Genomic DNA, 55,174 nt, shown 5'->3' on the forward strand with positions numbered 1-55,174 from the left:
AAAAGCAGGAGCGATCTCCTGTCTTTCTTGGCGCCCTTGGTGTCTTGGTGGTGATCTTTCCGCCTTTCCTGCTCAGCCCTTCTTCTTCCACGGCCTGGCGGGACGGTCCTCCCAGGTGCGGGTCTCGGGGCGCTTGGCCCAGGGTTTGGCGGGGGTGCGGGGCTTTTCGTCCAGCTCGCGGCGGGGCTTGAAGCTGCCGTCGGTGCGGGTCTTGGAGGGGGTTTCGCTGGCCCGGGCAGCGGCGCGCTCGGCGTAGGAGCGCTGGGGGCGGGGACCGCCCTCCTTGCGCTCGCGGGGCGAGTCGTAGCGGGGCTTGGCGGTCTTCCGCTCAGCGGGTTCGGCGGGAATGTCGAAGCCCGCGGATTGGTCCGCCTGGACGAGGCTCAGCAGGCCCGCCACCAGGTGCGCCGCGTCCACGTCCTGCAGCATCCGCGTCGCCTGGGTCAGGGTGGCCGCGCTGGGGGCGGCGGCGATGCGCTCGGCCAGACGCTGGCTCTGGGTCTCGCGGATTTCCGCGGGCGTCGGGACGGGGCGCCAGTCCAGCGTCAGCCCGCCGCGGCGGCTCCACGCCAGGAGGATGCGGCTCTCCTTCCAGTTCACCAGGGCGAGGCTGCTGCCCTTGGCCCCGGCGCGGCCCGTGCGGCCGCTGCGGTGGATGTAGTTCTCCAGCTGGGTGGGGATGCCCACGTGGACCACCAGCGGCAGGCCGCCGATGTCCAGGCCGCGGGCGGCCACGTCGGTGGCCACGAGGTAGCGCAGCTTGCCGTCCTTGAACTGGCCGAGGATCCGGGTGCGGGTGGCCTGGGCCAGGTCGCCGTGGAGGAACGCCGCGGGCAGGCCCGACACCGTCAGCTCCTCGGCCACTTCTTCGCTCTGGGCCTTGGTCTTGGTGAAGATCAGCGCGGCGCTGGGCTCGTCCTTCAGGAGGAGATTCACCAGGGCGCGCACCTGGAGGTGATCGGGAGCCAGGACGGGCGTATGGGCGATGTCGGCGTGGACGGCCTGTTCGCCGGCTTCCGCCAACTGGATCTGCACCGGGTCCTTCAGGAACCGCTTCGCCAGCCGGGCGATGGGGGCGGGCAGGGTGGCCGAGAACAGGTAGGTCTGCGGGCCCGCGGGCACCTTGGCCAGGATGGTCTCCACGTCCTCCAGGAAGCCCATGTTCAGCATCTCGTCGCACTCGTCGAGGACGACCATGCGGACGCGGCTCAGGTCGAGGGTGCCGCGCTCCAGGTGATCCATCACGCGGCCGGGCGTTCCCACCACCACGGGCGAGCCCATGGACAGGGCCCGGAGCTGGGGCGTGTAGCTGACGCCGCCCACGAGGGAGGCGATGGGCAGCTTGGGCACGAGGCTGTGCAGCTCCGCGCCCACCTGCTGGGCCAGCTCGCGGGTGGGCGCGAGGATCAGGGCCTGGGTGTGGCGCTCGTCGGACAGGCGGTGGAGCAGGGGCAGGCCGAAGGCCAGGGTCTTGCCCGAGCCGGTGCGGCTCTGCACCAGCAGGTCGCGCCCTTCGAGGCCGGGCTGGAAGGTGCGGGCCTGGACGGGCATGGGGGTCTCGAAGCCGCGCTTGGCGAGGGCCGCCAACAAGGCTTCGCTGCAGCCGAGGGCTGCGAAGGTCTGGTCGTTCACGATGTCTCCCGGGGCTGTCCCGCGAGAGATGGCAGACAGCGCCAGTCGGGAAGGGCCCAAACAATTAGTCTCGCACAGAAGCCCTTGAATTTCCAGGAAGAATCCTGCAAAGAGGACCCTGGATTGGGACATACTCCTCCATGGCCCTCCCCGACGATCGCGTCCTCGCGCTGCCCCTGAGTTCCGACCCCTCTCTCCGGCGGCGCTTCATGCTCCTGGACGAGGATCTCCCGGCCAACGTCCGCTTCGGGCTGGTGCTCGAAGTGCTCGACAAGGTGGCGGAGGAATGCGCCCTGGATTTCGTGCGCCGCGTCCATCCCCAGGCGCGGGTGGTGACGGCGGCCATCGACAACATCTACGTCCGCAGCGCGGCGGACGTCCACCGCGACCTGGTCTTCCGCGCCCGGGTCAACTTCGTGGGCCGCACCAGCCTGGAGGTGGGCATCCGCGTGGAGCATCCCGAGGGCGGCGGCCTGCCCGCGGTCCACATTGCGTCCTGCTACTTCACGATGGTGGCCCGCACCACCGCGGGCGCCGGGGCGGAAAGCGTGGTCCTCCCCGCTTTCGAGCCCGATGGGCCGTTGGGCGACCGCCGCTGGGAGCGCGCCATCGCCCGCCGGGAGGGCTACCGCAAGCAGTTGGACCAGGCCCTGGAGCCGCCCAGCCGCGAGGAATACGGCCTGCTGGCGGCCCTCCACGCGGCCCAGGACCGGGCGGATTTCCGCGGGTTGGTGGCCCGGGACTGCGTCACCAGCGGATGGGAGCGCACCTATCCCGAGCACGAGAACGTCCCGAGCAAGATCTTCGGCGGCCACCTGATCCGCCAGGCCTACGAGCAGTCGGCCATCTGCGCGGAGCAGGTGGCGCCGCACCGCCCGGTGATCGTGGCGGTGAACCGCATCAACTTCGTCCAGCCCGTGCGGATGGGCGACAAGCTCCAGTTCCTGAGCCGGGCCGTGTATTCCGGCCGCACCAGCGTCTGCGTGGAGACGGACATCATCCGCGTCAGCCGGGACCGCTCCCAGACGCACCTGTCCAACAGCTGCGTGTTCACCTTCGCCAACGTGGACGACGACCTGCGCCTCCAGCCCGTGCCGCCGATCCACCCCACCACCTACGCCGAGGACGCCCGCTACCTGGCGGCCCACCGCCGCCACGCCGCCCAGCGGACCTGGAAGGCGACGCGGGGACGAAGCGGTGGCGCGGAACCCGCGGAGCGTTAGACTCGGACCCGTGACGACTCTGCTGATCATCCGCCATGGCATCGCCGAAGACCCGCAGCCCGACCAGCGGGATGGGGAGCGGGCCCTCACGCCCGAGGGCTGGACGAAGACCCGCGCCGCCATGAAGGGCCTGGTGGACCGGGGCCATGTCCCCACCCGCGGCTTCACCAGCCCCTACCGCCGCGCCGTGGAGACCATGGCGTGCCTCCAGGAGGCCGCGGGCGCCTTTCCCACGGAGACCACCCTCAACCTGCTGCCGCAGTCCTCGCCCGCCCAGGCCGACCTGTGGCTGCGCGGGCTGATGATCGAAGCGGGCGAGGGCGTTCTGGCGGTGGTCAGCCACCAGCCCTTCCTCAGCGAGTTGGTATTCCATCTCCTGGGCCGCAGCCTCGACATGAAGAAGGCCGGGGTGGTGGTGGCGAAGTGGGAAGAGGGCGGCTGGCAGTTCGAGCGGCAGTACCAGCCCTCGGAACTGCGGGACTGACGTGCGGGCCCAGCCGACCTTCGTCCGGCTCGCGTCGGGGGTGAAGCTCCACTACCGCGTCCAGGGACCGCCGGGCGCGCCGTGGGTGGTGCTGCTCAACGGCCTCCTGTCGGACACCACCATGTGGGCCGGCGTCCTCCCCGGGCTGACGGATCGCTGCCGCGTGTTGACCTTCGACAGCCGCGGCCAGGGCCGCTCCGACGCGCCGGAGGAAGGCCCCTATCCCACGGCCCTGCTGGCGACGGAGGCCTGGGAGTTGTTTCGGGCGCTGGAGGTGGACCGCCCCTGGTTGATGGGCCTCTCCAACGGCAGCGCCATCAGCCTGGAACTGCTCAGCGCCCATCCCGGCGCCTTCGCCGGGGCCGTCCTCACCAGCGCCCTGTCGCGCATCGACTTCGCCATGGGGCTGAAGGCCGAGCACTGGGCCCGCTGCCTGGAGGTGGGCGGGCCGCTGATGCAGTTCGACGCCGTCGCGCCCTTCCTGTGGGGCGATGCCTTCCTGGAGGCCCGGCACGGCGTGCTGCGGGCCTACCACCAGGTGGTCACCGGCGCCGGGAAGCCCCTCCACGGCAACCTCCATCAGATCCGCGGGATCCTGGGCTGGGACATCCGGGATCGGTTGGGCGCTATGGATGCGCCGACGCTGCTGTTGTGCGGCGCCGAGGACCTGCTGACGCCGCCGTGGAAGTGCCTGGAGACCGCCCGCCTGATCGCCGGCAGCCGGTTCGAGACGGTGCCCGGCATCGGCCACGCCTACCCCGTGGAGGACCCCAAGGGGTTCGCGGCCAGGGTTAAGCAGTTCATGGAGAAATCCGACGCGAGGTTTGGACAATAGGGGAATCTGGCCTACCATACAGCCTTCCCCGAGCCACTTCCGACTCGCCCTGCCCCCAGGTGACCTATGGCCACCCCTTCTCAGTCCCCGGTCGTCCTGAGCCTGCAAGAGCTCAAGGAACTCTCCATCGGCAAGCTCGCCGACCTGGCAAAGGGCCTGGAGATCGACAACCCGCTGTCCATGCGGAAGCAGGAACTGGTGTTCCGGGTGCTCCAGGCGCAGGCGGAGCGCGAGGGCCAGTTCTTCGCGGAGGGCGTGCTGGAGGTGCTGCCCGAGGGCTTCGGCTTCCTGCGGAGCCCCGACCAGAACTACCTCGCCGGGCCCGAGGACATCTACGTCTCCCCCAGCCAGATCCGCAAGTTCAACCTCCGCACCGGCGACACGCTGTCCGGCATGATCCGCGCGCCGAAGGAGGGCGAGAAGTTCTTCGCCATGCTACGGGTGGACGCCGTCAACTTCGATCCCCCGACGGTGGCGAAGGACCGCGCCCACTTCGACGACCTGGTGCCCCTCTATCCCAAGCACCACCTCCGCATGGAGCGCGACGCCCAGGAGCTGAGCACCCGCGTCATGGACCTGATGACGCCCCTGGGCAAGGGCCAGCGCGCCCTGATCGTGGCGCCGCCGCGCACGGGCAAGACCGTGCTCCTCCAGAACATCGCCAACTCCATCACCGCCAACCATCCCGAAGTCTTCCTCATCGTCCTGCTCATCGACGAGCGGCCCGAGGAAGTCACGGACATGGAGCGCGGCGTGAAGGGCGAGGTGGTCTCCAGCACCTTCGACGAGCCCGCCACCCGCCACGTCCAGGTGGCCGAAATGGTCATCGAGAAGGCCAAGCGCCTGGTCGAGCACAAGAAGGACGTGGTGATCCTGCTGGATTCCATCACGCGCCTGGCCCGGGCCTACAACACCGTGGTCCCCCCCAGCGGCAAGGTGCTGTCCGGCGGCGTGGACAGCAACGCCCTCCAGCGCCCCAAGCGGTTCTTCGGCGCCGCGCGGAACATCGAAGCCGGCGGCAGCCTCACCATCATCGCCACCGCCCTCATCGAGACCGGCAGCCGCATGGACGACGTGATCTTCGAGGAGTTCAAGGGCACCGGCAACAGCGAGATCGTCCTGGACCGCAAGCTCAGCGACAAGCGCATTTTCCCCGCCATGGACATCCAGAAGTCCGGCACCCGCAAGGAAGACCTGCTCATCGAACCCGCCAAGCTCGCCAAGATCTGGGTCCTCCGCAAAATCCTCAGCGCCAGCGGCCCCAGCGAAAGCATGGAGCTCCTCGTGGATCGCCTGGGTAAGGCCAAGACCAACGATGAGTTCCTGGCGAACTTGCAGGAGCCGACGCCGCGGCGGTGAGGGTAGGGTCCGTGCGGATAGGGGTGTTGTAGGGGGGTTGGTTCGAGAGGCTGAGCCTTGGATCAGGAGGGCTAGGCCATTAGAGCGGGAGCTTTAACTTCTTTCATGCAGAGGGAAGCAAAGCCTAAGGCCCTATTCGGGAATCGGCGGAGAGCCCTTCCGGCTCCAGAGCATCTCCCGCTCTCTGTCTATGTCCGAATCCGTGAGATTTCTCCGGGTGCTGAAGTAGAATCGATCATCCTCCCCTCCTTTTTCGGTCTGCCAAATTAGACGTCATCAGTCTCACGGCTCTTCAACATTTAGGCCCTCCTTGCATTCCTTCCGTTCTCTCTCAACATCTCACTATCCCGGTTTCGCTCAGTGCCCGGTACAGGCGGTGTCGATTAACTCCATTCATCAGGCGACTCAATCCTATGAATAACTTACTAACAACTATTATTACAAGTTCTCTTGTTGCTACTATTACGGGTGCGATAATTAATGGATATATTGAAGATCGAAAATCAAAACAATCCGTTAGATTTGAGGCCCTCGCGATTGCTGTTGCTCTCGAGGGATATGCTATTATCTGCGCCAATAAAATTTCAGCCCACAATACCGCAGTCACATCAGAAGGAGCGGCCAGTTTATTGTTGAGAAGTGTACCAAAGTTTCCGCAATTCTCTGGAGTGATTAGATTTTTTGGTCCTCGGAAGATGTCATTAGCTAATAGAATAATGATGTTTTCTCAGGAAGTATATCAGGCAAATCAGAGTGTGGCATTTTGGTGGGAGGTAGTTGGTGATTTAGAGGCAATGTACCAAGAAGCAAAAATTCAAGGTGCTAAAATGGGCTTGCAAAGTCTTGATCTTGCCCGCGATATTCGAGAGGAATTTAAATTACCCCATCGGATCCTTATTTTTGGTGACTATGACATTCGCCAACTCCTTAAAGAGCAAAACCGTATGGTCTAAGCTATGTTCCAGAACTGCCTATCCTTCCGTTCTCTCAATTTCTCATTTTCTGATTTCCATTGGTCATCTGTGGGCACCGGCGCCAGTTAGCTTCCATTGATAGACTCCTCCTAATAGGAGAACACATGAAAAAAATTATATCAGCAGCAATTGGTGGAATATTGTCATTTATGTTATTCCTATCTCTTGCTATATTGATAGACTTCCTATTTTTTGATAACATTAATCGCGCAGGACCTGGGTTCATTCAAGTTGCGACATATGCGGTATTAGGGGGGGTAATCACTGCGACTTCAGGGGCATATCGCAACCCGGAGCCCATATTTCGAGTTATATACTTTTTTAGAAAATTATTTTCCCTAAGCCAGCTTACTACTGGTCTTAAAAGAACAATGTTTTTAGTGTTAATTATGGGTATAAGTCTTTGGGGACTCAATATTGGCACTTATTATATCAACCATTGGAATGATTTTTATGGATTCTTTGAGCTTGTGCCTTTTAATTATGGGAAAGATTACACGTTATATTGGTTTTTCTTTTGGCTGAGTATGGTATTGATTGTTGCGGGAATTGCTGGTTCATTTCTCTACGATGCAACCATCGGTCATGTGATCGCTTGGATTAGAAATGGAAATAAAAGTGATTCTAATCTTTAGCTCAATAAGTCATTGGGGAGGATCTAAGAACTAAGTAGCGGCATTAGGGAGAAAGGGTCGCATCGGAAAGAGGGATCAGAAGATGAGTAATGCTTGAAGCCCCCTCAATACCTGTAACGCTTCCAGGGAGAAAAGCCATTCGCCTTGCTTAGAACGTTCCTAGCACATGCCATCAATACAATAGATAGTCTCATAACTTACAACCAAAAATTGACGTTTGTATCCCAACCACAACAATCGTGGGAAGTGTCGAGATTGCGCGCTAAGATTGCGCGCTAAGCGGAGCAAATTCGTTCTCTTCGCAAACAGCCGGAGACCTACTAGCACTGTGAGTATTGGTCACCTCCACAGTCTACTCTTTATTCAACGCTTTGCTTTAGAGCTTTGCCACTCCCTCGGCTAAACTGAAAGGTCATCCGGAAGCCCGCCCGTGACCTTTCCCCACACCCCTTTCCACATCGGTCCCGTCGAGGTGCCCAACCGCCTCGTGATGGCGCCGCTGCACGAGATCACGGACCAGCCGTTCCGGCGGTTCATCCGCGAGATCGGGGGGGTGGGGCTGACGGTGTCGGAGATGATCAGCAGCGAGGCGCTGATCCGGCATGCGGTGAAGGCGGAGCGGATGATGGCGGGGACGGAGGAGCGGCCGCTGTCTATGCAGATCTCCGGGGGGCGGCCGGAGGCGCTGGCGGAGGGGGCGCAGCTGTGCGAGGCGGCGGGGGCGGACCTGGTGGACCTGAACATGGGGTGCCCGGCGAGCAACGTCACCAAGGGCGGGGCGGGGTCGGCGCTGCTGAAGGACATCCGGCTGGCGGAGCGTTGCGTCACGGCGATGGTGAAGGCCGTGAAGGTGCCGGTGACGGTGAAGATGCGCGCCGGCTGGGACGCATCCCAGAAGGACCGGGGCGAGTTCCTGGACTTCCTGCGGATGTTCGACGCGGCGGGCGTGAAGGCCCTGGCCATCCACCCGCGCACCCGCGCCCAGCAGTACGAGGGTCACGCCGACTGGAGCATCATCGCCCGCGCGGTGGAGGCCGGCACGTCGTATCCCATCCTCGGAAACGGCGACGTGAACGCGCGGGAGGACGCCTTCCGCATGGTGGAAGAGACGGGCTGCGCGGCGGTGATGATCGGCCGCGGCGCCCTCTACAACCCCTTCCTGTTTCGGCAGATCCTGGAGCCGGAGCTGGGAGTGACCACCGAGATGCGGATCGATGCCACGCTACGGCTGTTCCGGATCCTGCTGGATCTGCTGGAGCCGCGCGAGGCCCTGCACAAGATCAAGAAGATCGGCGCCTGGTTCACCAAGGGCGTGCCGGGCGGCCACGGGTTCCGCCAGAACCTGCACGCCGCGGGCGATCCGCAGGCGCTGATGGCGGCCATCGACGCCCTGCGCCATGCGGGCGCGGCCTGATACCTAGACGACCAGGGCCTAAGGTTTTCTTTTCACCACCAAGACACCAAGACACCAAGAAAAGCTCTACCACTGGGTATGCAGTTCTTGGTGCCCTTTGCGTCTTGGTGGTGATCTTTTCTTTCAGCGCGAATCCGCCGTATCCCGGGACGGTCCCGCCACGACGGCCTCCTCCTGGGTGAAGGCAGGCGTGTCCATCCACGGCCGCTCGCGAATGGGGCAGGCTTCCGCCGCGCAGCGCCCGCAGACGAGGTGGCCGCAGGGGTCCAGGTGGACGTGCATCTCGCCTTCGATTCCCGCCTCATCCAGGACGCGCTGGCCGAAGGTTTCGCACAGGTCGTGGGCCTGCCGGAGCGGGTAGTACTCGGGCACCACCAGGTGGACGTCCACGTGGGTGTGGCGGCCCGTGCGGAAGGTGCGCAGCTCGTGGACGGCGAGGATGTCCCAGGGGCGAAGCCGGTTCATGGCGCCCACCAGCCGCTCCACCACGGCGGGATCCTCCTCGTCCAGGAGGGCGCGGGCGGCGCGCCTCACCAGGCGGAAGCCGGTGCGGGCCAGCAGCAGGCCGACGGCCAGGGCGAGGACGGGATCCAGCCAGCGGAGGCCGGTTGCCTTCACAGCCAGCAGGCCCGCGCAGAGGCCCAGGGTGGTCCAGAAGTCCGACAGCACGTGGTGGCCGTCGGCCTCCAGCGCCTGGGAGTGGGTCTTCCGGCCCTGGCGGACGAGATACCAGCCCAGCGCGCCGTTCAGCGCTCCCGCGACCACGTTCACCGCCAGGCCGAGGCCCAGGTCTTTCAGCGGACTGCCGTGGAGGAGGGCCGCCCCGGCCTCCAGGATGATGTACGCGGCCGCGAGGGAGACCAGTCCGCCCTCGAAGGCGGCGCTGAAGTGCTCGATCTTTCCGTGGCCGTAGGGATGATCCCGATCCGCGGGCTTTCCCGCGAAGATCACCGCGCCCAGGGCGAAGGCGGCGGCCCCGACGTTCACCACGCCCTCGACAGCGTCGGATTTCAGGGCGACGGAACCCGATAGGGCATAGGCCACCACCTTCAGCCCGAGGATGCCGGCGCCCGCCGTCAGGGACAGGAGGGCGACGCGCAGTCTCGAGCGCTGCTCGGCGGAGCGGGAGGGTTCCACCCTAGCCGCCGAATTCCTCGAACAGCCCGCGCTGGAGGCCGCTGCCCGGATCCGCGGGGAAGGGGAAGGCGGCGGCGGGCGCCCAGGGCAACTCGGGATCGAAGGGGGAAGGCGGCGCGAGGTCGGGGGGGAGCCACCGGACGGCAGGCGGCGGCTGGATCTGGGCGAGGACGGCGTGGGCTCCCGCTTCCGCCGGGACGGCGGGAACGCGGAGCAGGACCGTCGGCGGATGGTCGAGGAGGGCACTCCAGCCGGCGGGCTGGAGGGCGCGCGCTTCCAGCGGCGCGGGTTCGCGGGGATCCGCCGCCAGGCCCGCCGTGAAGGCACCCGGAGCGGGAGGAAGGGGCAGGCTGGCCCGCCAGGGCAATCCCTCGCGGAGGGCCTGGCGGCCGAGGAGGCCGGCGACCCGCCGGTCGCCCGAGGCGCCCACGTGGACGATGCTCCGGAGGCGCTCCTGGAGCATGGTTTTCAGGGCCGTGAGGTGGGCGAAGGCCGCGGCCCAGTCGCCTCCGGCCCGCTGGAACTCCGCGCCCCCGGTCACCGCCAGCCGCCAGCCCGCGGCCCGGCGCGAAAAGGGAAGGTCGCCCCAGGCGCCCGCGGCCATGCGCTGGGCGAGCCCGCGCTCCACCGCGCCCTGGGCCTCGATCATGGCGCTCACCAGGCTTTCGCCGGCGGCGAGGGACGCGAGGGCGCCCACGGGCAGGATGAGTTCGCCCCACAGCCAGCCGGGCTGGACCTCCTCGCCCGGGGCGGACACGCCCAGATCCGGGAGCCCCCAGACCTTTTCCGGCCGGGGCGCCCAGCCCAGGACTCCCTGCCGCCACGCTTCGCCAGCCGCGCCTTCGGGCGGCTCGGGACTGTGCACCCACGCGCGGAAGGCGCCGCCCGGCAGCTGGGCGGCGGTGCCGGGTTCCAGGTGCAGGCTCAGCCCGGGGACGGCGGAGATGGCCTCCCACCAGCCCAGGCGAGATTCGGAGGGCTGGGCTTCCATCCATGCGGGCGGATGGTCCCACACCAGGCCGAAGCCGCCGGGCAGGAGGGCCGCGAGGGTCATCAGCCGGGCCAGGGCGCGGCAGGGCGCGGCGTGGACGGAGGCCAGGCCCTCCTCCAGGAAGCGGGAGCCGGACCAGCCGGCCCAGGGGCCGTCCTCGGCCGTGCGCAGCAGGAATCCGCGGCCTTCCGTTTCCGTCACCGGACCTCCGCGGCGGGGCAGGGAGCGCTTGTCAGGGGCGCGAACATGGGGCGGCCCACGCCGCCGGGGGCGAAGGCGCGGTCCCAGCGCTCCCGCAGGCGCCGGGCGGCTTCCCGGGCGGCGTCGGGGCCTTCCCATCCGAGCAGCCGCAGGCCCAGCCACGTGGCGGACAGGAGGCAGCCCGTCCCGCGGCGCTCCCCGGGCAGCCGGGGCGCGGAGCCGAGGGGAAGGACCTCCGCTCTCGTGATCCACAGATCCTCGACTTGGCCCCCCTCCGCATGGCCGCCCTTCAGCCACACCGCGGCCGCTCCGGCCTCCAGCCACGGGCGGGCCAGGGTCTCGGCACTCGCGGCGCGGATGGCCTCCGACGGCAGTCCCGCGAAGGCAGCGGCCTCGCCCCGGTTGGGGCTCACGATCCAGCCACCCAGGGGAAACAGGTCCGCCGCCATCCGGCGGAGGTCGCCTCCGTCATGAAGCCCCACACCCGCGGTCGGAGCGAGGATGGGATCCCAGATCCGGACCGGCGGCGCCAGGTGGCGGAGGGTGGCGCACAGTCGCCGGAAATCCTTCGCGTCGAGGGCACACAGGCTGAGCTTCACGCCCCACCGGCCCGACAGATGCGGCGCCAGATTCTCCACCCGCTGGACGGGATCCAGGGAAGGGGCCTCGATCCGCGCGCAGGCCAGGCCGTTCTGGAGGGTCTCCGCCAGGCTGACCGCCATGGGCTGGCACCCCAGCTCCGAAAGGGCCAGGGCGTCGCGGAGGAGGCCGGCGCCGGCGGACGGGTCCATTCCGCCCAAGCAAAGGGCGACCGGCGGAATGAAGGGGCGGGGGGCATCCATGGCGAAATTCCAGAATGCCACAGAGCGGGGAAAGGCCCTGCTACACCCTGCGTTCGGGATCCACGATCTCGGTGACGCGCAGGCCCAGGCTGTCCTCCAGCACCGTGACCTCGCCCCGGATGATGACGCGGTTCTTGCACAGGACGTCCATGGGTTCGCCCGCGCTCTTCTTCAGCTCCACCAGCGAACCGGGCTCCAGGTCCAGCAGTTCCCGGATGGTCATGCGCGCCTGGCCGAGCTGGATCTCGAGCTGGAGGGGCGTCTCGATGAAGGGCATCACCTCGGCCACGACCTGCTCGAAGCTGAGCACGCGGTCGTTCTCCAGCCGATCTCCCCGCTTGATGCTCATGTCCCTCCCGCGACCCCGTGAAGCGGGCCTGTCAAAGCATGGACCCGCGCTTCCGCCGCAGCAACGGCCGTGCCACGGGGAAGCGTGGAGGTTACTGCTGGATGGCCCAATCCACGATCAGCACGCTCTTGATGGGCCGCTTGGGCTTCTTGTGCTTGGGATCCTCCTTCTCACCGGCCTTGGGAGGATGGGGCTTGAACTGCTCGTTGAGCTTGTCCTTGATCTCCTTCCGCAGGGATTCGCGGGATTCGGGATCGGTGGCCTCCTCCACGCTCTTGCCGGAGAGGGCGGCCAGGACGATGGACTGGATCAGGCTCTTCTCGGGCGAGGCCTTGTCCCCGGCCACGAGCTTGCCCAGCTCGCCGTCGCAGAACAGGATGTTCAGCTCGCAGCGGAGGAAGGCGTTGCGCCGCGGGCCCGTGAGGTTGACCGTGCGGGTGAGGACCATGACGGGCGCGGCCTCCGGGCCGCCGTGGCCACCGCTCTCCTTCTTCTCCTCGCCGGTGCTCTCGCAGTCCTCGGAATCGCCCTCGTCGTGCCCGGCTTCGGGCTCGGCGGCGGCCTCGGGTGGTGCGGCTGCCGCGGCGGCCTTGGCGGCCTGCCGCTTCTTGAGGAAGAGCATGGCGCCCGCCCCGCCGCCGCCCAGGACGACCAGAGCGGCCACGATGATGATGATCAGCTTCATGGGGCTTTTCTTGGGGGCCGGAGCCTCATCGGACATGGGAACCTCTCACAGAACATCTCCTCATCGTAATCCCGAGCCGGCGGCCTGAATTGCGGACGGATGGCAGATTTCCGACCCGGGGCGGCTCCTGGGTCTCCTGGATCCGGGGTTTACGGAGGGGAAAAGGGTGGAAACCAAAAGGGAGGGCCCTTCGCCGCTTCTGCTTTCCCGGACTCCCCTAGGAGCCGAAAAAGATGCTTTGACAGGAAAAGGGGCCCGCCGAAGCGGGCCCCTTTTCTTCTTCAGGCAGGGGACCAGATGCGGCCCCGGTGCTCCTACTTGCGCTTCTTGCCGCCCTTGCCGTTGACTTCGTCAGCCAGCTTCTTGCCGGGCTTGAACTTGGCGACCTTCTTGGCAGCGATCTTGATGGGCTTGTTGTCGCGGGGGTTGCGGCCGGTGCGGGCGCCGCGGTTGGCGACGGAGAAGGTGCCGAAGCCGACGAGGGTCACCTTGTCGCCAGCGCGCAGGGCGGAGGCGATACCGCTGAGGACCTGATCCAGAGCGGCAGCGGCCTGGGCCTTGGTGATGCCGGACTTCTCGGAGACGGCTTGGACCAGTTCAGCCTTGTTCATGGAAACCTCCAAATTTGGGGAGATAGGTCCCCGGGTTAAGAAAAAGAAGCTGCGCTCATTCTTGGATGGCCGCCTCTGTTGGTTCTGCAAACGCCATGGGTCCGTAGAAGCCCATGAACACTGGATTTACTAAACTGCCCAAAAGCTACGCCGCAGATGCAGCGTGGTCAAGGCTTTTCTTCGAAAAAAAACGGGAGATCCGCTTCCCCGGGGGATTCCGCAGCCCATGGAACATCGGGAAGGCCGAAAACACTGCCGTCTAAGTCGCGTAGATATCGCAGATCCCCGTAGAACGGAGCGGCGCGGGCGCCCCATCGGCGGAAGCTCCCGCCGGTCCTATGATGGAGCCATGACGCATCCCTACTTCCTCACCGTGGCCTATGCGGGCGCGGGTTTCCACGGCTGGCAGATCCAGACGGAGCTGCGGAGCGGGCAGGGGGACCTGTGGGCCGCCCTCCGCGCCCTCGATCCGGAAGCGCCGATGCCGCAGGGGACCGGGCGGACGGACGCGGGCGTCCATGCCAGGGCCCAGGGCACGCTGGTCCGCACCTCGCGGGCCTGGGAGCCCTATCGCCTGCTGGCGGCCCTGAACGCCCACCTGCGGGACGACATCCGCGTGATGGCCGCCCAGCCCGCACCGGAGGCCTTCTTCCCCCGCCAGCACGCGGTGGCGAAGCGGTACGTCTATCGCCTGGGACAGGGGCCCGCGGCGGATCCCCTCGCCGCGGCGTTCCGGTGGCACGTCCGCGGCGCGGCGCCCCTGGATCTGGAGGCGATGGCGGCGGCCGCGGCTCCGCTCCTGGGCACCCACGACTTCACCAGCTTCCGCTGCGCCGAATGCGTGGCCAAGACGCCGATCCGCACCCTCTACGGCCTGCGATGCGAAGCCCATGAGGGGGGCGTGGACCTGGTGTTCGAGGGCACGAGCTTCCTGATGCACCAGGTGCGGATCATGGCGGGCACGTTGGTGGAGGTGGGAAGGGGCCGCCGCCGGCCGGATTCGCTGGGGGCCCTGGTCGCCGTGCGCGACCGGAGCTTGGCCGGTCCCACGGCCCCGCCCCACGGGCTCTGCCTGGAACGGGTGTGGTACGAGGCGCAGTGGGGGATCGGCGAGCCCAGCCCCTGGGGCGAACGGAGCTGAGGTCTCTCGGGATATCGCCAAATGGCTCTCGAAATGCCGGGAATCGCGGCGCGTCGAGAGTCGTGTTTTTATTTTAATTATTTAAAATGAACGACTTGAATAATTGGCACGGGACTGGCTGTTAATGGGAACCGCCGCATGCGGTCACCGGGAGAAACTTCATGATGCCTTCCTTGATCAACACCGAGGTCAAGCCGTTCTCGACCACCGCCTTCCACAACGGCAAGTTCGTTCCCGTCACCGAGGCCGACCTCAAGGGCAAGTGGTCCGTGTTCTTCTTCTACCCCGCGGACTTTACCTTCGTCTGCCCGACGGAGCTCGGGGACCTGGCCGACAACTACGCCGCTTTCCAGAAGCTGGGCGTGGAGATCTACAGCGTGTCCACCGACACCCACTTCACGCACAAGGCCTGGCACGACACCTCCGAGACCATTGCCAAGCTCAAGTACCCCATGCTGGGCGATCCCACCCAGGCCATCTCCCGCAACTTCGGCGTCCTGATCGAGGAGGCGGGCCTCGCCGAGCGCGGGACCTTCGTGATCGATCCCTCGGGCCGGATCCAGATCATCGAGATCAACGCGGGCGGCATCGGCCGCAACGCCGAAGAGCTGCTCCGCAAGGTGAAGGCCGCCCAGTACGTGGCCAATCACCCGGGCGAGGTCTGCCCCGCCAAGTGGAAGGAAGGCGAAGCCACGCTGGCCCCCTCCCTCGACCTCGTCGGCAAGATCTGAACCTGCGCCTTTCCTGGCCCCGTTCCGGCCCGTCCGGGCGGGGCCAGCTCCTTTCCCTCGTTCCTCCTCCGGAGAAAGCCCATGCTCGCCCCCGATCTCAAAGCCCAGTTGAAGGTCTACCTCGAAAAGCTCGTCCAGCCGATCGATCTGGTGGCCTCGCTCGATGACGGGGCGAAGTCGCGGGAGCTCCAGGAGCTGCTGGAGGAGATCGCCACCCTGTCGGACAAGGTGGGCCTGCGGCTCGACGGCGGAAGGACGCGGCGGCCCTCCTTCGGCATCGCCCTGGCGGGCGAAACCCCGCGGGTGCACTTCGCGGGCCTTCCCATGGGGCACGAGTTCACCTCGCTGGTGCTCGCCCTGCTGCAGGTGAGCGGCCATCCGCCGCGGCTGGAGGGCGGGACGCCGGACCAGATCCGGAGCCTGCGCGGGCCCTTCCGGTTCGAGACCTTCGTCTCTCTTTCCTGCCACAACTGCCCGGACGTGGTGCAGGCCCTCAACGCCATGGCCGCCCTCAACCCCGCCCTCGAGGTCGAGATGATCGACGGGGGCCTGTTCCAGGAGGAGGTCGATGCCCGCCGGATCATGGGCGTGCCGTCGGTCTGGCTGAACGACGAAGCCTTCGCGCAGGGACGCATCAGCCTGGAGGAGATCCTCGCCAAGCTCGATACGGGAGCGGTGGAGCGCGAGGCGGAGGAACTGGCCCACAAGGAGCCCTTCGACGTGCTGGTGGTGGGCGGCGGCCCCGCGGGCTCCGCAGCGGCCATCTACGCGGCCCGGAAGGGCATCCGCACCGGCGTGGTGGCGGAGCGCTTCGGCGGCCAGGTGCTGGACACCCTCGGCATCCAGAACTTCATCTCCGTGAAGGAGACCGAGGGCCGGAAGCTGGCCATGGCCTTGGAACAGCACGTCCGCGACTACGAGGTGGACGTGATCAACCTCCAGCGGGCGGAGGCCCTCCTGCCCGAAGTCGGCGACGGGTTCGTGGGGGTGCGCCTGGCGAGCGGGGCGACGCTGCGCAGCCGCGCCGTGATCCTCGCCACCGGCGCGCGGTGGCGCGAGATGGGCGTTCCGGGGGAACAGCAGTACCGGAGCAAGGGCGTCGCCTACTGCCCCCACTGCGACGGCCCGCTGTTCAAGGGCAAGCGCGTGGCGGTGGTCGGCGGCGGGAATTCCGGCGTGGAGGCGGCCATCGACCTCGCCGGGATCGTGGCCCACGTGACGCTGCTGGAATTCGACCGGGACCTGCGGGCCGACGCGGTGCTCCAGAAGAAGCTCTACAGCCTGCCCAACGTCACGGTGATCAAGTCCGCCCAGACGACGGAAGTCCTCGGCGACGGGCAGCAGGTGAACGGGCTGGTCTACCGCGACCGAGCCAGCGACGGGATCCACACGCTCGAACTCGAGGGCATCTTCGTCCAGATCGGCCTGCTGCCCAACACCGACTGGCTGAAGGGCTCCGTGGCGCTTTCCCCCCGCGGCGAGATCGAGGTGGATGCCCGGGGCCAGACCTCCGTGGCCGGGGTTTTCGCCGCCGGCGACGCCACGACGGTGCCCTTCAAGCAGATCATCATCGCCATGGGCGAAGGCGCCAAGGCCAGCCTCGGCGCCTTCGACCACCTGATCCGGGCGTCGGTGACCGTCTAGGTCAGTCGAGGAAGAACCCCACGCCCTGCCACACCTTCAGCCGGGTCTTGCCGTCCGGCGAGGTGGCGGGGTCGAACACCAGTTTCTTGGCGGCTTCCACGCAGGCCTCTCCCGCGTCCTTCACGTCGGCGCCCTCGCCGGGCAGGCCCTGGAGGAGGCGGGAGGCCACCACCTCGCCCTTCTCGTTGACCAGGACGTTGACCACCACCACGCCCCGGGGACGCAGGGAGAAGAGGCTGGAGGATTTCAGGTGGGGCGTCACGCGGGTCAGATTCAAGGGCCGCGCGGGAAGGATGTCCTCGCCGAGGATCACCAGATCGCCCTCGGCGGGGCCGGAACTGGCCTTGGTCCGGAAGGTCTCGTTTTCCGCCTTGAGCTTCGCCGCCTCCGCTTTGGCGGCCGCGGCTTCGTCCTTGGCGGTCTGCATTTCCTGGAGGATGGCGTCGCCCCCGCCCTGGTTCTCCTGGAGCGCGGCGCGGACCTGGGCGGTCTCCCGGCGGGCGGCTTCAGCCTCCGCCTGGGCGCGGTCGCGGGCCTGCTGGGCGGCGGCCAGCTCCTGCTGGAAGCTCTCCGTGGCGGCGAGCCGCTGCTTGAGGTCGTCCCGTTCCTCCGTCAACCGGCGGACCTGGGCCGTCAACTGGGCGGGCGTGGGCTTCTTCGGCGCGGCGGCCAGCGCAAAGGACAGGGGCAGGGCGAACAGCAGGGGAAGGACAATGCGCATGGCGCCTCCGGATGCGGAGGGCTCAGCGCGTCGGGACCGGCTGGTCACCCCCCTGGGCGGGTTTGTTCGTCTTGAGAATCCCACGCTTGATGAGCTTGGAGAAGATGGCGAGGCACTCGTCGGGTTCGAAGGGCGCGATGGTGAGGATGTCGCGGATGGTCCACAGGCCGTTGACGCGGCTGGCCAGGAACGCCTCGTTGGGCCCCAGGTTGGTGGTCATCAGCTCGTCGAGGCCCACGGCCAGTTCGGGCACCAGGTCCTGGTCCGGCTTCTTGTCCTCCATCAGGTCCTGGACCACCGCCATCATGCGGCTGGCGTCGACGTGGCGGGGCTGGTCCTTGAGGATGCGGCGCAGCTCCTCCTGGGCTTCCTGCAGCTTCTGCTTTTCCACCAGGGCGCGGGCCCGCTGGAGCTGGAGGCTGGGATTGTCGCCCAGGTTGCCGCCGGAATTGACGATGCGCACCAGGCCCTTCTCGTGGAGGTCGAACAGCAGCTTGTTGATCTTGTATTCCGGGAGGCGCATGTCGAGGACCAGCTGGTCCACGCGCTTGTAGCCGTCCAGCCGCGCCAGGATGTCGGCGTCGTCCGACGCGAGGGGCAGCCGCTCGGCGATGGCTTCGGGGATGGGCGCCAGGACGGCGTCGCCGCCCTTGATGACCTTGCGGATCCGCTTCCAGTCGTCGAGGCGGCGGGCGCCTTCCAGGACGATGCCGGTGACGTCGAGGCCCAGCAGCATGGACTTCTGGTGGGAGGCGGCCCCGTCGTGGAACTCGAAGCTGCCGACGTTCCAGAGGAACGTGTCGTAGAGGCTCTCCTCCACCTTGAGTTGGACGATGCGCCGGATCTCGGCCTCGGTCACCAGCTGGCGGTTGACGAGAATCCGACCCAGGAGCTGCTGCTCATCCTCCTGCGTGGCCAGGGCTTCCCGCAGCTGATCCTCGGTGATCCGGTTGAAGGCGAGGAGGTACTGGCCGAGGTACTCGCGGGGATCGGAGGACCAGATGCTGGTGATGCGCCCCTCGTGGAAGGCCACGCGCTTGGTGTGCAGGGGGCCGCGCAACTCCAGCACGCCCGTCTTCTTGCCCACGGCGAGCCACTGGAAGATGTCCTCCAGCCCCATCGTCGCCAGATCACCGCTCAGCGCCAAACCGCCCCCTCCGTGAGTGCCATTCTACCGGGGCGCACCGGCGCCTCCGTCACTCTTCGGCAGCCGGAGGCCGTTTGGATAGAAGGCGTCACAGCCGGCTGAGGGTCTCCCGGATGGCCTGGTTCAGCAGGTCGGGATGGTGCCGGGCCATGGGTGCCTCGGGATCCAGCAGGGGAAAACAGTGGATGGGGATGTCCAGAACCCGTTCGCTCCGGGCCAGGAGCGGCTCTCCGCCCTCCTCCCGGTAGCGCGCGAGCATGTCCGGGCGCAGGGGCGTGGAATTGGCGATCACGGCCGACATGCGCACCCGCCCGAAGGCGGAGATCGCCGCCACGTGGGTCTCCAGGTCGAGTCCCGACGTTTCCCCGGGTTCGGTCATCAGGTTGGCGACGTAGACCACGGGCGCGCCCGAGATGGCCACGGCTTCCTGCAGCTCCGGCAGGAGCAGGTTGGAGATGGTCGACGAATAGAGGCTCCCCGGCGACAGGAGCACCAGGTCGGCCCGCAGGAGGGCCAGGACCGCCTCGGGCAGGGGCTCGGCGCCGGGCGGTTCCAGCCACAGGCGAGCCAGGGGAGGGCGGCAGGAGCCCACCGCGGTCTCGCCGACGTACAGCGCGCCCGCCATGTCCTCGGCGCAGAGGGTCACCGGCACCACCGTGGACGGGAACAGCCGCCCCACCGTCACCAGGACGCTGGAGAGCTGCCGGATGGCCCGCACCCAGTCGCCGGAGAGGTCGGCCAGGGCCCACAGCATGAGGTTGCCCAGCGAGTGGCCCGAGAGGCTGCCGTCGCCCTTGAAGCGGTAATTGAGGAGCTCGGAAAGGGCCGAGTCCTCCATCGTGAGCGCCGAAAGGCAGTTCCGCAGGTCCCCGGGCGGGATTCCGCCCAGCTCGTCGCGCAGGCGACCGGAGGAGCCCCCGTTGTCGGAGACCGTGACGATGCCCGTCAGCTTCCAGGGATCGCGGCTCCGGCCCGCCTCCCGCTTGAGGGCGCGGAGCAGCGCCGCCAGGCCCGTGCCGCCTCCCAGCGCCACCACCCGCAGGGGCTGGTCGGCGTGGAGCCCCAGGGGGCCTGGCAGGGAAGGCGCCATTCCGTTTCGGGGCCTAGCGGCCCTCGGTGAAGCCGAACAGCGGCGACTTCCGGATGGGGTTGAAATCGGGCTCCATGTGCCACTGGAAGACGAGGTCGCCGTTCAGCTCCAGCGCCTTCTTCAGGCATTCGGCGGAGGCTTCGACGTTGTCGTTCTGGGCGAAGGCCACCGCCCGCAGGTAGTGGAGCGTGCCTTTCGAGGGGGCGGCCTTGAGGGCCTTCTCCACGAGGTCCAGGGCTTCGGCCGTGGCCCTGCGGTTGAGGCAGGCCTGAATCTCGCTGACGGGATCCGTCACGGCGACCTGATGGGGGTGGACCTTGGAGTCGGCCAGGGCCAAGTAGACCTGGGCGCGGCGCTTCATGGGCCAGTCGCCGGCGGCCTGAGCCTCCTGCATCAAGGACTCCAGCTTCTTCACCGCGTCGGCGTATTTGCCCGAATCCACCAGCTTCACCGCCTGGGAGAAGCTCTCCGCCAGGGGGGCGCCCTGGCCGGTGGAAGCGGGGATGGACTTGGGGTCGAGCTCGGTCTTGGCTTTTGTCGCCATGGGTGGATCCTCGGGAAGCCTTTTGGAAACTATAGGACGACAAGGTTTCCCGAGCAAATTACGGAGCCCGGACTCGGCGCTCAGGCCTTGAAGAGCGCCTTCTCCCGATTGAGGACCCGGGTGGAAACGAGGGTCATCACCGCCGCCAGGCCCACCGTCATGGCGAAGGCCACCAGGTATTCCCCCCAGCTGAACTGCTGGCTGAACAATTTCCGCAGCGCCAGGCAGACGTTCACCACGGGCACGTAGGAGAGGAAGGCCATCTTGTCCACGCCCGGCGCGCTGGTGAACATCCCGAGGAAGATCACCAGGAAGATGCCCGGCGTGACGGCGCTGCCGGCCTCGATGGTGTTCTTGGCCTGGATGCCCATCAGCAGGATGAAGTTCGAGAAGAAGAGGCCCAGCGGCACCATGATCATGAACGTCAGCCCGAGCGTCATGGGGTTCGCGATGGCGGCCATGCTCTGCATGGAACCCGTGGATCCGTCGCTGATGAAGGGGATGGAGAGGCCCATGCTCAGCAGGTTCAGGAGCGCCGCGATCACGCCCATGCAGAAGATGTAGAGCAGCTTGCCCAGGATGATCTGGGTGCGGGGCAGGCGGGTGGCCATCAGGCTGAGCAGGGTCTGGCGCTCCTTCTCGCCGGCGGTCGCGTAGATGCCGTGCTGCATGGCGCCCGTGTACATCATGATCATCAGCAGGTAGGGCAGGATCCGGCCCATGACCTTGCCCACTTCCAGGGCCGTGTCGGCGGCGTTGACCACGTCCACCTTCACCGGCTCCGCCAGTTGGGGGGAGGCGCCCAGCGTCTGGAGCCGGCCCTGGACCCAGGCCTTCTCCTGATCCTTCAGGACCTCGCGCAGCCGCTTCAGCGCCAGGTTGGAGGTGCGCTCGCTCTCGTCCACGGTGACGGCCAGGGTGAAGGTCTGGTGCTTCTTCAGGGCGTCCGCCGCGTCGGGATCCACGTCCACGGCGAGGTCCAGCTTCTGGTCGCGCAGCGCCTGCTTGAGATCGCCCTCGGGACGGGGCACCAGTTCGAAGCGGCGGGGGTCGTTCTGGAGGAGGGCGCCGAGGCTCCCCGAAGGGTCCGCCACGAAGACGCGGCTGGCCTTGTTGCGGTTCTGGGCCTCGTCCCGCTTGGACATCTTGGCCATCATCCCGAAGATGGCGGGGTAGAGGAGGAAGGGCAGCACGAAGGCGAAGAACAGGGTCTTCCGGTCCTTCGACAGCTCCAGGAATTCCTTCTTCATGATGAGCAGGGCGCCGCGCATCAGTGGATCTCCTCAGACTGGGCCGCGAGTTGGAAGAAGACCTCGTCCAGCGTCCGGGCGCGCCGGGATTGCAGCAGTTCGCGGGGCGGAGCGTCCCCGTGGAGCTTGCCGTCGAAGATGATCCCCACCCGGTCGCAGATGTCCTCGACCATGGGCATCACGTGGGTGGACACGATGACCGTCCGGCCCTCCTCGCGCATGATGCGGAGCAGGTCGAGGACGGTCTTGGCCGTGAGCACGTCGAGGCCGGTGGTGGGCTCGTCGAAGATCACCACCTTGGGATCGTGCAGCAGGGCGCGGGCGATGCTCACCTTCTGCTTCTGGCCCGAGGAGAACCCCTCCATCTTCACGTCGGCGAAATCCGCCAGCTGGAGCTTCTCGAGGAGGTGCATCCCCCGCCGCTCCGCGACGGTGGGATCGACGTCCTGGAACTCCCCGAACAGCCGCAGCAGTTCCCGCGGGGTGAAGCGGGCGTAGACGCCCATGTCGGTGCTGAGGTAGCCCAGGCAGCCGCGGACCGCCTCCGCCTTCTCGCGGGTATCCATCCCGCAGACGGTGATGGAGCCCTGGTCCGGCTCCATCAGCCCCGCGATCATCCGCAGCGTGGTGGACTTGCCGGCGCCGTTGGGGCCGAGCAGCCCGTAGATCTCGCCCGGCCGGACCTGCAGCGAGATGCCGCGCACGGCATCGATCCGCTTGGTCACGCGGGTCTTCTTGTCCTTCACGACGAAGGATTTGTGGACCTCGTTCAACTGGATCACCGGGCCTCCGGAGTGGGAAAGCCCAGTCTAGGCGGCGACGACGGTTCACTCCGCCGGGGATCGGCGAACGGAAGGGGCCGACCGGCGAACGGAGGCCGGAGCTGCTTCAGCGGGCAGGGCGCCCTAGGGGTGCCCCAGGACGCCCGTGACGCCCAGGACCAGCATCACCGCGCCCATTCCCAGGCAGTAGACGGCGAAGCCGTTGAGGCGGGGCTTCCGCGTGAAGCGGTCCAGCAGTCCGATGGCCAGGTAGCCCGACACGGCGGCGGTGAGGACCCCCGCGACGCACAGCAGGCCGGGGGCGGCGGAGCCGGCGGGGAAGGCCAGTTCCGGCGGCAGCGGCTGGTGCCGCAGCAGCGGCTTGAGCAGGCCGCGGAGCTCCAGCGTCGCCGCGGCGGCGATGGTGGGCATCCCGAGGAGGAAGCTGAACCGCGCGGAGGCCGGCAGGCGCAGGCCCTGGAAGACGCCCATGGCGATGGTGGAGCCGGAGCGCGACAGCCCGAAGCCCCCGCCGATGCCCTGGATGGTGCCGATGGCGAGGGCGTCGGAGGCCCGCAGGTCCCCGATACCGCGGCCCGCGCGGTCCTCGCTCAGGAGGTTGTTCCGTTCGCGGCTCAGCCGGTTGGCCAGGAACAGCAGGCCCGCGGTGCAGAGCAGGCCGATCCCGTAGACCCACAGGTGATCCTTCGCCGCTTCCTTCACCCCGCGGGTCGCCAGGCCGAAGATTCCCGTGGGGATCATCGCCACCACCAGCCACAGGGCCAGCTTGCGGCCTTCCGCGTCCCGGCCGACGCAGCCCATCGCCAACTGCAGCAGCTCCCGGCGGAAGTAGACGAACAGGGCGAGCAGCGTGCCCACGTGGAGCAGCACGTCGAAAGCCAGCGGCATCGGCCGCCCCCGGAACATGATGTGTTCCGCCAGCGTCAGGTGCGCCGTGGAGGATACCGGGAGGAATTCCGTCAGGCCCTGGACCAGGCCCAGGAGGATGGCGTGCAGCAGGTTCATTCGGCCCTCGGCGTAAAGAGACAGTGTGCCAGAGGGGCGGGAACCTCCGGTGGGCGGCGGCTCCCGCCCGTGATTGAATCTCCCCATGCGACCCATCGATCTCCGCTCCGACACCGTGACCCAGCCTTCAAAGGAGATGCGCGCCGCCATGGCGTCCGCGGAGGTGGGCGACGACGTCCTGGAGCGCGATCCCACGCTGGCCCGGCTGGAGGCCCGGGTGGCGGAGCTGCTGGGAATGGAGGCCGCCCTCTGGGTGCCCTCGGGCTGCATGGGCAACCTCATTGCCCTGATGCTCCACCTCAAGCGGGGGGACCGCTTCCTCGCGCCTGCTCAGGCGCACGTTTTGGGAGCGGAACTGGGCACCGGCGCCTGGCTGGCGGGCGGAATGCCGGAGGCTCTGGCCTGGGAGGGCGGCCCCGGCCGACCGACGCCCGCCCAGGTGACGCGGGCCGCGGGCTCTCCCGGGCCCTACTACACGCTGACCACCACGCTGCTCTGCCTGGAGAACACCCACAATTTCGCGGGGGGAGCCGTCACGCCCCTCGACGAGCACCGGGCCCTGGTGGCCGCCGCCAAGGGGGTGGGGCTGAGGGTGCATCTGGACGGCGCGCGGATCTGGCACGCCGCCGCGGCGCTGGGCCTTCCTCCGGGCGCCCTGACCGAGGGCGTGGACACGGTGCAGGTCTGCCTCAGCAAGGGGCTCGGTGCCCCCATGGGCTCGCTCTTCTGCGGCTCCGCGCCCACCGTGATCGAGGCCCGGCGCCTGCGGAAGATGCTGGGCGGCGGCGTGCGCCAGGGCGGCGTGATGGGCGCAGCGGGGCTGGTGGCCCTGGACCATCTCCCGCGCCTTCCCGAGGACCATGCCAAGGCGCGGCGCCTGGCGGAGGGCCTGCGGGCCTTCGGCGTCGCGGCACCGATTCCCGAGACGAACATCCTCCTGATTCCCGTGCCCGACGCGGGAGGCGCCGCGGCCGCCCTGGAGACGGCGGGCGTCCGGCCTTCCGTGGTGGGTTCCGCTTTGCGCTTCATTCCCCACCGCGATCTGGAGCTGGCCGACATCGAGGAGGCCCTGCGGCGCGCGGAACCCCTGGCCCACCTCCTGCGTTCGGCCTGAGAAGGATCCGATGAAGGCGCGGGTTCTCCTCGGCGCCCTGCTGCTTCTCGCGGCGGGAACCAGCGGCTACCTGCTGTACCGCGATGCCCTCGTTCCCGTTCCCCTGCAATCCGGACGGGACCTGTTCGTGCCGGCCCAGCCGGCCTTCGGCGAGGATGAGGCGGTGGTCGAATCGGTTCTGCCGGCGGGCCCGGGCCTGGAGGCCTTCCTCGCCGCGCAGTCCGACCTCGCGCTCCTGGAGAAAGGGGAGGAGGGCCAGTGGACGGGTCAGCTCCTCGCCGGCCTCCAGCGCAGCCGCCATGGCCGCCGTTGGCGCCTGACGTTGGTATCCGGCTGGCGGATGCAGGACGGAACTTTGCTCGACGCGCACCGCCTTGTGGCCAGCCTCGCATCGGCCTGGGCGCGGGAGGGTTGCGTCGCCCGGATCATCGATCCTGCCACCGTGGAACTCCGCTTTCCCGCCGCGCCGGCGGATCTGCCCGCGCGGCTCGCGACGTGGCGCGTTCCCGGTAGCGGCCCCTTCATCCGGCAGGGCTCGGCCCTCATCCGCTTCGAGGGATTCAGCCGGGGCCGCGCGGGCCTTGCCGGGTTGCGGATCCTGTCGGAGCCGGCCGTTCTTTCCAGCCGCGCCTGGGCCGAGGGACTGGCGTCGGGGCGGTGGGCCTGGGCGGCGTTTCCGGGTTCCGTGGCGCCGGAGGACATGGCTCGGGTCCGCCGCGCTCCCTACGATGAACTCCGGCTGAAGGACGGGTCCGTGTGGTTCCTGTCGCGCCGGATGCGCCGCCTGCGGCCGAACCCCGAGGACTGGACCCGCACCCGCCTGTTCGGCGCCTGGAAGGGCGCCGTGGACCTGCTCTACGAACCCTGACCGGAGCCCCCATGCCCGCCGCGCGCGTTCCCTCCGTCATTCTCCTGTTGCTGGCCGGAACGCTCTCGGCCCAGCCCCCCGCGGATTTCCTGGCGGCCCACGGGGCCTGGCGGGCCCAGCGCCACCGCTCCCTCGCGGCCAAGGACGGGTGGCTCAGCCTCGTGGGCCTCTCGTTCCTCCAGGAGGGCGACAATCCGGCGGGTTCCCTCCCGGGGTTGCCCGTGAGCCTGCCGGGCGGTCCGCCCCGCGCCGGCGTGTTCCATCTGGCGCAGGGCCGCGTGAGCTTCCGGCCGGAACCCGGCGCGGACGTGACGCTTCGCGGCGAACCCGCGGGAGAGGCCGTGCTGCGGACGGACGCGGAGGAGCGGCCCGATATCCTGGAAGCGGGCAGCCTCCGCTTCCACGTCATCCGCCGGGGCGACCGCTTTGCCGTGCGGGTGAAGGACACCGCAAGCCCGCTGCTCGCGGCCTTCAAAGGGGTGGACGGCTTCCCGCCGGATCCCGCCTACCGCGTGACGGCGACCTTCGAGCCCTATCCTTCGCCGCGCACAGTCGCCATTCCCACCGTCCTGGGCACCACCGAAGACATGCCCGCGCCGGGGCTTGTGCGCTTCACGCTGAAGGGGCGGTCCTACACCCTGGAACCCGTGCAGGAGGACGGGCCGGAGTCGAAGTTCTTCTTCATCTTCCGGGACGCCACCGCCGGGAAGGAGACCTATCCCGCCGGCCGCTTCCTCTACGCGGACCCGCCCAAGGACGGGAAGCTGATCCTCGACTTCAACCGCGCCGTGAACCCGCCCTGCGCCTTCACGCCCTTCGCCACCTGCCCCCTCCCGCCCAAGCAGAACCGCCTGAACGTGCGGATCCCGGCGGGGGAGAAGACTTTCGGCGAGCACTAACTCCCACAGGTCTTCAAAGACAACTGCTCACCACCAAGACACCAAGGGCACCAAGAACAGAAAAAGGCCTTCCTTGGCTTTTCTTGGCGTCTTGGTGTCTTGGTGGTGATCTTTAAGCTCCGTCGAGCATTCCATCACTCCAGGTTCGCCGACTGCTCGCGGAGCTGGTCCAGGACGCCCTTGGCTTCCATGACGGCGCGGGTCATGGCGAGGCGCTTGCACTTGCTGCCGGTGGTGTTCAGCTCGCGCAGGACCTCCTGGCACCACACGTCCACGGCCTTGCCTTCCAGGCGGTTCGCGGCGAGCCGCTCCGCGAAGTCGTCGAGGTGGGCGGCCAGGCGCGTCAGTTCCTCGCGCACATCCTGGCGCTCGGCCAGGATGCCAGCCTCGGCCAGCAGGCGCTCCGCGGGCAGTTGGCCGGCGAGGCGCGCGTCCTCCAATAGTTGCTCGATCCGCTGGCGGTACTGGTCCGGCAGGTCGGCGGCCTGCTGGGCGGCTTCCGCCCCCAGGCGCTCCGCCAGCGCCCGCAGCTTCGCCAGGCTGGTCTCGAAAAAGGGCCGGAGCCGCTCGGCCTCCCGCGCCCGGCCGGCGTTCCAGGCCTCCAGGAGGGCCGCGACGGCCTCGCGGATGGGGGCCTCCAGCCGCGAGGCCAGGTCCGAATCGGGGGCCTGGAAGGCGCCGGGCAGGCGGAAGAAGGCCTCGGCGGTGAGGGGCGGCAGGTGCAGCCACTCGGCCTCCTCATGCCAGCCCTTGGCGACGGCGCGGAGGAGGGCGCGGTTCACCCGGGGCTCCAGGGCCGGCTCGTCCTGGACTTCCACCGTCAGGTCGAGCTTCCCGCGCAGGGCGGTTTCCCGCACCTGGGCGCGCAGGGCGGCTTCCAGGGGAAAGAGGGCGGGGGGCAGGCGCATGCCCAGGTCCAGGGCTTTGTGGTTGACGCTGCGGAGGGTGAGCCGGAGCTGCCCTGCGGCCAGGGGTCGGACGAGCTCGGCGAAGGCGGTCATGGAACGCATGGAAACTCCTCCTCGGATTGTGGCGTGGAAAATCCAAACGGCGCCATTCCAGAACTTGGGGGATGTCTTACCTAGGGTAGGATTCTTGCTATCCATCACATCCTGTTCAGACGACAATGGGGGACGGTTGGGATCCCGCGTCCCCCGTGTCGTCGCCGGGAGGCCGCCATGGCCGAATCCTTCTTCTCCTCCTCCACCCCCAATCCCACCCTTCAGGGGTGGCAGGCCCCGGGCTCCCTGGACTTCCAGGCCGCCTTCCTCCGCGCCGGAGGCTGGGCGCTGACCCGCACCGAGGCGTTCCCGGATGCCGCGCGCCTGCGGGAGCGGCTGCAGGAACTCAAGGCGTCCATGCGGGAGGGCGGCAAGCTCGGCCTGGATCTGCGCGGCCTGCGCGACAGCGCCGACAGCGTGATGGCCGCCGCCCGCGAAGCCGGGGTCGCCTTCCTGCTGCACACCGCCGAACTCCCGCCTTCCCTGGCCCTGCTGCGCCAGTCAAACCTGCCCCGCATGGTGGCGGTCCAGAATTCCGAGGAGGCGGCCCAGGCCAAGGCCCACGGCGCGTCCGCGCTTCTGGCCCGGGCGGGGCTGGTGGGGGCGCTGCGTTCGCTCGGCCTGCCCGTCATGGCGACGGCCGATACCGAAGCCGAGGCTCGGCAGGCCATGGCGGAAGGCGCGCTGGGGCTTCAGCCCCGCACCCCTTCGATGCTCGACGCTTCCCCCCTGGCTTCCTTCCGGTCGCGGCTGATGGCCGGCCTGGACGCGGTGGCCCAGGCGCTGGTGCGCCGCGGCGCCTGCACGCTGCCCCGGCTGCGGATCCGCAACCTCGACATGGCCTATCCCATCCAGCAGGGCGGTATGGGCGTGGGGATCTCCTGGGAGGGCCTGGCCGGGGCGGTCGCGCGGGAGGGCTGCGTGGGCCTGGTCTCGGCCATCGGCACCGGATACCACGGATCCGCCAGCCCCAAGATGCGCCTGGGGCGGCCCGACGGCACCGATTCGCTGAATCCCCCTAAGGCGCTGGAGTGGATCGTCCGGGCCGCGCGCGAGCGGGCCGAGGGCCGCGGCGCCGTGGGCGTGAACATCCTGTGCGCCATCGAGGGCTACGAGGCCGCGGTGCGGGCCTCCCTGGCGGGCGGCGCCCAGATGATCGTCTCCGGGGCGGGCCTGCCCCTGGCCCTGCCGGACTACGTGGGCGACGCCGACGTGGCGCTGGTGCCCATCGTGTCCTCCGCCCGGGCCCTGAACGTGATCTGCAAGCAGTGGCAGCGGAAGTACAGCCGCCTGCCGGACGCCGTGGTGCTGGAGGGTCCCGAGAGCGGCGGCCACCAGGGCTTCAGCCACGACGGCTGCCTGGATCCGGCCCACACCCTGGAGAACATTCTCCCCTCGATCATCGAGGAGCGGGACAAGTGGGGCGACTTCCCCATCCTGGTGGCGGGCGGCGTGTGGGACCACGCGGACATCCAGCGCTTCCTGGCCTTGGGCGCCTCCGGCGTGCAGATGGGGACGCGCTTCATCGGTACCTTCGAGTGCGACGCCTCGCCCATCTTCAAGGAGGTCATCCTCCGCGCCCGGGCCGAGGACATCGGCCTGATGAAGTCCCCCGTGGGCTTGCCGGCCCGCGGCGTGCGCACCAGCCTCCACCACCGCATCGAGGCCGGCACCGCGCCCCAGGTGCGCTGCGTCAGCAACTGCCTCCAGCCCTGCGGCCACGGGAAGGGCGCCGCCGCCGTCGGCTACTGCATCGCCGACCGCCTGGCCGACGCCATGAAGGGGGACCGCGAGAACGGCCTGTTCTTCACCGGCAGCAACGGCGCCAAGCTCCGGGACCTGATCAGCGTCCGCGACCTCATCGAGGAGCTGACCGAGGATCCCGGATTGCAGCGGGTCTACGCCCCGGCCTGAAGCCGCAGCTCAGGCCCGCCGTTCGGCCACGATCTCCAGCACCATCGGCGTGATCATCACGGTGCCGGGCGTGGTCGCGGCTTCGCGCAGGCCCGTCCGGACGGACTCGACCCAGTCCCGGTCCACGCGCCCCAGTTCCAGCAGGCGCTGGAGGTTGTTCTCCACGAAGCTGGATGGCCACTTCCAGATGAAGTCCGTGGGCGGGACCACGAAGACCTTGGGTTCCAGCTTCTTCACGGAGAGGCCCGCGGCCTCCAGCAGGCTCGGGAGGGAGAGGGCCACGTCCGGCTCGCCGCCGGAGGCGCGCCAGCTCGCCATGACTTCGGCCACGAAGGATTCCAAAGGCGGGCAGGGCGGGGCCAGGCGCCAAGTGCGGTAGTCCAGGTACTCGTGGAAGATGGCGACGCCGCCGGGCTTCAGCGCCCGCGCCACGGTGGCCACGAGCCGCGCGGGATCGGGCACGAAGGAGGCCACCCAGCGGCACCAGGTGGCATCCATTCCCTGAATGTCCAGGGGCTCGCCCATCAGGTCGTGCTCGTGGATGCGGACGTGCTCCAGGCCGCGGGCCGCGCAGGCGGCGCGGGCGTGCTGCACGAAGTTTCCGGAGCGCTCCACGGCGTGGACCTCGCCGCTGGGACCCACGATCTCCGCCAGGTCCAGCGTGGCGTAGCCGGGACCCGCGCCCACGTCGAAGACCTTCGATCCCGTCGTGATGCCCGCGCGGCGCCAGCATTCCAGGACGTGGGGCCGCCAGACCCGGTGCTGGAGCCCCAGCCGCTCGATCTCCTCGCGGTGCGTTCCGAGGACGTAGTCGCGCTCATTCGTAGCGGCCATCCGGCTTCCTCCATGGGTGGGAAGCTCCCAGTCTAGCGGGCGCGAGCGGAGGCCGCCTATTCCTCCACGACGCCCTTCAGCCACGCTTTGCCGCGCAACCGCTCGACGCTGATCTCGGGGAAGAGGTCGAGCGGGCTCTTGCCCTCCAGGCCCAGGCGGGGCACGGCGGCGCAGGCGAAGCCCAGGCGGGCGCCTTCCTGGAGGCGAAGGGGAAGCTGCGCCACGGGGCGGACTTCGCCGGTGAGTCCCACTTCGCCCATGAACAGGCTCTTCTCGGCGAGGAGGCGGCCCGTGGCGCTGCTGCACAGGGCGGCGATCACGGCCAGGTCGGCGGCGGGATCCTCGATTTCCAGGCCCCCCGCCACGTTCACGTAGACGTCGCGGTCGTGGAGCTGGACGCCGCCCCGCCGCTCGGCCACGGCGCACAGCATGGACAGTCGCTGTCCATCGATCCCCAGCGCCGTGCGGCGGGGGATGCCCAGACCCGCGGCGGCCACAAGGGCCTGGATCTCCACCACCATGGGCCGGGTGCCGCTGAGGACCACGGTGGCGGCGCACCCGGGGCGGGGCTCGGCGTCCAGGAAGAAGGGATTGCCTTCGGCGGGCACCAAGCCCTTCTCCGTCATGGCGAACACGCCCAGCTCGAAGGCGGCGCCGAAGCGGTTCTTCAGGGCGCGGAGAAGCCGGTGGTGGTGATGGCGGTCGCCCTCGAAGGCCAGAACGGTGTCCACGAGGTGCTCCAGGACCTTGGGGCCCGCGAGCCCGCCGTCCTTGGTGACGTGGCCCACCAGGACCAGGGGCGTGCCCGTGGCCTTGGCCCAGCGGGTGAGGAGGGCGGCGCAGCCGCGCACCTGGCTGACGCTCCCCGCGCTGCTCTCGAACTCCGGATCGAACAGGGTCTGGATGCTGTCCACCATCAGGAGCGCGGGCTTCATGCGCTCGGCCTCTTCGAGGATGCGGCGGACGTCCGTCTCGGCCAGGAGGTGGATGCCGGGGCTTTCCGCGCCGAGGCGCTGGGCGCGCAGCTTGATCTGGCGCTCGCTCTCCTCGCCGCTGGCGTAGAGCACCTGGCCTTCCGCCGTGGCCGCCCACTGGAGGAGCAGCGTGGATTTCCCGATGCCCGGCTCGCCGCCGAGGAGGGCGACCATCCCCGGCACCACGCCGCCACCGAGCACGCGGTCCAGTTCGGCGAGGCCCGTGGGCGTGCGCTGGTTATCGGTGACTTCCACGTCCGGCAGCGCCACGGGGCCCGCGTAGTGGCTCTTGGCATAGGCGGAGCCGGCCCGCTGGAGGTCGCGCTTGAGGCTGCCGCGCACCTCATGGACGGACTCCCAGGCGCCGCAGGCGGTGCACTTTCCCAGGGCTTTGGGATGGCGCGCGCCGCAGGCCGTGCATTCGAAAAGGGGCGAAGTCTTGGCCATCAGTCGCGGACTTCCCGCTGGATGAAGGCCACGATGTCGTCGGTGTTCGTGCCGGGCTGGAAGATCTCACGGATGCCCTGGGCCTTCAGCCCCGGCACGTCGGCGTCGGGGATGATCCCGCCGGCGAACACCAGGACGTCGTCCGCGCCCTGCTCTTTCAGGAGGCGCAGCACCTCCGGGAAGATCTGGTTGTGCGCGCCGCTCAGGATGCTCATCCCCAGCACGCGGGCGTCCTCCTGCACCACGGCGGCGGCGATCTGCTGGGGCGTCTGGCGGAGGCCCGTGTAGATGACCTCCATCCCCGCGTCCCGCAGGGCCCGCGCCACGACCTTCGCGCCGCGGTCGTGCCCGTCGAGGCCGGGCTTGGCGATGACGACGCGGATGGGCGCTGGATTCATGGAAGGCTCCCCGGGGGCTACCAGCCCTCAGTCTGCCGCAGGCCCTCGTAAAGGCCAATGGCCGCGGCCTGCGCGAGGTTCAGGCTGCGGTGGTGAGCGCCCAGCATGGGGATCCGTACCAGGTTGTCGGGGTGCGCGGCGACGAGCTCCTCCGGCAGACCGGCGGTCTCCCGCCCGAACACGAGCCCGTCCTCCGGGGCCCAGGGCACCTCCGTGTGGCGACGCCCGCCCTTCGTGGTGAAGAACCACAGGCGCTTCGCGGGGCAGCGGGCGGTGAAGTCCGCCCAGTCTTCGTAGTGGGTGGGGTCCAGCTTCTCCCAGTAGTCCAGCCCGGCGCGGCGCAGGTAGTAGTCGCTGGTGTCGAAGCCCAGGGGATGAATGAGGTGGAGGCGCGCGCCGTTGTTCACGCAGAGGCGGCCGATGCTTCCGGTATTCTGCGGAATCTCGGGCTGGTGGAGGATGATGTGGAACATGGAGGATCCCGATGAGCGCGCCGGCGAGCGAGTGCCTGTTCTGCAAGATCGCGAGGAAGGAGGTCCCAGCCGCTCTCGTCTACGAGGATGAGGAGGTGCTGGCCTTCAAGGACATCTTCCCCCAGGCGCCCGTGCATCTGCTGATCATTCCGAAAGCCCACTGCCCGGGGCTGGGCGACGTGACGCCCGAAGCCGCCGCCGCGGTGGGGCGGATTCCGCAGGTCGCCGCGCAGCTGGCCAAGGACCACGGCGTGGCCACGGGGGGATGGCGGCTGCTGAGCAACTGCGGCCCCGATGCCGGGCAGACCGTCTTCCACCTCCACTTCCACCTCCTGGGCGGCAAACCCCTCGGAGCGAAACTGTGCGTCTGAGCTGAAACGCCTTTCGTTTCGCCAAAAAGACACGCTTCGGCGTGTCTTTTTCGTTTTTATTTCCGCTTGTGGCCTCCCCCCGTCTTTCTAGACTCAGGAAGTGGTTTCCAGTGGAGAAAAGTGGTCTGAAGTGGATTGAAGTGGTCCACCTCTTCCCTCCTCCCCTTCTCTGGAAGCCGCTTGAAAGGCGACATCGGTGCTGCGACTCCGCGGAAACTCACCGGCCACGGTGGACGAGAAGGGACGGCTGAAGCTCCCCTCCTCCTTCAAGGCCGAGCTGGAGACCTTCGCCCAGGGCGAAGGGGGCGGAAGTCCGCGCCACTACCTGACTTCGCTGGACGGCCGCTCCGCGCGGCTCTACCCCCTGCCGGTGTGGGAGGCCATTGAGGCCCGTCTGGCGGCGCTCCCGTCCACCAGCCCCGCCAAGCGCAAGTTCCTGGAGACCACCGCCTACTTCGGCAGCGAAGTGGAGCCCGACGCCCAGGGCCGCTTCGTCATTCCCCCCATCCTGCGCGAAGCGGCGCAGCTCGTGGGCGAGGTGGCCGTGCTCGGGCAGATGGATCACCTGGCGCTCTGGAACCGCGCCGGCTTCGAGCGCCGCATGGCCGCCGAGCCCCTCAACGCGGACGACCTGGCGCAGCTCGCGGACCTGGGGATCTAGATGATGACGACCCCCATCCACGTCCCCGTCCTCCTCCAGGAAGTCCTCGACAACCTGATCCTGCCGCCCGCGGCGCGGATCCTCGACCTCACCCTGGGGCTCGGCGGCCACGCCGAGGCCCTTCTGGAGCGCTGCGGCAAAGGCGCCCGCTACCTGGGCGTGGACCGCGATCCGGAGGCCCGCTACCTGGCCCGCCGTCGCCTGGGCGACGACAGCCGCCTGGAGATCCTCCCCGTGGCCTACGAGGACCTGTGGGACGATCCCCGGTTCCTGGCCTGGAAGGCCGAATCCGCGCCCGAGGGGTTTGACGCGATTCTCGCCGACCTCGGCGTCTCCACCCTCCAGCTCCGCACCCCGGAGCGGGGGTTCAGCTTCCGGGACGAAGGTCCCCTCGACATGCGGATGGATACCACCTCCGGCCCCACCGCCCTGGAGTGGATCGCCGAACAGACCGACGACAGCCTGGCCGACGCGATCTACCAGTTCGGCGAGGAGCGGGCCAGCCGGCCCATCGCCCGGGCCATCCTCAAGGCGCAGCGCGAGGGCCGACTGGCCACCACCCGGGACCTGGCCGCGGCCGTCTACACGGTGATCCCCCGGGAACCCGCCAAGCGCAAGGGCCAGAGCGATCCCGCCACCCGCACCTTCCAGGCCGTCCGGATCGCCGTCAACGGCGAGCTGGAGCGCCTGGCCGCCGCCCTGGAATCCGCCGTCCGCCAGCTCCGTCCCGGCGGGCGCCTGGCGGTCATCAGCTTCCACAGCCTGGAGGATCGCATCGTCAAGCAGACGCTGCGCCGCCTCGCGGGCATCTACGACGGTCCGGGCCGCACCGCCCCCGTCGAACTCCCCAAGGTCGTGAAGCTCGTCCATCCCGGTGGCCTCGCTCCCAGCGAGGCCGAGGCCGCCGCCAACCCCCCCTCCCGGTCCGCCCGCCTGCGCGTGGCGGAGCGGCTTCCCTGAGCGAGGTCTCCATGGCCGCCGGAACCCTGCCGAACCCCGCCGCTCCCGTCCGCATGGTCGAGAGCGAGGGCATCCTGCGCATGCTCCTGCTGGTGCTGGCGCTCGCCATGCCCTTGGGAACGCTCGCCTACCTCAAGATCCAGAGCACTCGGATGAGCTACGCCATGGGCGAGATCAAGGAGCGCATCCGCAAGGAAGAGGAGCTCCAGCGCAAGCTGATGCTGGAGCGCAGCCGCTACCAGCGCGGCGAGGAAGTGCAGGTCTACGCCGAGCGGGCCGGCCTCCAGCCCCGGAAGCAGGGCCACCTGATCCGCCGGACCTTCACCGCCGAGGACCAGCGCCTGGCCAAGCTCCGCCCGGTGTCGTCGGATGGGCTGTAGGCTATAGCTGGGCTGCGGCCCTCCGCCCTCGCCCCGTCCAGCCCCGGTCCGCCCGTGCCCCTTCGCTTCGCTCCAGATCCCCCCGCTTCCCGCCGCGTGCTGGGCCGGCAGGCTCCCCAGGACCTGCTGGACCGGCGGCTGCCCTGGATCTTGGGCGGGATGGCCCTGTGGGCGCTGTTCATCCTGCTGAGGCTCGTGTGGCTCCAGGGGGTGGAGCAGAAGCGCTACCGCGCCAAGGCCGCGCAGCAGCACACCACGGTGGTTCCCGTCCCGCCCATCCGCGGGGAGCTGCGGGACCGCCGCGGCGAGCCCCTGGCCATTTCCATCAAAGTGGAGAGCCTGTTCGCCGATCCCCGCGTGTTCTATCCCGACTACCGGCCGGGAAGGGGGGATGAGCGCCAGTGGGGGGAGCCGGACCGCAAGGCCGCCGGCGACGTGGCCGTTAAGCTGGCGCCCATCCTGGAGCAGACCCGGGCCCAGGTGCTGGAGAAGCTCCTGCGGAAGAAGACCTTCGTCTACCTGGAGCGCCACCTGCCGCCCCTCAAGACCGCGGCCATCCGCGCCCTCAACCTGGACGGGATCGAGTTCCAGCCCGAGAGCCGCCGCTTCTACCCGCGGGGAAGCCTGGCGGCGCAGCTCATCGGGTTCACCAACATCGACGGCCTGGGCCAGCTCGGCATCGAGCAGGCCTACGACAAGCAGCTGGCCGGCGTGAAGGGCGAACTGATCGCCCCCCGCGACGCCCACGGCAAGCTGCTGATCCTCCAGGAGAACTACAGCCAGATCCCCGTGAACGGCGCGTCGCTTCAACTCAGCCTCGACGCGTCCATCCAGCACATCGTGGAGGACACGCTGGAGGAAGGCATGCGCCTGTGCCGCCCGCGTACCGCCTACGCCGTGGTGGTGGATCCCCAGACCGGCGAGATCCTCGCCATGGCGGGCACGCCGACCTTCGATCCCAACCACATCCTGCCCAAGAAGTTCCGCAACCGCGGCGAGGCCGATCTGACGCCCGCCGAGCGCGACGAACTGCGCCGCGAGCTGGAGCGGCAGAAGGCGGCCCGTAAGGTGCATCCGGTGGAGGACGTGTACGAGCCGGGTTCCACCATGAAGATCTTCACGGCAGCCATCGCCCTGGAGGAGCGCAAGGTCCACCTGGGCGAGCGGATCGACTGCCTCGCCGGGCGCTGGCAGTACAGCCCCAAGGTCCCGCCCATCACCGACACCCACCGGCACGGCGTGCTGACCTTCGAGGAGATCCTCTGGCAGAGCTCGAACATCGGCGCCGCCAAGATGGGCATCCGCCTCGACCCCGCCGTCCACTACCAGTACCTGCGCAGGTTCGGGTTCGGCGACGCCACCGGCCTCAACTTTCCCGGCGAGAGCCCCGGGCGGATGATCGCCCCCGACCGCTGGAGCGTGCCCACCCAGTACACCCTGTCCTACGGCTACGGCCTGAGCACCACGCCCCTCCAGATCCTGATGGCGGGCTGCTCCATGGCCAACGGCGGCAAGCTGATGCAGCCGATCCTCGTCCAGCGGATCTACAACGACAAGGGCCTCCTGCTGAAGGAGTTCAAGCCCACGGTGCGGGGCCAGGTCCTCAGCGAGGAGACCGCCGGCCTGATGAAGGAGACCCTGAAGGGCGTCCTCACGCAGGGCACGGGCAAGAAGGCGCGGCTGGAGGGCGGCGTGGAGGCCTTCGGCAAGACCGGCACCAGCCGCAAGCTCATCGACGGGAAATACGATCCCAAGCGCCACTTCGCCTCGTTCATGGGGTTCTTCCCCGCGGACAAGCCCCAGTACGGCGTGCTGGTGATGCTCGACGATCCCGCGGGCGACACCACCGGCGGCGACGTGGCGGCGCCCCTCTTCAAGCGCATCGGCGACGGCATCCTTCGCTACCGGCAGACCGCGCCGGACGCGGGCCGGGACGAGGACCTGAAGCTGTCGCTCCGCGATTGGCCCGTGAGCGAGACGGACGAGGCCGCCGTCCACGTCGAGCGCGGCCGGGTGCCCGAACTCCGGGGGCTCAGCCTCAAGGCCGCCATCCACCGGGTGGTGCTGGTGGGCGGCAGCCCGCGCGTGGACGCCGCGCCGGGCGGCACCGCCACCCGGGTGATTGGACAGAGTCCGGACCCGGGCGCGCCCCTGGAAGCCGGCGCTCCGGTGAAGATCAAAGCGGGGGGCCCATGAAACTGGACGCGCTGATCGACGGGATCGCCCGGAGGTACTCGGGGCCGGACGCGGAGGTCACGGACCTCTCCTCCGACAGCCGCGATATTCGGCCCGGCTGGGCCTTCCTGGCGCTGAAGGGCGAGAAGGCCGACGGGGCCGCCTTCGTGCCCCAGGCCCTGGCCCTCGGCGCCACCGCCGTCATTTCGGAAGCGCCGCTGAGCCTGCCGGAGGGCATCGCGGGAGGCACCTTCACCGGCGATCCCCGCCTTCGGATGGCGGAGGCGGCCCGGCGCCTGCACGGCGCGCCGGATGATCGGTTGGCCCTGATCGGCGTCACGGGCACCAACGGCAAGACCACCACCACCACCCTGATCCGCCAGCTCCTGCGCGGCGCGGGCATCGGCTGCGGACTGGTGGGCACAGTCCTGAACGCCGCGGGCGACGCGGAGGAGGAGGCCGTCCGCACCACGCCGGAGAGCCCCGCCTTCTACCGTTGGCTGAGGCGCAGCGTGGAAGCCGGCGACGCGGCCTCCGCGGTGGAAGTGAGCAGCCACGCCCTTTCGCTGGGGCGCGTCCACGGCGCCCGGTTCAAGGTGGGCGTGTTCACCAACCTCACCCAGGATCACCTCGACTACCACGGCACGCTGGAGGCGTATTTCGAGGCCAAGCGCCACCTCGCGGATCAATCCGCGCGCTTCCTCGCCAATGCCGACGACCGGTGGGGACGCATCCTCCTGAAGGCGGACGGCCGGGCCAGCTACGCGGTGGACCGCCCCGCGGATTACCGGGCGGAGCACGTGGCTCTGGGGCCCACGGGCACGCGCTTCGTCCTTCGCACCGCGGCGGGAACCTGGGATATCCACAGTCCCCTCCTCGGCCGCTTCAACGTCTACAACCTCCTCGCGGCCCTGGCGGCCTGCGCGGAGGCGGGGTTCGACCTGGACCGCCTGGCGCCCGCGGTGCCCGGCGTCAGCGGCGCCCCCGGCCGGCTGGAGCGGGTGGATTGCGGCCAGCCCTTCGGCGTGATGGTGGACTACGCCCACACGCCGGACGCCCTGGAGAAGCTCCTGGCCGAGGGCCGGCGCCTGCTTCCGGCTGGGGCGCGGCTCCACGTCCTGTTCGGCTGCGGCGGGGGCCGGGACCGCGCCAAGCGACCTCTGATGGCCGCGGCGGTGGCGGCGGGCGCCGACGTGCTCTGGCACACCAGCGACAACCCCCGGAGCGAGGATCCCGAGCGGATCCTGGATGACGCCGCCCCCGGAATTCCCGCGGACCTCCGCGCCGATCCGGCGCGCTACCACCGCGATGCGGACCGCCGCGCCGCCGTGCGCGGGGCGCTCGCCGACTGTCGGCCCGGCGACCTGCTGCTGCTGGCGGGCAAGGGGCACGAGCCCTACCAGGAGATCCACGGCGTGAAGCACCCCTACAGCGATCGGGCCGCCGTGGAAGCGGTCCTCGGGAACGGCCGGTGACCCGCATCCGTCCCGTGACGGGCCCTGCCGATCCGGCGGTCCTGGAGGCCGCGGCGATCCTGCGGGGCGGCGGGCTGGTGGCCTTTCCCACGGAGACGGTCTACGGCCTGGGGGCGGATGGTCTCAATTCCGAAGCCGTGGCGCGGATCTACGCCGCCAAGGGGCGGCCCGCCACGAATCCGGTGATCCTCCACGTGGACGGTCCCGACGCGGCGCGCGCGCTGGTGGCGACTTGGCCGGAAGTGGCTGCCGTTCTTGCGGCGCGGTTCTGGCCGGGGCCGCTCACCCTGGTCCTTCCCGCCTCGGAAGCCGTGCCCTCCATCGTTCGCGCAGGCGGTCCCTCCGTGGCCCTCCGCTGCCCGGCCCATCCCGTGGCCCTGGCCCTCATCCGCGCGGCGGGCCGTCCCCTGGCGGCGCCCAGCGCCAACCGCAGCCAGCATCTGTCGCCCACCCTCGCCGCCCACGTCGCCTCCAGCCTGGGGGACGCGGTGGACCTGATCCTGGACGGCGGTCCCACCGAGGCGGGCCTGGAATCCACGATCCTGGACCTCTCCGGTCCCCGCCCGCGGATCCTGCGCCCCGGCCCCATCGCTCCCGCGGACCTGGTGGCGGTGGTGGGACCCGTGGAGCTGTGGGAGGGCGCGGTGGCGGCGGGCGAGATCCAGGCGGCGCCCGGCATGGCCGAGCGGCACTACGCGCCCCGGGCCCGGCTGGAGCTGGTGGTGCCGGGCGCGGGCCTGTCCCGCCCGCAGGGGCGTTCGGCCTACGTGGGCCTGGGCAGCCTGCCGGCACTTCCGGAAGGCGTGCGCGGCGTCCTCCTTCCCTTGGACGCGGAGGTTGTGGGCGCGCGGCTCTACGCCCTCCTCCACGACCTCGACGACGCCGGCTGCGAATGGATTCTGATGGAGCGCCCGCCCGAGGACGAGGCGTGGCTGGCCGTGCGGGACCGCCTGCGGCGGGCTTCCGCCAAGGAGACGCCATGAGCCTGTGGTCCCTGTCCGAAGCCACCGCCGCCGTCGGCGGGGAACTCCTGGGAAGCGGGGACGCGCGGCCTTCCTCCCTCTCCATCGATACCCGCACCCTCCAGCCGGGGGCCTGTTTCGTGGCGCTGCGGGCGGAACGGGACGGCCACGATTTCGCAGCCGAAGCGGTACGGAAGGGCGCCGCGGCGCTCCTGGTGGACCACGTTCTGGACATCGACTGTCCCCAACTCGTCGTGGCCGACACCCTGGCCGCGCTCCAGCGCTGGGGGCAGGCCCGCCTCGAAGCCGCGCGTCCCGCCGCCGTCTTCGCCGTGACCGGAAGCGTGGGCAAGACCAGCACCAAGGAGCTCCTGGCCGCGGCCACCGGCGGGTGGAAGACGCCCGGCAACCGGAACAACACTCTGGGCCTGCCGGAGGCGCTGGCCACTCTGCCGGAGGGCCTGGGCGCCGCTGTGCTGGAGATGGGCATGAGCGGGCCCGGCGAGATCAAGCGCCTGACGGAGATCGCGCCCCCCGACTTCGGCGTCGTCACGCTGGTGGGGACCGCCCACATCGAGAACTTCCCCGACGGCCAGCAGGGCATCGCCGCGGCCAAGGGCGAACTGGTGGCGGGGCTCGTCCCCGGCGGCGCCTGGGCGCACCTGGCTTCCGATCGTTGGGCCCGCTGGATCGCGGATCAGCCCTGGGCGGCGCCCGCCGAACCCCTGCCCGTGGGCGAGGGTGAGGCTTACGGATGGGAGGGCGCGGAGTCCCGGGGTGCCGCCGGCGGCGCCTTCTGGATGCGCACGCCGAAGGGCACCTTCCCCGTGCGGATCCAGCTTCCGGGCGAGCACCAGGTGCGGAACGCCGCCCTCGCCGCCGCCATCGCCATCCACGCGGGCGCGGACCCGGAGCGGGTGGCCGCGGGTCTCGCCACCGTCGCGCCGGAGCCGGGGCGGGGGCGGCTACATTCCCTGGCGGGCGGCGGCTGCCTGCTCGATGAGACCTACAACGCCAGCCCCGATTCCATCCTGGCCTGCGCCCGCGCCCTGCTCCAGCTCCCCGGCGGCGAGGCGGTGGCGGTCCTCGGCTCCATGCGGGAACTGGGGCCGGAGGCGGCGGAGATCCACCGGGCCACGGGCGCGGCCCTGGGGGAACTGGGGCTCTCCCGCCTCTGGGCCTACGGTGAGTTCGCCCGCGACTGCGCCGAGGGTTTCGGCCTGCGGGCCCGGGCCTTCCCCGATTTCGAGGCGCTGCGCGACGACGAGGCGGGCCTCTCCGCAATCCCGCCGGGAGCCCGTATCCTGGTCAAGGGCAGCCGGTTCTGGCGCGCGGAGCGCGCCGTGGACTGGCTCCTGGCCCGCTGACGCCGACTTCCGCCACCGACCCTCCGCTTCCGGATCCCCATGCTGCCTTGGCTCCTCTACCCCTTCCGCGACGTGGTGCCGGGCTTCTCGGTGTTCCGCTACGTCACCTTCCGCGCCGCCCTCGCGGCGGCCACGGCGATGGTGCTCAGCCTGCTGCTGGGCCCCTGGGTGATCCGCACCCTCACGGCGCTGAAGATGGGCCAGCACATCCGCGGCGAAGGTCCCGAGCACCACCAGAAGAAGGCGGGGACGCCCACCATGGGCGGGATCCTGATCCTGCTGGTGATCACGGTGTCCACGCTGCTGTGGTGCGACCTCAAGAACGGCGCCATCTGGGTGGCCCTGCTGGCGCTGCTGGGCTTCGGCCTGGTGGGTGCCTTCGACGACGCGCAGAAGCTGCTCAAGAAGCAGAACCTGGGGCTCACCAGCTGGCAGAAGATGGCGCTGCTGACGGGCATCTCGCTCGTCGTCGCCTGGCTGATCCTGCACTTCGGGCTGCGGGGCGCCGCCACCAGCCACCTGTCCGTGCCCTTCTTCAAGAACTTCCGTCCCGACGTGGGGATCTTCCTCATCCCCTGGATCTGGCTGGTGATGGTGGGGACGAGCAACGCCGTGAACCTGACGGACGGTCTGGACGGATTGGCGACGGGCGGAACGCTCGTGGTGTCGCTCACCTACGCGATCCTGGCCTACGTCGCGGGCCACGCGAAGATCGCCACCTACCTGGCCGTTCCCCACGTCGCGGGCGGCGCGGAGCTGTCGGTCTTCATGGGCGCCATGGCGGGGGCCTGCATGGGCTTCCTGTGGTTCAACGCCCATCCCGCCGAGGTCTTCATGGGGGATACCGGTTCGCTGGGTCTGGGCGGCGCGCTGGGCACCGTGGCCGTGATGATCAAGCAGGAAGTGCTGCTGGTGATCGCCGGCGGGCTGTTCGTGCTGGAGGCGGTGAGCGTGATCCTCCAGGTGGGCAGCTTCAAGCTCCGCGGCGGGAAGCGCATCTTCCGGATGGCGCCCTTCCACCACCACCTGGAACTAGGCGGGCTCCAGGAGACCAAGGTCGTGATCCGGATGTGGATCACCGCCATCATCTGTTCGATCCTGGCCCTCAGCTCCCTCAAGCTGCGCTGAGCGCAGAGAACCTCGCCGAACCTACTTTTGGAGGAGGCCCGCCAGGGGTTTTGGCCGCGTCGGCCACGGCTGGGCCAGGATGTAGCCCTGGCCCCAGGGGACGTCCGCGTCCATCACGGATTCCAGTTCCTCCAGAGTCTCGATGCCCTCGGCGATGAACCCGATCCGCATCCGCTCGGCGAAGTGGGCGAGGGCGTTGAGGAGGGCGGCCTGGTAGGGGCGGCGGTGGACCTGCTCCACGAGGCTGCGGTCCGCCTTGATGAAGTCCGGCGCCAGGCGGGCCATGTGCGTCAGGCTGGCGACGCCCGCGCCCAGGTCGTCCACCGCGACGCGCAGCCCCGCATCCCGCAGCCGCTGCGCGTAGCCCTGGAGGGCCTCCAGTCCGTGCATGCTCTGGGATTCGGTGAACTCCATCACCACCCGGTGCCGGGGGAAGGGGAGGGCCTCCAGCCAGCGGGGCAGGGCCTCCCAGAAGCCGGGCGCCTCCAGGCTGACGGGCTCCAGGTTCACGAAGTGGAGGTGGCCGCTCTCGGCCTGCTGCGACAGGGCTGCGAAGGTGGCCTCCAGAAATCGCAGGTCCAGGGCCAGCCGGTGCGCGGGCGCGAGGTCCGGGTCCTGGAGGAGGGTTCCCACGGGGTGGAGGACGCCCGCGTCGTCCAGGTGCCGCGCCAGGTACTCCTGCGCCACCATCCGGTTGTCGCGGAGGCGGTAGATGGACTGGACGTGGGGGACGATCGCCCCCTCCCCGCTCAATAGACGTTCCAGGATGCCCTTCGGCATGATCACCTCTGACAGGGCCCGGGGCCAGTGTACCCATCGGCGCGCCCGCCCCGCTACGCTGGAGCGGGAGGCGACATGAGAACCGTCGTGATGGGGGCGGGACGATCGGGCCTGGCGGCGGCCCGCTTCCTGGCCGCGGAGGGCCGGCCGGTGGTGCTCACGGACAGCCGTCCGGAGCCGGACCTGGCGCTGGAAGTCGCCCTGGCGAAGGCGGGCATCCCCGGCGTGTGGGGAACCCATCCCGAGGCCCTCCTCGACGAATGCGAAGCGCTCATCGTCAGCCCGGGGATCCCCCGGACCGCGCCCTTCGTGGCGGCGGCGCTGGGCCGCGGCATCCCCGCGATCGGCGAAGTGGAACTGGCCCACCGCGTCCTCCGGGCGCGGAACGACGGGAGCCGCGTCCTGGCGGTGACCGGGACCAACGGCAAGAGCACCACCACGGACCTCGCCGCCCACCTGCTCCGCGCCGGAGGCCTGTCCGCCGTCGCCTGCGGCAACCTGGGCACGCCCGTCATCGAAGCCGTGGCCGCGGCGCCCCGCGACACAGCCTTCGTGGTGGAGCTGAGCAGCTACCAGCTGGAATCCCTGGACACCTTTCACGCGGAAGCCGCCGCTTTCCTCAACCTCACGCCGGATCACCTGGCGCGCCACGGGACGCTGGACGCCTACCGCCGGGCCAAGCTCCGGATCTTCGAGGGGCAGGGCGAGGATGATCTGCGGGTCGTGCCTGCCGCGCATCCGGAATGGTGGGAGGACGCGCCCGGGAAGGGCCGCGCCGCGCGCTTCGGGTGGGAGCCCTGCGAAGCCTGGTGCGACGCGGACGGCCGGCTGCGCCTGGGCGGGGAGATCCTCCTGCACCGGAGCGAGCTGCGGATCCCCGGCGACCACAACGTCGAGAACGCCCTGGCGGCGGCGCTTCTGGCTGCCCACGGCGGCGCTTCGGTGGAGGCCCTCCGCGAAGGGCTGCGGACCTATCCCGGTCTGGCCCACCGCATCGCCTTCTGCGGCGAGAAGAACGGCGTCCGCGCCTACAACGATTCCAAGGGCACCAACGTGGACGCGACCCTCACGGCCATTAAGGCGCTGCCCGGGCCGCTGGTGCTCCTCCTCGGCGGGACGGACAAGGGTGCCAGCTACGAGCCCCTGCGGGCGGCCCTGGAGGGCAAGCTCCGCCGCCTGATCTTCCTCGGCGACGCCATCCCCCAGCTCGCCCGCGACCTCGGCGACCTGCCCCACGAGGTCGTACGGCCCTTCGACGAGGCCGTCGCCACCGCCCTGTCCCTCGCCGAGCCCGGGGACCAGGTCCTCCTCAGCCCTGCCTGCGCCAGCTTCGATCAGTTCGACAACTTCGAGCAGCGGGGCGAGCGGTTCGAGGCCCTGGTCCGCGCCTGGGCCTGACCCTGTTTCCCGAAGGAGGCTCCATGAAAAGGATGCTCTTCCCGCTGCTGGCCGTGCCCCTGGTGGTCCAGGCGACGCCGCCCGTTCCCCAGCCGGATCCCTTCGCCGCCGTCCGGTTCCTGGAAGGCACCTGGCGGGGCGAGGGCGAAGGGCGGCCCGGCCCGTCTCTCGGCGCGTCCACCTTCCGGTTCGAGCTGGGCGGCCAGGCCCTGATCCTCCGCAGCTACGCGGACTCGGCGGCTTCCCGCCACGAGGACCTGATGGCGACCTTCGTGGAAGGCGGCGTGCTGAAGGCGTTCTACCTGGACAGCGAAGGCCACGTCATCCGTTACCGCGTGACGGCCGCCGCCGACGGCGCCGTGTTCGAAAGCGAAGCGGGGCCTGGCCCCCGCTTCCGCCTCACCTATCGCCGCACCGCGAAGGACCGCCTGGGCCTCACTTTCGAGATGGCGGCGCCCGATGCGCCCAGCGCCTACAAACCCTACCTCCAGGCGACCCTGCGTCGGGGGGAGTGAGACCTCCGGCATTCAAAAGATTGAAAGATCACCACCAAGACACCAAGGCACCAAGAATGGCCGAAGAAAGAGGCTGCTTTTCTTGGCGCGCTTGTTGTCTTGGCGGTGAAAAGGACCTGGGATCTTGTCGCCGATTTCTAAGCTGCTCGGTGCTTGCATCGCCAAATCAAAAAGCAGAGGAGAGCCGAGGAAGCGAGGAAAGCGGAGAAATTTCTTCTCCGCTTTCCTCAGCCGCTCTGCGTTCCTCCGCTTTGGAGATGTTTTTTCCTGGATCGCTCGGGACCGGTGTTCAAGTAACGGCGAAAGAAGGACTCGGTTTTCTTGGCGCGCTTGGTGCCTTGGCGGTGAAAGAGCCTCGGGTCCTGATCGCTCCCCTGGGTCTCAGCTGCCCGATGCTCGCATCGCCAAATCAAAAAGCAGAGGAGGGCCGAGGAACGGAGGAGATCGGAGGGATTCTTTCTCTGCTTTCCTCAGCCACTCTGCGTTCCTCCGCTTTGGAGATGTTTTTTCCTGGATCGCTCGGGACCGGTGTTCAAGTAACGGCGAAAGAAGGACTCGGTTTTCTTGGCGCGCTTGGTGCCTTGGCAGTGAAAGAACCTCGGATCCTGATCGCTCTCCCCTGGGTCTCAGCTGCCCGGTGCTCGCATCGCCAAATCAATAAGCAGAGGAGAGCCGAGGAGCGGAGGAGACCGGAGAGGTTTCTTCTCCGCTTTCCTCGGCCACTCTGTACCCTCCGCTTTGGAGATGCTTTTTCCTGGATCTCCCGGCCCTTCGACCTGCGGCCTCCGCGACGAGCGATGATGGATCTATGGATGGCCGCTTACCCCTACGCGCCGGTCTGCCTCCAGAACTTCGCGGGGGCGTAGCACACGGCCATCAGGACGAGCTGGCTGGCGATGAAGCCGGTGAGGGCCCAGAAGGCCTGGTCCATGAAGCCGTAGGAGTGGAGGCCCACGCCGAGCATGTTCACGCCGAACCAGGAGCAGGCGGTGATGATGTTGCCGAAGATGGCCATCACCATCGTGCCGCGCTGGCGGACGTAGCCCGCCCAGCGGGCGTGGAGGATGATGGCGTTCCACAGCACGATGAGCAGGGCGCCGTTCTCCTTGGGATCCCAGCCCCAGAAGCGGCCCCAGGATTGGTCGGCCCAGATGCCGCCCAGGACGGTGCCCACGAAGCTGAAGAACAGGGCGAAGCAGATGACGCCGTAGGCCATATCCACCAGGGCCTTGTCCGTCTCGGCGTCCTGCACGGCGACGACGTGCTTGCGGATGGCGTAGGCGATGGCGATGGCTCCAGCGAGGAAGGTGCCGGAGTAGCCGATGGTGATGGTCACGACGTGGGTGGCCAGCCAGAAGTTGGAGTCCAGCACGGCGCGCATCATCTCCATCGTGTCGCCCTCGGTGCCCAGGTTCTGGGCCACGATCAGGGACGCGAAGCCCGCCAGGGACGCCACGGCGGTGCCGAAGCCCTTGCGGTACATCCGCTCCACGATGAGCCCCAGCACCACGGCCCCCCAGCCCACGAACACGGCGGAGGAGTAGAGGTTGGTGACGGGCGGGCGGCCCTGGAGGATGATCCGCGCGGCCAGGCCCAGGGTGTGGACGATGGCGCCGGAGGCCAGCAGGGCGTAGGCGGTGGGACGGAGGATCTCCGGCTTCCAGGCCCAGGAGACGGCCAGCACGAGGAAGGCCACGAAGTAGATGGTCAGGCCCGCGAAGAAGGGCTGGGCGCGGTTGAAGATGACTTCGTTGGAGGCATGGCTGGCGGCCTCCGGCTTGAGGGTGGCCACGGCGGTCTTCAGGTCCGCGAGGGCTTGATTGAAGGTGGCGGCGTCGCTGGCGGCGTAGGCCGCGTTCAGCTTGGCGAGGGGCACCAGGCCCGGGTGGAGGTGGGCGCCGGCCTGGGCGGCGCTGAGGGCTTGGCCCACGCTCTGCCACGCGTCGGGGCCGTTTCCGGGCGGGGGCGGCAGGATGCGGAACTGGGCGAACTGGATCAGGTCCTGGTGGCGGGCCGCGGCTTCGGCGGTGCCCAGGGACTGGATCTCCCAGCCCAGGCCGGGGGAGCCGGCGAGCTGGAGGGTGTTCCGCAGCTTGTAGTAGAGGTAGACGCGGTCGAACAGGTTGACGACGGCGCTCTGGAAGCGGGTGCGCTTCTGGGGCGGTATGGACTGGGCCGCCATGGCCTGTTTCTGGACCTCCTGCAGGTAGGGCGAGAGGTCGGCGAAGCTGAAGTAGTTGCGGCTCTTGGTCTGGCGCGCGCCGATGAGGCTCAGCACTTCCAGATCGTCGATCACGAAGATGGCCTGGGTATCGGCCACCTGGGGACGGAACATCACGTCGAGAATCCACTCGTCCGGTCCCACCATCCGCCCGTCGTGGCGGAAGCTCTGGCGGCTGTGGATCACCAGGAGGGCGTTGCGGGCCACGGAATCCAGCGGCTTGACGCGCCCGCCTTCCAGGATGGGCAGGCTGCCGAAGCCCCCCACGTCGAAGCCCCGGGCCTTCCCGGGAGGCAGGGCGAAGGTGAGGGCGACCAGCAGGGCGAGGGCCCCGGCCCCCCAGGCGACGAGCTTGGCGAGGTTCTTCATGTCAGGCCTCCTTCTCCTGCCGCCGCTTGAGGGAGCGGCGGAGGACGATGGCGAAGTGGACGAGGAGGCCCGCGGAGATCAGCACGCAGGAGACGTAGGGGAGCAGCCAGCCCGGGTTCTCCACCACGGACAGGATCGACAGGGTGTCGTTCTTCCCGAAGCTCGCCTGGTAGAAGGTCTTCCCCTCGTAGCGGAGCGGCTGGTTCATGTAGATCAGCACGTCGCGCGACTCGTTGCGCTGGGGGTTCACCACCTGCACGAGGCTGGAGAAGTTCTTGGGGATGTCGGTGCCGGGATACACGTCGTGGCGGAACTGCTTGAGCGTGAACGCGTAGGGCAGGTACTGGCGCCGCAGGCGCATGGACAGCGCGTAGGTGCGGCCCTCGTGCACGAAGGTCTGGGGCACGCCGATGGACATGGACGCCAGCCAGGTGCCGTAGCTCCGGCCGCCGGCCACGGGCTCGACGATGGCGGTGGTCTGGTTCAGCTCGTTGTCGGCGCTGACGACGGGCCGTTCCACGACCTGCGCGCCCTGGCCCACGCCGGCGGTGACGGGCGCGGGGGCCCCATCGGGCAACTGGCTCAGTTCCGCATTGGCGTAGAACCGCTTCACGTTCAGGGTGAGGGGCGTTCCCGGCAGCGCGATGGCGCCGCCCTTGGACAGCAGCGTGTCCGGCACGGAATAGACCTCGTCCCAGGCCGGATCGGTGATGTCGATGACCGCCAGCTCGGCGTTCTTGTAGCTCTGGACGTAGTTGACGGTCTGGCCCACCTCGATGGACATGTTGGTGTCCACCTGGAGCATCCCGGCCACGAACTCCCCCGCGAACAGGATCACCAGCCCGGCGTGGACCAGCCACATCCCGGCCTTGGCCCAGGTGCGCTGGATGTCCAGGGTCTTGGCGATGAGGTTGAAGGTGAGGAGCAGGCCCACCAGGGCGCCGCCGGGGAACACCGGAATGGCGAAGGGCAGCCCCGCGAATTGCTTCTTCACGAGGAAGCTGCGCATGTAGGCGTTCACCGCGCCGGCGGTGCCCATCTCCACCTGGGCCAGGGTGCAGAGCACCACCAGGGCCATCAGGAGGGCGAGCAGGACGATGGTGAGCTGGAAGGACTTCAGGAAGCGCACGGTGCGGGAGGCGAGGGCGTTAATCAAGGCGGAGGCTCTCCAGGATGCGCAGGAAGTCGGGGCGGGCCTGGGCGACGGGACCGGCGTCGCCCGTCAGCTTCAGGAACCAGGTGTTGCCGTCCGGCGTGGCGACGAGCCCGGCCAGCATCCGGCTGCGCTGCGCCTCGTTGGTGAAGTCGTAGAGGTTCACGGCGCCGGCCTTGGATTTGACCGTGGCGCGCGCCGCCGCCAGGGCGGCCTCGTCGAGGGGCGCCAGCTGGATCTGGCCCCGCCAGCGGTTGACGTTGGCCAGCTCGCCGCCCGCGGGACCCGGCAGGACCACCACCGTGGCCTCCAGGCGGCCGGCGATGGGCGTCTTGAAGGTGGCGAAGCGCATCCCGTCGCCGGGAGCCTCGCTCCAGCCCTTGGGAAGGGACCACGTCAGCCGGGGCGCGGCGGCTCCGGCCTCGGCGGCGTGGTCGTGACCGGCCTGGCCGTCGCCGTGATCATGGCCGTCATCGGCGGGCGCCAGCGCCTCCTTGGGCACTTTGAAGTGGGATACGCCCTCCGATCGGCAACCCAGGAGGCCGAGGGAGAGGAGGGCGGTCAGAAGAGGAATGGAACGTCGCAGGTTCGGCAAGGGATCCTCGATGGACCCTCCAGAATAGCGGACCTGTCCATGCCTAGACAGCGAATGGAAATGGAACATCCCTCATTCAAAAGGCTTAACTGCTTCATCGATCAGTTCCGCCAGCCGTCGGTCCAGGTCGGTGATCCCACCCGCGTCGTGGGTGGTGAGGGCGATCCGCACGTAGCCCCACCCGAAGGCCAGGTCGGGGTGGTGGTTCAGCGCTTCCGCCGGGGCGACCACGGCGCCCACGAGGCGGTAGGCGGTCAGGAAGTCCGGGGTGCGGAAGGTCCGCACCAGGCTGCCGTTCTCTTCGATCCAGGTCATCGCGCCTCCAGTTCGGCCAGTTCCGCCTGCAGCAGCCATTCCTCGGGGTGGTTCGCGGCGCGGCGGGCGAGGTCCCGCAGGTCCGCGCCAGCCCCTTCCTCCCGGTGGGTCCGGATCTGCCGGTAGAGTTCCGCGGCCTCCGGCGCCAGGGACGCGGCCTTGCGGTCCCGCGCCCGGGATTCGGCTTCTCCCTCGGCAAGTCCGCCATCCCCGAACCAGCGGTCCCAGGCGCCCGGATCCGCGGGACCGCCCGCCACGGACGGCAGCTCTCTGCTCAGGAACAGGAGGGCCCAGCGGGGCAGGTCCAGGGGCCGGCCGTCCAGGCTGCCCCGGAGGTCGATCACCTCGTGCGCGCCCACGCGGAAGCCCGTGAGCGAGAGGCCCGACGCCAGGTCCAGGCTGAAGGCGCCGGAGGGAGGCAGGGCGCCGGATCCGAAGGCCACCACCGCCTCGCCGGACCAGGGCCGCCCTTCCGCCTTTCCCTCCCGGGACAGGAGGATGGGCCCGGCCAGCCGCGCCAGGGCAGTGGCCAGCCCGGGCGCCGTTTCGCGCCGGGCGGGGATGCGCTCCGCCACGCGCCCGGTGAGTTCCAGGCCGCCTTCCAGCCGCAGGTGATTTACCGTGCGGGCCCGGAGGGCCTCCTCCAGGCCGTGGTCCCCGCCGCGGCGCCAGCTCAGGGTGGCCTCGAAGGCCTCCAGCACCTCGAACAGGTGATCGAAATCCCGGGCCACGAAGAGCTGGGGCTGCATCCGGGTGATGTCGTACTCCACGTCCGCGCAGGCGGGGCTGAGGGGCATCTTCTCCACGGCGGAGGTAAGGCAGTGGGCGGCCTCACCCAGGCTGCTGAGCAGGCCGGCGCCATAGAGTTTCGGAGCGTCCAGGGAACCCACCAGGCCGTACTCGGCGGTCCACCAGTAGAGGCGGCTGGCGCGGGTGCTCTCGCTGACGTAGCGCCGGCTGGCGGAGGCGGCGCGGAGGCGCTCGCCCGCGAGGCGCAGTTCCTCCTCGGTGGCGGACGGATCCTCCTTCACCACGCTGAGGTGCCGGATGGCCTCGTACACGGCCTGGTCCTCCAGGGACGCGATGGCGCGGAAGCCCACCTCGCCGCACCGCTTCAGGTAGTCCGCGTAGCGCCGGTCGGCGAGGATGGGCGCGTGCCCGGCGCTCTCGTGGACGATGTCGGGGGCCGGCGTGTACTCGATGTGCTCGTGACTGCGGATGTCCGCGGCGATGGCCAGGACGCCCAGGGACTGGAGTTCCGTGAACACCGCGGGAGGGATGAACCCCCGGACGCCCACCGCCGACCAGCCCAGGGCTTCCAGCCGCTCGTTCATCTCGTCCAGGGTGGGGATGCGCTCCAGCCCGATGCCGGTAGCCGCGAGGCCCGACAGGTAGCTCGGGTGGGCCGTGTCCTTCAGCCGCTCGGCCAGGCGGTGGAGGATGTGGCGCCACACTGCGTGATCCCGGGGCGTGTAGGCGCCCGGCTCCTGGTCCGCCACGTAGCTGCGGAGGTGGGCGGGAAGGCGGTCGATGGCGCGCTGGGTGGGGGAAGGACTGAGGGTCATGGGAGAACTCCCGGGGCACCCCAAGGCTAATGTCGGGACAGATAGCCGGAAATCCAAAAATAAGGAATCAAACGTCGGATTATCGCCGTTTGTGGAGATGAGCCGTGAGCGCGGCGAGGCAGCGTTCCGCGGCGGCGGATGCGCCGCCCGCGGGCCAGAGGGCCACCACCTCCACGGCCTGGGCCTTCCGCTCCTTCAGGGGCCAGATCCGGAGGTCGGCGGGGAAGGGCCCCAGCAGGCGCAGATCCGGCGCGATGGCGCAGGCGCCGAAGGCCCGCAGGGCGGCGTAGAGCTGGAGGAAGCTCTCCACCCGCGCGGCTTCGCGGACCTGGATCTTCGCGTCCGCAAACCGCGCCGAATTGGCGCCGCCGTAGGGATCGTCCCGCAGCCAGTCCACGAAGGGCCGGTCCGCCAGGTCCTTCACCCGGAGGAAGGGCACGTCGGGGGGAAGGTCGCACTCCGGCGCCGCCAGTACGACGAAGGGCAGCCGGGCGAGGACGCGGTGCTCCACGCCCCGGTGGGGCGGAAGCGGCGTGAAGCCCAGCGCCAGATCCAACTGGCGGTTCTGGACCTGGCGCACCAGTTCGTGGGCGCCGCCGAAGACCGCCTCCAGCTTGAGGCCGGTCCGGGCCGCGGCCCGCGCCAGGGGATCCAGCAGCAGCGTCGACAACGTGGGATTCAGCCCCAGCCGCAAGCCCGGTTCCGCCGAGGCCAGGTCGCGCAGGCGCTTCAGGTCCAGCTGGTGGAAGGAGGCCTGTGCGCCGGCGAATAGGCGCTCGCCCCGCGGCGTCAGGCGCAGGCGGCGGCCCGGCCCCCGCTCCACCAGCGCCTCGCCCTCCGCCAAGGATTCCTCCAGCGCCCGGAGGTGCTCGCTCACCACGGACCGAGCCACGCCCAGGTGCTGCGCCGCCGCCTCCAGCGAGCCCGTCTCCACCGCGGCCACGAACGCTTCGAGCCAGGTGAGGTGGCGGGGGAGTTTGCGGGGCATGGATGGAGGGTACAGCCGGTAGGCTCGATCCATGGCCTTCGATCCCTGGACCCCCTACAAGGACCTGCGCTTCGCGGGTACGCGGGAACATCCCGACTTCGGGGCGTGCTTCGTGGCCGAGGGGCGGATCCTGGTGGAGGATCTGCTTGAGGCCGCGCGGGCGGGCCGCATGAAGGTGGTCTCGGTGGCGGCGACGTCGGCGGCCGCGGAGCAGGTCCGGGACCGGCTGCCCAGCGGGACGGAGCTGCTGACGGCGGAGCCCGCGGTGCTGTCGGAACTGGCCGGGTTTCCCTTCCATCGCGGGCTGATGGCCTGCGCCCAGGTGCCGCCTCCGCCGCCGATCGAGGGCCTGGCGGCTGCACGGCGGCTGCTCGTCCTTCCGCGCCTCTACGATTCCGAGAACCTGGGCCTCCTCCTCCGCAGCGCCGCGGCGCTGGGGCTGGACGGCGTCCTGGCCGGACCCGGGCCGGGGCAGTGGACCCGGCGCACCGTGCGGGTCTCCATGGGCGCGGTGTGGCGAATCCCCGTGTGGCGGGCGGAGGATCCGTGGCCGCTCCTGGCGGATTGGAAAGCGGCCGAAGCGGGATCCGAGATCGCGGCCGCCGCCCTCGCGGCCGGCGCGGAGGACGCCCGGACCTGGCGTCCCGCCTCCCGCTGCGCGCTGGTGATGGGCCCCGAGGACACGGGCCTGGCGCCGGAGCACCTGGCCCACTGCGACCGCGCGGTCGCCATCCCCATGGCCTCGGGGATGGACAGCCTGAACGTGGCCGCCGCGGGAGCGATCCTGATGTTCCGGATGGCGGGCGGTTGAGCTAGGGTTCGCGGCTCGCCGCCACGTCCACGAGATGCAGCAGTTCGGTCACCACGTCGCGGCGGGCGGCGTCCTGCTCGTAGCGGACGGCGATCTTCTTCCGGGCGGCGGCCACATCGCCACAGGCCTTGCCCCGGGCGATCAGTTCCCGGCAGGCGTCGGGCATGGGGCCCCAGTTTCCGCATTCCACGAAGCGGTCGCTGAGGAAGATGAACTTGGGGATGGCTTCGCCGCCGTTGGTGAGGAAGCGGACGAAGACCTCGGGGTGCTGCTCCCGGCTGATGTAGCGGATCTGGAGCCGCGCGCTGGCCTCGGCCATCCGCTGGAGCACGGGCACATGGCGGACCACGTCGCCGCACCAGTCCTCCGCGATGGCGACGACGTGGACGGGCCGCGGCAAAGCAGCGAGGAAGCCGGCGACGGGGGGGTCGAGGGTGAGGGCCGTCCGCTGGGCCTCGATCTTGTCCCGCTGTTCCGGGGACTCGGCGGCGGCGAGCCAGGCGGCATAGTCCAGGCCGGATTCGAAGACCGCCTTCCAATCGACGACGGGGAGGGTGGCGGGGCGGGGCATGGGACCTCCAGAAATCAGGTCGGACGGGAGGCGTGCCGTAAGGGAAAGGTCTCGCCTCGGGCCAGACTCGATATCCTCCCACGGCTTCGCCGCTCGCGATCACTGTCTCGAAGGGAGTTGTATGCGCAGCTCTTGGTACGCCCACCTTTCTTTGAAGGGAAAGCTGGTTCTGACCTTCGCGTGCCTGCTTGCGGTGCTGGGCGGGATGGCGGCCTGGAGCCTGATGGCCCTTCGCCAGGAACACCAGCGGTTCGAAACGGCCTTCCGCGAGAACCTGCTCCCCATTTCCGCCCTGGCCCAGGCCAACTCGGCGCGGCTGCGCGCCCAGTACCGCGTGGTCCTCCACGTGGCGACCGCTAATCCGGCCACCATGGCCGAGCAGGAGTCGCGGTGCAAGGAGCTGGACCAGGAGTTCCAGCGGAAGATCGAGGGCTTCGAACAGGGCATCTCCCTGCCCATCGAGCGGGAGGTTTTCCCCAAGTTCAAGCAGGGCTATGCGGACCAGGTCGCCCTGCGCGAGAACGAGATCTTCCCGGCCTCCCGGAGCGGCCAGAAGGCCCGCGCCCTGGAGCTGATGACGTCCAAGCTGGTTCCTTTGAGCCTGGCGATGAACGGCATGGAGACGCAGCTCCGGGAGGCGAACCTGAAGGAGGCCGAGGACGGGACGCTCCGCGCGAGGGAGATCTACAACCGGACCTTCGCCCTCTTATCCGGCCTCACCTTGATCTCCGTCCTCGTCAGCATCGGGCTGGGCGTCCTCCTCTACCGCGCCACCCAGCGGCCCATCCAGGCGTTCACCCGCGTGCTGGAAGCCACGGCCAAGGGCGATCTCACCGCCCGCTGCGATCTAACCACCCGGGAGGAATTCGGGGCCATGGCCCGCACCCTCAATGGCATGGGCGAGAACCTGCGGGACACGGTGAGCGCCATCCAGCGGGCCGTGGAGCAGGTGGCCAGCGGCTCCCACGAGCTCTCCGCCGCGGCGGATCAGATGGCCCGGACCACGGCTTCCATCGCCCAGAGCTCCGACATCCAGCGCGAAGGGTCGGAACACATGGCGGCGGCCATCGCGGAGCTGAGCGCCAGCATCGCGGAAGTGGCCACGGGAGCCGCCCAGAGCCAGCGGCAGTTGCACGAGACCGAGCTGGCCACCGACCATGGCGTCTCTTCCGGCACCGCCACCACCCGGGCCATGGAGGACATCACCCGCACCGCCGGCGAGATTTCCCGGGCGGTGGTGGTCATCCAGGAGATCGCCCGACAGACCAACCTGCTCTCCCTCAACGCCGCCATCGAGGCGGCCAAGGCCGGCGCCATGGGCAAGGGGTTCGCCGTCGTCGCGGAGGAGGTCCGCAAGCTGGCGGAGCGGTCCGGCGAAGCCGCCAAGGAGATCGGCGGCCTGCTCCAGGGCGCCCAGGACGCCGTGGCCCAGGGCGGCGCCACCGTGGAGGACACCGTCGGGGCGCTGGGCACCATCCAGCGGAATCTGGGGAGCTTTGCCCAGGCCGTCCGCCACATCACCGAGGCCACCGCCGAGCAGAACCGCACCGGGGAAGGCGCGGCCCGGCGGGTGGAGCAGGGCGTGTCCGAGGCCATGCAGACGGCTTCCGCCGCCACCCAGCTCGCTGCGACCACGGAGGAGATCGTCCGCACCGCCCGCGCCCTGGCCGAGCTGTCCCAGGACCTGGAGCGCCGGATGGCGGGTTTCCGCGTCTGACCCCGGCGAGAAGGCCCTGGGATGGCACGCACCCCGAGGTGCCTTCTGTCCCCGTGGAGCGCGGATGCCTAGAGTGGAATTCCGATCCGAGGAGCTTCCATGGCCATCGCCAAAGCCTATGCCGCCACTTCCCCCTCCGCGCCCCTGGCGCCCTTCCAGATCGAGCGCCGGGAGGTCGGCCCCCACGACGTCCAGATCGAGGTGGCCTACTGCGGGATCTGCCATTCGGACCTCCACCAGGTGAAGGACGAGTGGGGCGGCGCCAAGTTCCCCATGGTGCCCGGCCACGAGATCGTGGGCCGCGTCACCGCCGTGGGCGCCCACGTGAAGAACTTCAAGGAAGGCGAC

At 69.2% G+C, this 55,174-nt stretch carries 55 protein-coding genes (1 of these 55 cut by a window edge); 28 read left to right on the forward strand and 27 right to left on the reverse strand.

From position 1 onward, the window contains the following. Positions 1-72: 72 nt before the first annotated feature. On the reverse strand, positions 73-1,632 hold the full coding sequence (locus RAH39_RS05340; protein WP_306591772.1) for a DEAD/DEAH box helicase: 1,560 nt from the start codon (positions 1,630-1,632) through the stop codon (positions 73-75). 140 nt (positions 1,633-1,772) lie between these two features. Between RAH39_RS05340 and RAH39_RS05345 the strand changes: the two genes are divergently transcribed. The 7 genes from RAH39_RS05345 to dusB all read left to right on the forward strand — a co-directional run bounded on the left by RAH39_RS05345 (position 1,773) and on the right by dusB (position 8,556). Beyond that, positions 1,773-2,855: an acyl-CoA thioesterase gene (locus RAH39_RS05345; RefSeq protein ID WP_306591773.1), complete on the forward strand. Its 1,083-nt coding sequence runs from the start codon at positions 1,773-1,775 to the stop codon at positions 2,853-2,855. 10 nt (positions 2,856-2,865) lie between these two features. After that, positions 2,866-3,339 carry a SixA phosphatase family protein gene (locus tag RAH39_RS05350; protein ID WP_306591774.1) on the forward strand — a complete coding sequence of 158 codons (474 nt, stop codon included), beginning with the start codon at positions 2,866-2,868 and terminating at the stop codon, positions 3,337-3,339. Position 3,340: 1 nt separating this feature from the next. Then, positions 3,341-4,174, forward strand: a complete 834-nt coding sequence (locus RAH39_RS05355) for an alpha/beta fold hydrolase (protein WP_306591775.1) — start codon at positions 3,341-3,343, stop codon at positions 4,172-4,174. 96 nt (positions 4,175-4,270) lie between these two features. Further along, complete coding sequence (gene rho, locus RAH39_RS05360; protein WP_306592106.1) at positions 4,271-5,533, forward strand: transcription termination factor Rho; 1,263 nt, start codon at positions 4,271-4,273, stop codon at positions 5,531-5,533. 413 nt (positions 5,534-5,946) lie between these two features. After that, the gene (locus tag RAH39_RS05365) at positions 5,947-6,486 is read left to right on the forward strand and encodes a hypothetical protein (protein WP_306591776.1); all 540 of its coding nucleotides are present in this window, start codon (positions 5,947-5,949) and stop codon (positions 6,484-6,486) included. A 125-nt stretch (positions 6,487-6,611) separates the two neighbouring features. Beyond that, positions 6,612-7,142 (forward strand): hypothetical protein, encoded by a 531-nt coding sequence (locus tag RAH39_RS05370; protein ID WP_306591777.1) that lies wholly within the window; start codon positions 6,612-6,614, stop codon positions 7,140-7,142. A 430-nt stretch (positions 7,143-7,572) separates the two neighbouring features. Next, entirely contained in the window at positions 7,573-8,556 is a 984-nt protein-coding gene (gene dusB, locus RAH39_RS05375; protein WP_306591778.1) for a tRNA dihydrouridine synthase DusB, read from the forward strand. 123 nt (positions 8,557-8,679) lie between these two features. Here dusB and RAH39_RS05380 read toward each other — a convergent pair whose 3' ends face one another. The 6 genes from RAH39_RS05380 to RAH39_RS05405 form a co-directional block, all read right to left on the reverse strand. Continuing rightward, positions 8,680-9,693: a cation diffusion facilitator family transporter gene (locus RAH39_RS05380; protein ID WP_306591779.1), complete on the reverse strand. Its 1,014-nt coding sequence runs from the start codon at positions 9,691-9,693 to the stop codon at positions 8,680-8,682. 1 nt (position 9,694) lies between these two features. Further along, positions 9,695-10,885 carry a hypothetical protein gene (locus RAH39_RS05385; RefSeq protein ID WP_306591780.1) on the reverse strand — a complete coding sequence of 397 codons (1,191 nt, stop codon included), beginning with the start codon at positions 10,883-10,885 and terminating at the stop codon, positions 9,695-9,697. Continuing rightward, positions 10,882-11,676 carry a bifunctional hydroxymethylpyrimidine kinase/phosphomethylpyrimidine kinase gene (locus tag RAH39_RS05390; protein WP_306591781.1) on the reverse strand — a complete coding sequence of 265 codons (795 nt, stop codon included), beginning with the start codon at positions 11,674-11,676 and terminating at the stop codon, positions 10,882-10,884. The genes RAH39_RS05385 and RAH39_RS05390 overlap by 4 nt, the downstream gene beginning before the upstream one ends. A gap of 91 nt (positions 11,677-11,767) precedes the next feature. Beyond that, positions 11,768-12,076, reverse strand: a complete 309-nt coding sequence (locus RAH39_RS05395) for a FliM/FliN family flagellar motor switch protein (protein ID WP_306591782.1) — start codon at positions 12,074-12,076, stop codon at positions 11,768-11,770. A gap of 91 nt (positions 12,077-12,167) precedes the next feature. Further along, positions 12,168-12,761 (reverse strand): flagellar basal body-associated FliL family protein, encoded by a 594-nt coding sequence (locus RAH39_RS05400; protein ID WP_306591783.1) that lies wholly within the window; start codon positions 12,759-12,761, stop codon positions 12,168-12,170. Between the two features lie 314 nt (positions 12,762-13,075). Further along, positions 13,076-13,372 carry an HU family DNA-binding protein gene (locus tag RAH39_RS05405; RefSeq protein ID WP_306591784.1) on the reverse strand — a complete coding sequence of 99 codons (297 nt, stop codon included), beginning with the start codon at positions 13,370-13,372 and terminating at the stop codon, positions 13,076-13,078. Between the two features lie 349 nt (positions 13,373-13,721). Here RAH39_RS05405 and truA point away from each other — a divergent pair, with 349 nt between their 5' ends. The 3 genes from truA to ahpF all read left to right on the forward strand — a co-directional run bounded on the left by truA (position 13,722) and on the right by ahpF (position 16,888). Then, the gene (gene truA / locus RAH39_RS05410) at positions 13,722-14,513 is read left to right on the forward strand and encodes a tRNA pseudouridine(38-40) synthase TruA (RefSeq protein WP_306591785.1); all 792 of its coding nucleotides are present in this window, start codon (positions 13,722-13,724) and stop codon (positions 14,511-14,513) included. A 164-nt stretch (positions 14,514-14,677) separates the two neighbouring features. Beyond that, positions 14,678-15,244 carry an alkyl hydroperoxide reductase subunit C gene (ahpC, locus tag RAH39_RS05415; protein WP_306592107.1) on the forward strand — a complete coding sequence of 189 codons (567 nt, stop codon included), beginning with the start codon at positions 14,678-14,680 and terminating at the stop codon, positions 15,242-15,244. A gap of 81 nt (positions 15,245-15,325) precedes the next feature. Then, positions 15,326-16,888: an alkyl hydroperoxide reductase subunit F gene (gene ahpF, locus RAH39_RS05420; protein WP_306591786.1), complete on the forward strand. Its 1,563-nt coding sequence runs from the start codon at positions 15,326-15,328 to the stop codon at positions 16,886-16,888. 1 nt (position 16,889) lies between these two features. Here the strand turns inward: ahpF and RAH39_RS05425 are convergent, their stop codons facing one another. From RAH39_RS05425 to RAH39_RS05455, 7 genes are all read right to left on the reverse strand, one after another. Further along, complete coding sequence (locus RAH39_RS05425; protein WP_306591787.1) at positions 16,890-17,609, reverse strand: hypothetical protein; 720 nt, start codon at positions 17,607-17,609, stop codon at positions 16,890-16,892. Between the two features lie 22 nt (positions 17,610-17,631). Beyond that, the gene (locus RAH39_RS05430) at positions 17,632-18,756 is read right to left on the reverse strand and encodes a DUF4388 domain-containing protein (RefSeq protein ID WP_306591788.1); all 1,125 of its coding nucleotides are present in this window, start codon (positions 18,754-18,756) and stop codon (positions 17,632-17,634) included. Between the two features lie 88 nt (positions 18,757-18,844). Continuing rightward, entirely contained in the window at positions 18,845-19,846 is a 1,002-nt protein-coding gene (yvcK, locus tag RAH39_RS05435; RefSeq protein ID WP_306591789.1) for a gluconeogenesis factor YvcK family protein, read from the reverse strand. A gap of 13 nt (positions 19,847-19,859) precedes the next feature. Further along, positions 19,860-20,390, reverse strand: coding sequence for a TPR end-of-group domain-containing protein (locus RAH39_RS05440; protein ID WP_306591790.1), 531 nt, complete (start codon positions 20,388-20,390; stop codon positions 19,860-19,862). An 80-nt stretch (positions 20,391-20,470) separates the two neighbouring features. Continuing rightward, positions 20,471-21,661, reverse strand: a complete 1,191-nt coding sequence (locus RAH39_RS05445) for an ABC transporter permease (RefSeq protein ID WP_306591791.1) — start codon at positions 21,659-21,661, stop codon at positions 20,471-20,473. Then, a complete protein-coding gene (locus RAH39_RS05450) occupies positions 21,661-22,422 on the reverse strand; it encodes an ABC transporter ATP-binding protein (protein WP_306591792.1) in 762 nt (253 codons plus the stop codon). The genes RAH39_RS05445 and RAH39_RS05450 overlap by 1 nt, the downstream gene beginning before the upstream one ends. 123 nt (positions 22,423-22,545) lie before the next feature. Next, positions 22,546-23,427, reverse strand: a complete 882-nt coding sequence (locus RAH39_RS05455; protein ID WP_306591793.1) for an undecaprenyl-diphosphate phosphatase — start codon at positions 23,425-23,427, stop codon at positions 22,546-22,548. An 85-nt stretch (positions 23,428-23,512) separates the two neighbouring features. Here RAH39_RS05455 and RAH39_RS05460 point away from each other — a divergent pair, with 85 nt between their 5' ends. The 3 genes from RAH39_RS05460 to RAH39_RS05470 are packed head-to-tail and all read left to right on the forward strand — an operon-like array spanning position 23,513 to position 26,308. After that, positions 23,513-24,541 (forward strand): threonine aldolase family protein, encoded by a 1,029-nt coding sequence (locus RAH39_RS05460; RefSeq protein ID WP_306591794.1) that lies wholly within the window; start codon positions 23,513-23,515, stop codon positions 24,539-24,541. A 10-nt stretch (positions 24,542-24,551) separates the two neighbouring features. Continuing rightward, positions 24,552-25,409 (forward strand): periplasmic substrate-binding domain-containing protein, encoded by an 858-nt coding sequence (locus RAH39_RS05465; RefSeq protein WP_306591795.1) that lies wholly within the window; start codon positions 24,552-24,554, stop codon positions 25,407-25,409. Between the two features lie 11 nt (positions 25,410-25,420). Continuing rightward, the gene (locus tag RAH39_RS05470; protein ID WP_306591796.1) at positions 25,421-26,308 is read left to right on the forward strand and encodes a DUF1684 domain-containing protein; all 888 of its coding nucleotides are present in this window, start codon (positions 25,421-25,423) and stop codon (positions 26,306-26,308) included. A gap of 134 nt (positions 26,309-26,442) precedes the next feature. Here the strand turns inward: RAH39_RS05470 and RAH39_RS05475 are convergent, their stop codons facing one another. Next, positions 26,443-27,318, reverse strand: a complete 876-nt coding sequence (locus tag RAH39_RS05475) for a YicC family protein (protein WP_306591797.1) — start codon at positions 27,316-27,318, stop codon at positions 26,443-26,445. A 168-nt stretch (positions 27,319-27,486) separates the two neighbouring features. Between RAH39_RS05475 and RAH39_RS05480 the strand changes: the two genes are divergently transcribed. Further along, a complete protein-coding gene (locus RAH39_RS05480) occupies positions 27,487-29,223 on the forward strand; it encodes an NAD(P)H-dependent flavin oxidoreductase (RefSeq protein ID WP_306591798.1) in 1,737 nt (578 codons plus the stop codon). Between the two features lie 9 nt (positions 29,224-29,232). Here RAH39_RS05480 and RAH39_RS05485 read toward each other — a convergent pair whose 3' ends face one another. Genes RAH39_RS05485 through RAH39_RS05500 form a run of 4 tightly spaced genes read right to left on the reverse strand, consistent with a single transcriptional unit; the run spans position 29,233 to position 32,349 of the window. Beyond that, positions 29,233-30,057, reverse strand: a complete 825-nt coding sequence (locus RAH39_RS05485) for a class I SAM-dependent methyltransferase (RefSeq protein ID WP_306591799.1) — start codon at positions 30,055-30,057, stop codon at positions 29,233-29,235. A gap of 56 nt (positions 30,058-30,113) precedes the next feature. Beyond that, the gene (gene radA, locus RAH39_RS05490; protein WP_306591800.1) at positions 30,114-31,478 is read right to left on the reverse strand and encodes a DNA repair protein RadA; all 1,365 of its coding nucleotides are present in this window, start codon (positions 31,476-31,478) and stop codon (positions 30,114-30,116) included. Beyond that, a complete protein-coding gene (locus RAH39_RS05495) occupies positions 31,478-31,876 on the reverse strand; it encodes a cobalamin B12-binding domain-containing protein (RefSeq protein ID WP_306591801.1) in 399 nt (132 codons plus the stop codon). Before RAH39_RS05495 ends, radA begins: the two co-directional genes overlap by 1 nt. A gap of 17 nt (positions 31,877-31,893) precedes the next feature. After that, entirely contained in the window at positions 31,894-32,349 is a 456-nt protein-coding gene (locus RAH39_RS05500; RefSeq protein ID WP_306591802.1) for a tRNA (cytidine(34)-2'-O)-methyltransferase, read from the reverse strand. Between the two features lie 11 nt (positions 32,350-32,360). Here RAH39_RS05500 and RAH39_RS05505 point away from each other — a divergent pair, with 11 nt between their 5' ends. The 9 genes from RAH39_RS05505 to mraY all read left to right on the forward strand — a co-directional run bounded on the left by RAH39_RS05505 (position 32,361) and on the right by mraY (position 41,828). After that, positions 32,361-32,720 carry a histidine triad nucleotide-binding protein gene (locus RAH39_RS05505; protein WP_306591803.1) on the forward strand — a complete coding sequence of 120 codons (360 nt, stop codon included), beginning with the start codon at positions 32,361-32,363 and terminating at the stop codon, positions 32,718-32,720. Between the two features lie 196 nt (positions 32,721-32,916). Next, entirely contained in the window at positions 32,917-33,381 is a 465-nt protein-coding gene (locus tag RAH39_RS05510) for a division/cell wall cluster transcriptional repressor MraZ (protein WP_306591804.1), read from the forward strand. Positions 33,382-33,384: 3 nt separating this feature from the next. Continuing rightward, positions 33,385-34,341, forward strand: a complete 957-nt coding sequence (rsmH, locus tag RAH39_RS05515; protein ID WP_306591805.1) for a 16S rRNA (cytosine(1402)-N(4))-methyltransferase RsmH — start codon at positions 33,385-33,387, stop codon at positions 34,339-34,341. Between the two features lie 11 nt (positions 34,342-34,352). Next, a complete protein-coding gene (locus tag RAH39_RS05520) occupies positions 34,353-34,721 on the forward strand; it encodes a hypothetical protein (protein ID WP_306591806.1) in 369 nt (122 codons plus the stop codon). Between the two features lie 54 nt (positions 34,722-34,775). Continuing rightward, positions 34,776-36,917 (forward strand): penicillin-binding transpeptidase domain-containing protein, encoded by a 2,142-nt coding sequence (locus tag RAH39_RS05525; protein WP_306591807.1) that lies wholly within the window; start codon positions 34,776-34,778, stop codon positions 36,915-36,917. Next, a complete protein-coding gene (locus RAH39_RS05530) occupies positions 36,914-38,371 on the forward strand; it encodes a UDP-N-acetylmuramoyl-L-alanyl-D-glutamate--2,6-diaminopimelate ligase (RefSeq protein ID WP_306591808.1) in 1,458 nt (485 codons plus the stop codon). The genes RAH39_RS05525 and RAH39_RS05530 overlap by 4 nt, the downstream gene beginning before the upstream one ends. After that, positions 38,368-39,354 (forward strand): L-threonylcarbamoyladenylate synthase, encoded by a 987-nt coding sequence (locus RAH39_RS05535; RefSeq protein ID WP_306591809.1) that lies wholly within the window; start codon positions 38,368-38,370, stop codon positions 39,352-39,354. The genes RAH39_RS05530 and RAH39_RS05535 overlap by 4 nt, the downstream gene beginning before the upstream one ends. Further along, positions 39,351-40,700 (forward strand): UDP-N-acetylmuramoyl-tripeptide--D-alanyl-D-alanine ligase, encoded by a 1,350-nt coding sequence (gene murF / locus RAH39_RS05540; protein ID WP_306591810.1) that lies wholly within the window; start codon positions 39,351-39,353, stop codon positions 40,698-40,700. Before RAH39_RS05535 ends, murF begins: the two co-directional genes overlap by 4 nt. 39 nt (positions 40,701-40,739) lie before the next feature. Beyond that, the gene (gene mraY, locus RAH39_RS05545; protein WP_306591811.1) at positions 40,740-41,828 is read left to right on the forward strand and encodes a phospho-N-acetylmuramoyl-pentapeptide-transferase; all 1,089 of its coding nucleotides are present in this window, start codon (positions 40,740-40,742) and stop codon (positions 41,826-41,828) included. Positions 41,829-41,849: 21 nt separating this feature from the next. On the opposite strand, the gene RAH39_RS05550 is transcribed toward mraY, so the two are convergent. Further along, the gene (locus RAH39_RS05550) at positions 41,850-42,608 is read right to left on the reverse strand and encodes an EAL domain-containing protein (RefSeq protein WP_306591812.1); all 759 of its coding nucleotides are present in this window, start codon (positions 42,606-42,608) and stop codon (positions 41,850-41,852) included. A gap of 75 nt (positions 42,609-42,683) precedes the next feature. Between RAH39_RS05550 and murD the strand changes: the two genes are divergently transcribed. Next, on the forward strand, positions 42,684-44,006 hold the full coding sequence (murD, locus tag RAH39_RS05555; protein ID WP_306591813.1) for a UDP-N-acetylmuramoyl-L-alanine--D-glutamate ligase: 1,323 nt from the start codon (positions 42,684-42,686) through the stop codon (positions 44,004-44,006). A gap of 23 nt (positions 44,007-44,029) precedes the next feature. After that, positions 44,030-44,521, forward strand: a complete 492-nt coding sequence (locus RAH39_RS05560; protein WP_306591814.1) for a hypothetical protein — start codon at positions 44,030-44,032, stop codon at positions 44,519-44,521. 826 nt (positions 44,522-45,347) lie between these two features. Here the strand turns inward: RAH39_RS05560 and RAH39_RS05565 are convergent. From RAH39_RS05565 to RAH39_RS05590, 6 genes are all read right to left on the reverse strand, one after another. Further along, entirely contained in the window at positions 45,348-47,111 is a 1,764-nt protein-coding gene (locus RAH39_RS05565) for a cytochrome c biogenesis protein (RefSeq protein WP_306591815.1), read from the reverse strand. Between the two features lies 1 nt (position 47,112). Next, a complete protein-coding gene (locus RAH39_RS05570; protein ID WP_306591816.1) occupies positions 47,113-48,267 on the reverse strand; it encodes a cytochrome c biogenesis ResB family protein in 1,155 nt (384 codons plus the stop codon). Beyond that, positions 48,260-48,859 (reverse strand): hypothetical protein, encoded by a 600-nt coding sequence (locus tag RAH39_RS05575; protein WP_306591817.1) that lies wholly within the window; start codon positions 48,857-48,859, stop codon positions 48,260-48,262. Before RAH39_RS05575 ends, RAH39_RS05570 begins: the two co-directional genes overlap by 8 nt. Before the next feature lie 72 nt (positions 48,860-48,931). Then, positions 48,932-49,174 carry a 4a-hydroxytetrahydrobiopterin dehydratase gene (locus RAH39_RS05580; RefSeq protein ID WP_306591818.1) on the reverse strand — a complete coding sequence of 81 codons (243 nt, stop codon included), beginning with the start codon at positions 49,172-49,174 and terminating at the stop codon, positions 48,932-48,934. After that, positions 49,171-50,739: an aromatic amino acid hydroxylase gene (locus RAH39_RS05585; protein WP_306591819.1), complete on the reverse strand. Its 1,569-nt coding sequence runs from the start codon at positions 50,737-50,739 to the stop codon at positions 49,171-49,173. Before RAH39_RS05585 ends, RAH39_RS05580 begins: the two co-directional genes overlap by 4 nt. 79 nt (positions 50,740-50,818) lie before the next feature. Continuing rightward, on the reverse strand, positions 50,819-51,760 hold the full coding sequence (locus RAH39_RS05590; RefSeq protein ID WP_306591820.1) for a LysR family transcriptional regulator: 942 nt from the start codon (positions 51,758-51,760) through the stop codon (positions 50,819-50,821). Here RAH39_RS05590 and RAH39_RS05595 point away from each other — a divergent pair. Continuing rightward, the gene (locus tag RAH39_RS05595) at positions 51,759-52,538 is read left to right on the forward strand and encodes a TrmH family RNA methyltransferase (RefSeq protein ID WP_306591821.1); all 780 of its coding nucleotides are present in this window, start codon (positions 51,759-51,761) and stop codon (positions 52,536-52,538) included. The two genes, RAH39_RS05590 and RAH39_RS05595, sit on opposite strands and share 2 nt — an antisense overlap. A 1-nt stretch (position 52,539) precedes the next feature. Here RAH39_RS05595 and RAH39_RS05600 read toward each other — a convergent pair whose 3' ends face one another. Then, the gene (locus RAH39_RS05600) at positions 52,540-53,109 is read right to left on the reverse strand and encodes a thioredoxin family protein (RefSeq protein WP_306591822.1); all 570 of its coding nucleotides are present in this window, start codon (positions 53,107-53,109) and stop codon (positions 52,540-52,542) included. A 121-nt stretch (positions 53,110-53,230) separates the two neighbouring features. On the opposite strand from RAH39_RS05600, the gene RAH39_RS05605 reads away from it, so the two are divergent. Together RAH39_RS05605 and RAH39_RS05610 are read left to right on the forward strand one after the other, a co-directional pair. Next, the gene (locus RAH39_RS05605) at positions 53,231-54,826 is read left to right on the forward strand and encodes a methyl-accepting chemotaxis protein (protein ID WP_306591823.1); all 1,596 of its coding nucleotides are present in this window, start codon (positions 53,231-53,233) and stop codon (positions 54,824-54,826) included. A 99-nt stretch (positions 54,827-54,925) separates the two neighbouring features. Continuing rightward, positions 54,926-55,174, forward strand: partial view of an NAD(P)-dependent alcohol dehydrogenase gene (locus RAH39_RS05610; RefSeq protein ID WP_306591824.1) — the start only. It continues 795 nt past the right edge of the window; 249 of the gene's 1,044 nt are visible here — the first part of the coding sequence; its start codon is at positions 54,926-54,928; its stop codon lies beyond the right edge, outside the window.

Origin of the sequence: Geothrix sp. 21YS21S-4 (assembly GCF_030845995.1) — a bacterium.
Taxonomy (GTDB): Bacteria; Acidobacteriota; Holophagae; order Holophagales; family Holophagaceae; genus Geothrix.

Excerpts from the sequence above, each read along its gene's own strand:
- RAH39_RS05345 (WP_306591773.1), top strand. The coding sequence starts at position 1,773 with ATGGCCCTCCCCGACGATCGCGTCCTCGCGCTGCCCCTGAGTTCCGAC.
- RAH39_RS05365 (WP_306591776.1), top strand. The coding sequence starts at position 5,947 with ATGAATAACTTACTAACAACTATTATTACAAGTTCTCTTGTTGCTACT.
- RAH39_RS05370 (WP_306591777.1), top strand. The coding sequence starts at position 6,612 with ATGAAAAAAATTATATCAGCAGCAATTGGTGGAATATTGTCATTTATG.
- RAH39_RS05390 (WP_306591781.1), bottom strand. The coding sequence starts at position 11,676 with ATGGACCCGTCCGCCGGCGCCGGCCTCCTCCGCGACGCCCTGGCCCTT.
- RAH39_RS05395 (WP_306591782.1), bottom strand. The coding sequence starts at position 12,076 with ATGAGCATCAAGCGGGGAGATCGGCTGGAGAACGACCGCGTGCTCAGC.
- RAH39_RS05400 (WP_306591783.1), bottom strand. The coding sequence starts at position 12,761 with ATGAAGCTGATCATCATCATCGTGGCCGCTCTGGTCGTCCTGGGCGGC.
- RAH39_RS05405 (WP_306591784.1), bottom strand. The coding sequence starts at position 13,372 with ATGAACAAGGCTGAACTGGTCCAAGCCGTCTCCGAGAAGTCCGGCATC.
- truA (WP_306591785.1), top strand. The coding sequence starts at position 13,722 with ATGACGCATCCCTACTTCCTCACCGTGGCCTATGCGGGCGCGGGTTTC.
- ahpC (WP_306592107.1), top strand. The coding sequence starts at position 14,678 with ATGCCTTCCTTGATCAACACCGAGGTCAAGCCGTTCTCGACCACCGCC.
- ahpF (WP_306591786.1), top strand. The coding sequence starts at position 15,326 with ATGCTCGCCCCCGATCTCAAAGCCCAGTTGAAGGTCTACCTCGAAAAG.
- RAH39_RS05425 (WP_306591787.1), bottom strand. The coding sequence starts at position 17,609 with ATGCGCATTGTCCTTCCCCTGCTGTTCGCCCTGCCCCTGTCCTTTGCG.
- yvcK (WP_306591789.1), bottom strand. The coding sequence starts at position 19,846 with ATGGCGCCTTCCCTGCCAGGCCCCCTGGGGCTCCACGCCGACCAGCCC.
- RAH39_RS05440 (WP_306591790.1), bottom strand. The coding sequence starts at position 20,390 with ATGGCGACAAAAGCCAAGACCGAGCTCGACCCCAAGTCCATCCCCGCT.
- RAH39_RS05445 (WP_306591791.1), bottom strand. The coding sequence starts at position 21,661 with ATGCGCGGCGCCCTGCTCATCATGAAGAAGGAATTCCTGGAGCTGTCG.
- RAH39_RS05455 (WP_306591793.1), bottom strand. The coding sequence starts at position 23,427 with ATGAACCTGCTGCACGCCATCCTCCTGGGCCTGGTCCAGGGCCTGACG.
- RAH39_RS05460 (WP_306591794.1), top strand. The coding sequence starts at position 23,513 with ATGCGACCCATCGATCTCCGCTCCGACACCGTGACCCAGCCTTCAAAG.
- RAH39_RS05465 (WP_306591795.1), top strand. The coding sequence starts at position 24,552 with ATGAAGGCGCGGGTTCTCCTCGGCGCCCTGCTGCTTCTCGCGGCGGGA.
- RAH39_RS05470 (WP_306591796.1), top strand. The coding sequence starts at position 25,421 with ATGCCCGCCGCGCGCGTTCCCTCCGTCATTCTCCTGTTGCTGGCCGGA.
- RAH39_RS05475 (WP_306591797.1), bottom strand. The coding sequence starts at position 27,318 with ATGCGTTCCATGACCGCCTTCGCCGAGCTCGTCCGACCCCTGGCCGCA.
- RAH39_RS05480 (WP_306591798.1), top strand. The coding sequence starts at position 27,487 with ATGGCCGAATCCTTCTTCTCCTCCTCCACCCCCAATCCCACCCTTCAG.
- RAH39_RS05485 (WP_306591799.1), bottom strand. The coding sequence starts at position 30,057 with ATGGCCGCTACGAATGAGCGCGACTACGTCCTCGGAACGCACCGCGAG.
- radA (WP_306591800.1), bottom strand. The coding sequence starts at position 31,478 with ATGGCCAAGACTTCGCCCCTTTTCGAATGCACGGCCTGCGGCGCGCGC.
- RAH39_RS05495 (WP_306591801.1), bottom strand. The coding sequence starts at position 31,876 with ATGAATCCAGCGCCCATCCGCGTCGTCATCGCCAAGCCCGGCCTCGAC.
- RAH39_RS05500 (WP_306591802.1), bottom strand. The coding sequence starts at position 32,349 with ATGTTCCACATCATCCTCCACCAGCCCGAGATTCCGCAGAATACCGGA.
- RAH39_RS05505 (WP_306591803.1), top strand. The coding sequence starts at position 32,361 with ATGAGCGCGCCGGCGAGCGAGTGCCTGTTCTGCAAGATCGCGAGGAAG.
- rsmH (WP_306591805.1), top strand. The coding sequence starts at position 33,385 with ATGACGACCCCCATCCACGTCCCCGTCCTCCTCCAGGAAGTCCTCGAC.
- RAH39_RS05520 (WP_306591806.1), top strand. The coding sequence starts at position 34,353 with ATGGCCGCCGGAACCCTGCCGAACCCCGCCGCTCCCGTCCGCATGGTC.
- RAH39_RS05530 (WP_306591808.1), top strand. The coding sequence starts at position 36,914 with ATGAAACTGGACGCGCTGATCGACGGGATCGCCCGGAGGTACTCGGGG.
- murF (WP_306591810.1), top strand. The coding sequence starts at position 39,351 with ATGAGCCTGTGGTCCCTGTCCGAAGCCACCGCCGCCGTCGGCGGGGAA.
- mraY (WP_306591811.1), top strand. The coding sequence starts at position 40,740 with ATGCTGCCTTGGCTCCTCTACCCCTTCCGCGACGTGGTGCCGGGCTTC.
- RAH39_RS05550 (WP_306591812.1), bottom strand. The coding sequence starts at position 42,608 with ATGCCGAAGGGCATCCTGGAACGTCTATTGAGCGGGGAGGGGGCGATC.
- murD (WP_306591813.1), top strand. The coding sequence starts at position 42,684 with ATGAGAACCGTCGTGATGGGGGCGGGACGATCGGGCCTGGCGGCGGCC.
- RAH39_RS05560 (WP_306591814.1), top strand. The coding sequence starts at position 44,030 with ATGAAAAGGATGCTCTTCCCGCTGCTGGCCGTGCCCCTGGTGGTCCAG.
- RAH39_RS05565 (WP_306591815.1), bottom strand. The coding sequence starts at position 47,111 with ATGAAGAACCTCGCCAAGCTCGTCGCCTGGGGGGCCGGGGCCCTCGCC.
- RAH39_RS05580 (WP_306591818.1), bottom strand. The coding sequence starts at position 49,174 with ATGACCTGGATCGAAGAGAACGGCAGCCTGGTGCGGACCTTCCGCACC.
- RAH39_RS05585 (WP_306591819.1), bottom strand. The coding sequence starts at position 50,739 with ATGACCCTCAGTCCTTCCCCCACCCAGCGCGCCATCGACCGCCTTCCC.
- RAH39_RS05595 (WP_306591821.1), top strand. The coding sequence starts at position 51,759 with ATGGCCTTCGATCCCTGGACCCCCTACAAGGACCTGCGCTTCGCGGGT.
- RAH39_RS05590 (WP_306591820.1), bottom strand. The coding sequence starts at position 51,760 with ATGGATCGAGCCTACCGGCTGTACCCTCCATCCATGCCCCGCAAACTC.
- RAH39_RS05600 (WP_306591822.1), bottom strand. The coding sequence starts at position 53,109 with ATGCCCCGCCCCGCCACCCTCCCCGTCGTCGATTGGAAGGCGGTCTTC.
- RAH39_RS05605 (WP_306591823.1), top strand. The coding sequence starts at position 53,231 with ATGCGCAGCTCTTGGTACGCCCACCTTTCTTTGAAGGGAAAGCTGGTT.